The sequence below is a fragment of the Mesorhizobium sp. WSM4840 genome (assembly GCF_055811755.1).
The window spans coordinates 55,778-113,448 of record NZ_JBVVQD010000006.1 but is presented as its reverse complement, the minus strand read 5'-3'; the positions used below and the strand labels follow the sequence as shown (position 1 = coordinate 113,448).

At 60.9% G+C, this 57,671-nt stretch carries 45 protein-coding genes and 1 pseudogene (1 of these 46 cut by a window edge); 21 read left to right on the top strand and 25 right to left on the bottom strand.

Annotated features, from left to right (window positions below):
- Window positions 1-39: 39 nt before the first annotated feature.
- Both AC0L3I_RS10915 and AC0L3I_RS10910 read right to left on the bottom strand, forming a co-directional pair.
- Window positions 40-1,212 (bottom strand): acetate/propionate family kinase, encoded by a 1,173-nt coding sequence (locus tag AC0L3I_RS10915; RefSeq protein ID WP_473526886.1) that lies wholly within the window; start codon window positions 1,210-1,212, stop codon window positions 40-42.
- Window positions 1,212-3,623: a phosphoketolase family protein gene (locus tag AC0L3I_RS10910; protein WP_473526885.1), complete on the bottom strand. Its 2,412-nt coding sequence runs from the start codon at window positions 3,621-3,623 to the stop codon at window positions 1,212-1,214. The genes AC0L3I_RS10915 and AC0L3I_RS10910 overlap by 1 nt, the downstream gene beginning before the upstream one ends.
- A 284-nt stretch (window positions 3,624-3,907) precedes the next feature.
- Between AC0L3I_RS10910 and AC0L3I_RS10905 the strand changes: the two genes are divergently transcribed.
- Together AC0L3I_RS10905 and AC0L3I_RS10900 are read left to right on the top strand one after the other, a co-directional pair.
- Window positions 3,908-5,902, top strand: coding sequence for a protein-L-isoaspartate(D-aspartate) O-methyltransferase (locus AC0L3I_RS10905; RefSeq protein ID WP_473526884.1), 1,995 nt, complete (start codon window positions 3,908-3,910; stop codon window positions 5,900-5,902).
- Window positions 5,903-6,000: 98 nt separating this feature from the next.
- Window positions 6,001-6,207 (top strand): hypothetical protein, encoded by a 207-nt coding sequence (locus tag AC0L3I_RS10900; RefSeq protein ID WP_027151394.1) that lies wholly within the window; start codon window positions 6,001-6,003, stop codon window positions 6,205-6,207.
- 21 nt (window positions 6,208-6,228) lie between these two features.
- On the opposite strand, the gene AC0L3I_RS10895 is transcribed toward AC0L3I_RS10900, so the two are convergent.
- From AC0L3I_RS10895 to AC0L3I_RS10880, 4 genes are all read right to left on the bottom strand, one after another.
- Window positions 6,229-6,819, bottom strand: coding sequence for a DUF1772 domain-containing protein (locus AC0L3I_RS10895; protein ID WP_473526883.1), 591 nt, complete (start codon window positions 6,817-6,819; stop codon window positions 6,229-6,231).
- Between the two features lie 525 nt (window positions 6,820-7,344).
- Window positions 7,345-8,913: a SpoVR family protein gene (locus tag AC0L3I_RS10890; protein WP_473526882.1), complete on the bottom strand. Its 1,569-nt coding sequence runs from the start codon at window positions 8,911-8,913 to the stop codon at window positions 7,345-7,347.
- Between the two features lie 11 nt (window positions 8,914-8,924).
- Complete coding sequence (locus AC0L3I_RS10885) at window positions 8,925-10,232, bottom strand: YeaH/YhbH family protein (RefSeq protein WP_473526881.1); 1,308 nt, start codon at window positions 10,230-10,232, stop codon at window positions 8,925-8,927.
- 19 nt (window positions 10,233-10,251) lie between these two features.
- The gene (locus AC0L3I_RS10880) at window positions 10,252-12,201 is read right to left on the bottom strand and encodes a PrkA family serine protein kinase (RefSeq protein ID WP_123148505.1); all 1,950 of its coding nucleotides are present in this window, start codon (window positions 12,199-12,201) and stop codon (window positions 10,252-10,254) included.
- A 387-nt stretch (window positions 12,202-12,588) separates the two neighbouring features.
- On the opposite strand from AC0L3I_RS10880, the gene AC0L3I_RS10875 reads away from it, so the two are divergent.
- Window positions 12,589-12,768, top strand: coding sequence for a hypothetical protein (locus AC0L3I_RS10875; protein ID WP_123148195.1), 180 nt, complete (start codon window positions 12,589-12,591; stop codon window positions 12,766-12,768).
- A 141-nt stretch (window positions 12,769-12,909) separates the two neighbouring features.
- Here AC0L3I_RS10875 and AC0L3I_RS10870 read toward each other — a convergent pair whose 3' ends face one another.
- Window positions 12,910-13,347 carry a DUF2267 domain-containing protein gene (locus AC0L3I_RS10870; RefSeq protein ID WP_473485549.1) on the bottom strand — a complete coding sequence of 146 codons (438 nt, stop codon included), beginning with the start codon at window positions 13,345-13,347 and terminating at the stop codon, window positions 12,910-12,912.
- A gap of 343 nt (window positions 13,348-13,690) precedes the next feature.
- On the opposite strand from AC0L3I_RS10870, the pseudogene ctaD reads away from it, so the two are divergent.
- The 5 genes and pseudogenes from ctaD to AC0L3I_RS10845 all read left to right on the top strand — a co-directional run bounded on the left by ctaD (window position 13,691) and on the right by AC0L3I_RS10845 (window position 19,678).
- Window positions 13,691-16,203: pseudogene (gene ctaD / locus AC0L3I_RS10865) on the top strand (cytochrome c oxidase subunit I).
- Between the two features lie 7 nt (window positions 16,204-16,210).
- The gene (locus AC0L3I_RS10860) at window positions 16,211-16,591 is read left to right on the top strand and encodes a hypothetical protein (RefSeq protein WP_473526880.1); all 381 of its coding nucleotides are present in this window, start codon (window positions 16,211-16,213) and stop codon (window positions 16,589-16,591) included.
- Window positions 16,588-17,211, top strand: a complete 624-nt coding sequence (locus AC0L3I_RS10855; RefSeq protein ID WP_473526879.1) for a cytochrome c oxidase assembly protein — start codon at window positions 16,588-16,590, stop codon at window positions 17,209-17,211. The genes AC0L3I_RS10860 and AC0L3I_RS10855 overlap by 4 nt, the downstream gene beginning before the upstream one ends.
- Window positions 17,211-18,296 carry a c-type cytochrome gene (locus tag AC0L3I_RS10850; protein WP_473526878.1) on the top strand — a complete coding sequence of 362 codons (1,086 nt, stop codon included), beginning with the start codon at window positions 17,211-17,213 and terminating at the stop codon, window positions 18,294-18,296. The genes AC0L3I_RS10855 and AC0L3I_RS10850 overlap by 1 nt, the downstream gene beginning before the upstream one ends.
- A gap of 35 nt (window positions 18,297-18,331) precedes the next feature.
- Window positions 18,332-19,678 carry a PQQ-dependent sugar dehydrogenase gene (locus AC0L3I_RS10845; RefSeq protein WP_473526877.1) on the top strand — a complete coding sequence of 449 codons (1,347 nt, stop codon included), beginning with the start codon at window positions 18,332-18,334 and terminating at the stop codon, window positions 19,676-19,678.
- 95 nt (window positions 19,679-19,773) lie between these two features.
- Here AC0L3I_RS10845 and AC0L3I_RS10840 read toward each other — a convergent pair whose 3' ends face one another.
- The 3 genes from AC0L3I_RS10840 to AC0L3I_RS10830 all read right to left on the bottom strand — a co-directional run bounded on the left by AC0L3I_RS10840 (window position 19,774) and on the right by AC0L3I_RS10830 (window position 24,008).
- Window positions 19,774-20,904 (bottom strand): GNAT family N-acetyltransferase, encoded by a 1,131-nt coding sequence (locus AC0L3I_RS10840; protein ID WP_473526876.1) that lies wholly within the window; start codon window positions 20,902-20,904, stop codon window positions 19,774-19,776.
- Window positions 20,901-21,896: a sterol desaturase family protein gene (locus AC0L3I_RS10835; RefSeq protein WP_473526875.1), complete on the bottom strand. Its 996-nt coding sequence runs from the start codon at window positions 21,894-21,896 to the stop codon at window positions 20,901-20,903. Before AC0L3I_RS10835 ends, AC0L3I_RS10840 begins: the two co-directional genes overlap by 4 nt.
- 201 nt (window positions 21,897-22,097) lie before the next feature.
- On the bottom strand, window positions 22,098-24,008 hold the full coding sequence (locus tag AC0L3I_RS10830; protein WP_473526874.1) for a heparinase II/III family protein: 1,911 nt from the start codon (window positions 24,006-24,008) through the stop codon (window positions 22,098-22,100).
- A gap of 117 nt (window positions 24,009-24,125) precedes the next feature.
- Here AC0L3I_RS10830 and AC0L3I_RS10825 point away from each other — a divergent pair, with 117 nt between their 5' ends.
- On the top strand, window positions 24,126-25,367 hold the full coding sequence (locus AC0L3I_RS10825; RefSeq protein WP_473526873.1) for a glycoside hydrolase family 5 protein: 1,242 nt from the start codon (window positions 24,126-24,128) through the stop codon (window positions 25,365-25,367).
- A 321-nt stretch (window positions 25,368-25,688) separates the two neighbouring features.
- Complete coding sequence (gene asnB / locus AC0L3I_RS10820; protein ID WP_123148204.1) at window positions 25,689-27,578, top strand: asparagine synthase (glutamine-hydrolyzing); 1,890 nt, start codon at window positions 25,689-25,691, stop codon at window positions 27,576-27,578.
- Window positions 27,579-27,653: 75 nt separating this feature from the next.
- Here the strand turns inward: asnB and AC0L3I_RS10815 are convergent, their stop codons facing one another.
- Window positions 27,654-28,772, bottom strand: a complete 1,119-nt coding sequence (locus tag AC0L3I_RS10815; RefSeq protein ID WP_473526872.1) for a glycosyltransferase family 4 protein — start codon at window positions 28,770-28,772, stop codon at window positions 27,654-27,656.
- Between the two features lie 152 nt (window positions 28,773-28,924).
- Here AC0L3I_RS10815 and AC0L3I_RS10810 point away from each other — a divergent pair, with 152 nt between their 5' ends.
- Window positions 28,925-30,364, top strand: coding sequence for a lipopolysaccharide biosynthesis protein (locus AC0L3I_RS10810; protein ID WP_473526871.1), 1,440 nt, complete (start codon window positions 28,925-28,927; stop codon window positions 30,362-30,364).
- 82 nt (window positions 30,365-30,446) lie between these two features.
- Here AC0L3I_RS10810 and AC0L3I_RS10805 read toward each other — a convergent pair whose 3' ends face one another.
- The 3 genes from AC0L3I_RS10805 to wecB are packed head-to-tail and all read right to left on the bottom strand — an operon-like array spanning window position 30,447 to window position 33,731.
- Window positions 30,447-31,250, bottom strand: coding sequence for a WecB/TagA/CpsF family glycosyltransferase (locus AC0L3I_RS10805; RefSeq protein ID WP_473526870.1), 804 nt, complete (start codon window positions 31,248-31,250; stop codon window positions 30,447-30,449).
- On the bottom strand, window positions 31,247-32,584 hold the full coding sequence (wecC, locus tag AC0L3I_RS10800; protein ID WP_473526869.1) for a UDP-N-acetyl-D-mannosamine dehydrogenase: 1,338 nt from the start codon (window positions 32,582-32,584) through the stop codon (window positions 31,247-31,249). The genes AC0L3I_RS10805 and wecC overlap by 4 nt, the downstream gene beginning before the upstream one ends.
- Entirely contained in the window at window positions 32,577-33,731 is a 1,155-nt protein-coding gene (wecB, locus tag AC0L3I_RS10795; RefSeq protein WP_473526868.1) for a non-hydrolyzing UDP-N-acetylglucosamine 2-epimerase, read from the bottom strand. Before wecB ends, wecC begins: the two co-directional genes overlap by 8 nt.
- A 263-nt stretch (window positions 33,732-33,994) precedes the next feature.
- On the opposite strand from wecB, the gene AC0L3I_RS10790 reads away from it, so the two are divergent.
- On the top strand, window positions 33,995-35,374 hold the full coding sequence (locus AC0L3I_RS10790; protein ID WP_473485534.1) for a glucosamine inositolphosphorylceramide transferase family protein: 1,380 nt from the start codon (window positions 33,995-33,997) through the stop codon (window positions 35,372-35,374).
- An 18-nt stretch (window positions 35,375-35,392) separates the two neighbouring features.
- Here AC0L3I_RS10790 and AC0L3I_RS10785 read toward each other — a convergent pair whose 3' ends face one another.
- Window positions 35,393-36,706, bottom strand: coding sequence for a VpsF family polysaccharide biosynthesis protein (locus AC0L3I_RS10785; RefSeq protein ID WP_473526867.1), 1,314 nt, complete (start codon window positions 36,704-36,706; stop codon window positions 35,393-35,395).
- Between the two features lie 171 nt (window positions 36,707-36,877).
- On the opposite strand from AC0L3I_RS10785, the gene AC0L3I_RS10780 reads away from it, so the two are divergent.
- The 6 genes from AC0L3I_RS10780 to AC0L3I_RS10755 all read left to right on the top strand — a co-directional run bounded on the left by AC0L3I_RS10780 (window position 36,878) and on the right by AC0L3I_RS10755 (window position 44,330).
- Window positions 36,878-38,443: a GumC family protein gene (locus tag AC0L3I_RS10780; RefSeq protein WP_473526866.1), complete on the top strand. Its 1,566-nt coding sequence runs from the start codon at window positions 36,878-36,880 to the stop codon at window positions 38,441-38,443.
- Window positions 38,444-38,451: 8 nt separating this feature from the next.
- Window positions 38,452-39,558: a glycosyltransferase gene (locus AC0L3I_RS10775; RefSeq protein ID WP_473526865.1), complete on the top strand. Its 1,107-nt coding sequence runs from the start codon at window positions 38,452-38,454 to the stop codon at window positions 39,556-39,558.
- Between the two features lie 216 nt (window positions 39,559-39,774).
- Window positions 39,775-41,007 carry a mannonate dehydratase gene (gene uxuA, locus AC0L3I_RS10770; protein WP_473526864.1) on the top strand — a complete coding sequence of 411 codons (1,233 nt, stop codon included), beginning with the start codon at window positions 39,775-39,777 and terminating at the stop codon, window positions 41,005-41,007.
- Between the two features lie 266 nt (window positions 41,008-41,273).
- A complete protein-coding gene (locus tag AC0L3I_RS10765) occupies window positions 41,274-42,251 on the top strand; it encodes a tripartite tricarboxylate transporter substrate-binding protein (RefSeq protein ID WP_473526863.1) in 978 nt (325 codons plus the stop codon).
- A gap of 86 nt (window positions 42,252-42,337) precedes the next feature.
- Complete coding sequence (locus AC0L3I_RS10760) at window positions 42,338-42,811, top strand: tripartite tricarboxylate transporter TctB family protein (RefSeq protein WP_473526862.1); 474 nt, start codon at window positions 42,338-42,340, stop codon at window positions 42,809-42,811.
- Window positions 42,812-42,821: 10 nt separating this feature from the next.
- Entirely contained in the window at window positions 42,822-44,330 is a 1,509-nt protein-coding gene (locus tag AC0L3I_RS10755; protein ID WP_473526861.1) for a tripartite tricarboxylate transporter permease, read from the top strand.
- 111 nt (window positions 44,331-44,441) lie between these two features.
- Here AC0L3I_RS10755 and AC0L3I_RS10750 read toward each other — a convergent pair whose 3' ends face one another.
- From AC0L3I_RS10750 to AC0L3I_RS10705, 10 genes are all read right to left on the bottom strand, one after another.
- Window positions 44,442-45,515: an ABC transporter ATP-binding protein gene (locus AC0L3I_RS10750; protein WP_473526860.1), complete on the bottom strand. Its 1,074-nt coding sequence runs from the start codon at window positions 45,513-45,515 to the stop codon at window positions 44,442-44,444.
- 5 nt (window positions 45,516-45,520) lie between these two features.
- A complete protein-coding gene (locus tag AC0L3I_RS10745; protein ID WP_473526859.1) occupies window positions 45,521-46,567 on the bottom strand; it encodes a carbohydrate ABC transporter permease in 1,047 nt (348 codons plus the stop codon).
- Window positions 46,564-47,682 carry a carbohydrate ABC transporter permease gene (locus AC0L3I_RS10740; RefSeq protein WP_473526858.1) on the bottom strand — a complete coding sequence of 373 codons (1,119 nt, stop codon included), beginning with the start codon at window positions 47,680-47,682 and terminating at the stop codon, window positions 46,564-46,566. The genes AC0L3I_RS10745 and AC0L3I_RS10740 overlap by 4 nt, the downstream gene beginning before the upstream one ends.
- A gap of 92 nt (window positions 47,683-47,774) precedes the next feature.
- On the bottom strand, window positions 47,775-49,247 hold the full coding sequence (locus AC0L3I_RS10735; RefSeq protein ID WP_473526857.1) for an ABC transporter substrate-binding protein: 1,473 nt from the start codon (window positions 49,245-49,247) through the stop codon (window positions 47,775-47,777).
- 521 nt (window positions 49,248-49,768) lie between these two features.
- Window positions 49,769-50,317, bottom strand: coding sequence for an SIS domain-containing protein (locus AC0L3I_RS10730; protein ID WP_473526856.1), 549 nt, complete (start codon window positions 50,315-50,317; stop codon window positions 49,769-49,771).
- On the bottom strand, window positions 50,260-50,919 hold the full coding sequence (locus AC0L3I_RS10725) for an orotidine 5'-phosphate decarboxylase / HUMPS family protein (protein WP_473526855.1): 660 nt from the start codon (window positions 50,917-50,919) through the stop codon (window positions 50,260-50,262). Before AC0L3I_RS10725 ends, AC0L3I_RS10730 begins: the two co-directional genes overlap by 58 nt.
- Before the next feature lie 1,449 nt (window positions 50,920-52,368).
- Window positions 52,369-52,683, bottom strand: a complete 315-nt coding sequence (locus AC0L3I_RS10720; protein WP_473526854.1) for a hypothetical protein — start codon at window positions 52,681-52,683, stop codon at window positions 52,369-52,371.
- A 1,130-nt stretch (window positions 52,684-53,813) separates the two neighbouring features.
- A complete protein-coding gene (locus AC0L3I_RS10715; RefSeq protein ID WP_473526853.1) occupies window positions 53,814-54,173 on the bottom strand; it encodes a hypothetical protein in 360 nt (119 codons plus the stop codon).
- A gap of 96 nt (window positions 54,174-54,269) precedes the next feature.
- Entirely contained in the window at window positions 54,270-54,476 is a 207-nt protein-coding gene (locus AC0L3I_RS10710) for a hypothetical protein (RefSeq protein ID WP_473526852.1), read from the bottom strand.
- A gap of 204 nt (window positions 54,477-54,680) precedes the next feature.
- Window positions 54,681-55,058 carry a hypothetical protein gene (locus AC0L3I_RS10705; protein WP_473526851.1) on the bottom strand — a complete coding sequence of 126 codons (378 nt, stop codon included), beginning with the start codon at window positions 55,056-55,058 and terminating at the stop codon, window positions 54,681-54,683.
- Window positions 55,059-55,389: 331 nt separating this feature from the next.
- On the opposite strand from AC0L3I_RS10705, the gene AC0L3I_RS10700 reads away from it, so the two are divergent.
- From AC0L3I_RS10700 to AC0L3I_RS10690, 3 genes are all read left to right on the top strand, one after another.
- Window positions 55,390-56,031 carry a glucose-6-phosphate isomerase gene (locus AC0L3I_RS10700; protein ID WP_473526850.1) on the top strand — a complete coding sequence of 214 codons (642 nt, stop codon included), beginning with the start codon at window positions 55,390-55,392 and terminating at the stop codon, window positions 56,029-56,031.
- Between the two features lie 73 nt (window positions 56,032-56,104).
- The gene (locus tag AC0L3I_RS10695) at window positions 56,105-57,058 is read left to right on the top strand and encodes a shikimate dehydrogenase family protein (RefSeq protein WP_473526849.1); all 954 of its coding nucleotides are present in this window, start codon (window positions 56,105-56,107) and stop codon (window positions 57,056-57,058) included.
- Between the two features lie 88 nt (window positions 57,059-57,146).
- Window positions 57,147-57,671 carry the start of a xylulokinase gene (locus AC0L3I_RS10690; RefSeq protein ID WP_473526848.1) on the top strand. It continues 999 nt past the right edge of the window, so 525 of the gene's 1,524 nt are visible here — the first part of the coding sequence; it begins with the start codon at window positions 57,147-57,149; its stop codon lies off the right edge, out of view.

The window sequence follows — 57,671 nt, the reverse complement described above, 5'->3', positions numbered from 1 at the left end:
GGGTTCCTTGCCCTGGCAAACCGCGCGATGATTGCGTTATCAAGCATTCCCTTTTGTGCGCGCGTGGCGGGCAATGATGCTCTCCTCGTCGGTCGCGACGACGCGTATTTCAACCTTGCTGTCCGGCCGGCTAATGATCTCAGCATGAGAGGCATTGGATGGCTCGTCGATCGCCACGCCAAGCCAATGAAGCCTTTCGCATATGGCCTTGCGGACCGGCGCCGAGCGCTCGCCAATGCCGGCGGTGAACACGAGGCATTCGAGGCCGCCCAACGTGTTGGCGAGCGCGGCAGCTTCCCTTGCGGCCCGGAAAGCAAAAAGGTCTACCGCTTCGCGGGCGTGGCGATCGTCGCTCGCTTCCAGCGTGCGCATGTCGCCCGAGATGCCGGATACTCCGAGCAGCCCGGATTCCTCATAGAGCATGTGCTGCAGAGCCTCCCCCGCGATGCCTCTCTCCAGCACGAAGTACAAAAGCACGCCCGGATCGATGGCGCCGCAACGCGTGCCCATGACCAGGCCGTCGAGGGCGGAAAAGCCCATCGTCGTATCGACGCTTCTCCCGTTGCGCATGGCGCACAGGCTCGCTCCACTGCCGAGATGGGCGACGATCGTGCGCTTCGCTGCAAGAGCGGGCGATATCTCCTTGAGCCGCCCGGCGATATATTCGTAGGAAAGACCATGAAACCCGTAGCGGCGGATCCCTTCCGCATCGTATTTGCGCGGCAGTGCGAAGCGGCTCACGATCGAATCGATGGTCTGATGGTAGGCTGTGTCGAAGCAGCCGATCTGCGGCAGATCCGGCCGCAGCGCTGCAAGTGTCCGGATCGGCGCGAGACTGCCAGGCTGGTGCAGCGGAGCAAGCGGCGTCAGCCTGTCCAAGCCCTCGATCACGGCAGGCGTCAGACGGACGGGTTCGACGAACTCGCGCCCGCCATGCACGATGCGATGGCCGGCGGCGATTAGTTTCCTGCCGCCAAGTTCGCTCTCGATCCAATCGAGCAACGCGTCGATGCCCGCGTTGCGCGCGTCTCCGGCAAGCGGTCGATCACACTGCACTGTTCCATCGGCCGCCTTCGCGCTGAGCCTCGGCGCATCGCCCAGATCCAGCTTGCCACGCGAGACAAGTTGCAGTTCCGCGGAGGTTTCAAGGTCGTATAGTCCGAACTTGATGCTGGAGGAGCCGGCGTTCAGTGCAAGAATTGCGTGTCGCATCAATCGCCGGCCTTCGTCGCGCTGTTCTCCGGCCAGTTCCACTCCTGAATCTCGGGCATGTCTTCGCCGTACTCGCGGGCATAGGCCCTATGTTCCACAAGCTTCGCTTGAAGTTCGGCAGCAAGGCCTTTCGCACGTTCGGCGAGCCCAGGTACGTGTTTGATCGCGGCGAGCGCCAGGTGAAAACGGTCAAGTTCATTGAGTACGACCATGTCGAACGGCGTCGTGGTGGTGCCTTCTTCGCGAAAACCATGCACATGCATGTTGTCATGGTTGGCGCGTCGGTAGGTCAGGCGATGGATGAGGTAGGGATAGCCGTGATAGGCGAAGATGACTGGCTTGGTTTTCGTGAACAGAGCGTCGAAATCCTCATCGGCGAGACCATGCGGATGCTTTGAATTCGACTGCAGCGTCATCAGGTCGACCACGTTGACGACGCGAACCTTCAGGTCCGGAAGCGCGGAACGCAAAATGTCGGTGGCAGCGAGCGTCTCCAGTGTCGGCACGTCGCCGGCGCATGCCATGACCACATCCGGGTCCTCGCCCTTCGCAACCGTCCCGGCCCATTCCCAGGCCCCCGCCCCCGCCCTGCAGTGCGCTTCTGCGTCTTCGACGGACAGCCATTGCGGCGCTGGCTGCTTGCCGGCGGTGATCACGTTGATGCGGTTGTAGGTTTTCAGGCAATGCTCGGTGATCCAGAGCAGCGTGTTGGCATCCGGCGGGAAATAGAGCCTGACCGTATCGGCCTTCTTGTTGGCGACGAAATCGGCAAAGCCCGGATCCTGGTGGCTGAAGCCGTTGTGATCCTGCCGCCAGACATGGGAGGTCAGCAGGTAATTGAGTGAGGCGATCGGCTTGCGCCAGGCAAGCTCGCGGGATGTCTTCAGCCATTTCGCATGCTGGTTGACCATGGAATCGACGATGTGGATGAACGCCTCGTAGCATGAGAACAGGCCATGGCGGCCGGTCAGCAGGTAGCCCTCCAGCCAACCCTGGCAAAGATGCTCGCTGAGCACTTCCATGACGCGGCCGTCACGGGAGAGGTGGACGTCATGGGGCTCGATCCGCTGCATCCAGACCCGGTTCGTGACCTCGAAGACGTCGTCAAGGCGGTTGGAGGATGTCTCATCCGGCCCCATCAGCCGGAAATTCCTGGCATCCGCATTCAGGCGCATGACGTCGCGGAGATAGCTTCCGAGAATCCGCGTCGCCTCGGCCTTGGCACCACCCGGACGCGGCACATCGAGCGCCAGGCTTCTCCAATCGGGAAGCACGAGGTCGCGCTTCAGCAATCCGCCATTGGCATAGGGGGTTGCGCCCATGCGCTTGGGCCCGGTTGGCGCAAGCGCCGCCAGCTCTGGAAGCAGACGCCCGCTGTTGTCGAACAGCTTTTCCGGTTCGTAGCTCCGCATCCAGTCTTCGAGGATCTTGCGGTGTCCTTCGTTGCCGCGGGCGTTCGACACCGGCACTTGATGCGAGCGCCAGAAATCCTCGACCTTCTTGCCGTCGACCTCCTTCGGTCCCGTCCACCCCTTCGGGCTGCGCAGCACGATCATCGGCCACAGCGGGCGCTCTCCCTGCCAGCCCGAAGCACGGGCTCGCTTTTGGATGGAGCGGATTCTGTCGAGTGCGGTGTCCAGCTTCGTGGCCATCATCCGATGCATGGGAACTGGCTCGTGACCTTCGACGAAAAATGGTTCGTAGCCATAGCCGGCGAACAGGCTTCGCAATTCCACGTCATCCATGCGGGCAAGGATCGTCGGGTTGGCGATCTTGTAGCCGTTGAGATGCAGGATCGGCAGCACGGCGCCGTCGGATGCCGGGTTGAGGAACTTGTTGGAGTGCCATGCCGCCGCGAGCGGACCGGTTTCCGCTTCGCCGTCGCCGACGACGCAGGCAACCACCAGATCGGGATTGTCGAAAACCGCGCCGAAAGCATGGACCAGCGCATATCCCAGTTCTCCGCCTTCATGGATCGAGCCGGGCGTTTCCGGAGCAGCGTGGCTTGGCACCCCGCCAGGGAAGGAGAATTGCCGGAAGAGTTTTCTCAGGCCGTCTTCGCCCTGGCCGATTTCGGGATAGATCTCGCTGTAGGTGCCCTCGAGCCACGCGTTCGCGACCATCGCCGGGCCGCCATGACCTGGGCCGCAGATAAACAGAATTTCGAGACCGCGTTCACGGATGACGCGGTTCAGGTGGACATAGATGAAGTTGAGGCCAGGTGTCGTGCCCCAATGGCCAAGCAGCCGCGGCTTGACGTGTTCGGCCTTCAGCGGCTCGCGCAGCAGCGGATTGTCGAGCAGATAGATCTGGCCAACCGAAATGTAGTTCGCGGCGCGCCAATAGCGGTCCATGAGATTGACCTGATCAATGCCTGTTGGCTGCGCGGTGGTCCGAGCCTCGTCGTTCATCGAAACGTCTCCAGAATGCGTTCGCCCGTCGATATCTGGAGTGCGATCGCCCCGGAGAAAGGATTTTCACGGAAATAAGTTCGGCTGGGGCCGCCATTTGCGCCGCCAATCGCTCTTTTGCAGGAACCTGGAAGCTCGCCAACGGTTAAGGAGACGAGCCGCCGAAATGAGATCAAGCGCTGCCGAGCCGAGCGCACGCCGATCGAGGGATTGTCGCCGGGGCCGTTGGGCACGATTGGGGACAATCAGTGCGGCGGACCGCCAGCCCGCAAAAGGAGCAAAAGATGCTCGACCTTTCCGATGCACGCGACCGAATGGTCGAGGTCCATCTCAGCCGCCGTGGCATCCATGACCGCGAGGTGCTGGAAGCGATGCGTGAGGTTCCGCGCGAGGCCTTCGTCGCTCCCGGCTTTGAAGAATTCGCCTACGAGGATGGGCCGCTGCCGATTGCGGAGGGTCAGACGATATCGCAGCCCTATATCGTCGCCTTGATGATCGAGATGGCAGAGATCGGACCGGGCGACCATGTCCTGGAGGTTGGCACCGGCTCAGGGTACGCGGCTGCCGTGATGAGCCGGATCGTCGAACGCGTTTACACGATCGAACGCCACGCCGGGTTGGCGGAAACGGCGAAACAGCGGTTCGAAGAGCTTGGCTATGACAATATCGAAGTCCGCACCGGCGATGGCACTAAAGGCTGGCCCGACGCAGCGCCCTTCGACGCCATTCTGGTCGCAGCCGGCGGACCCGGTGCGCCGCTTGCCCTTCAGGAACAGCTCGACGTCGGCGGCAGGCTCGTCATCCCGGTCGGCGACGAACCGCATGATCAGCGCCTTCTCAAGGTCACCCGAACCGGCGCTGCAACTTACAGCGAGGAGGATTTCGGCGGCGTGCGGTTTGTCCCGCTCATCGGCGAGCAGGGCTGGCCCGAGAGCGGCAACCGTATCGCGAACGATCGTCCGTCCCGGCGCGCACGCACGCGCAGTCTGCCGGAGTTGATCGCGGCAGCGGCCGAACCGTTGCCGGGCTTCGACGATCCGGCGTTCGGCGAATTGTTCGATCGGTTTGGCGACCGGCGCGTCGTCCTGCTCGGTGAAGCGAGCCACGGCACGTCGGAGTTCTACCGGGCCCGCGCAGCGATCACCCGCAGGCTCATCGAGAAGCACGGCTTCACCATCGTCGCTGTCGAGGCCGATTGGCCGGATGCAGCGGCGATCGATCGCTATGTCCGCCACCGGCCGCCACGGGTCAACGCCGATCCGCCGTTCCAGCGGTTTCCCACCTGGATGTGGCGCAACACCGACGTTGCCGCATTCGTCGACTGGATGCGACATCACAATGAGCGCATCAGGCTATCGTCCCGACTGGCGGGGTTCTATGGCCTCGACATCTACAATATGAGCGGATCGATCGCCGCGGTTCTCCAATATCTCGATCGGGTCGATCCGCAGGCAGCAAAGATCGCGCGTGAACGCTATGGCTGCCTGACGCCTTGGCAACATGAACCATCCACCTACGGCCGTGTCGCGCTCACATCGGGTTTCGAGAAATGCGAGGAGGCCGTGCTTGAACAATGCCGCGAGCTGCTTGCCAAGCAGCTCGACTATGCCCAGCAGGACGGCGTCGATTTCATGGATGCCACCCAGAATGCCCGGCTGATCGCCTCCGCAGAACGCTATTATCGGATCATGTACTATGGCGGCGCGCAGTCCTGGAACCTGCGTGACACCCATATGTTCGAGACGCTCGAGCATCTGCTGGAGGCCCGCGGGCCGAACGCCAAGGCGGTCGTGTGGGCGCATAATTCCCATATTGGCGACGCCCGCTATACCGAAATGGGAATTGTCAGGGACGAAGTGAACATCGGCCAGCTCTGCCGCCAACGCTTCGGCGACGAGGCAGCCTCGATCGGGCTCAGTACGCATTCCGGGACAGTGGCCGCGGCCTCCGACTGGGACAGCAAGATGGAAATCAAGCGGGTGCGGCCTTCCCATAGCGATAGCTACGAGCGGCTTTGCCATGATTGCGGCGTCTCGCGTTTCCTGCTCGACATCAAGCGCGACGACGATCTTCGCGATCGGCTTCTGGAGCGTCGGCTGGAGCGCTTCATCGGCGTGATCTATCGGCCGGAAACCGAACTGCGCAGCCATTACGCGGATGCCTCTCTTTCCCAGCAGTTTGACGCGTTCGTCTGGTTTGACGAAACCGTCGCGGTGACGCCGCTTGGGCCGGAGCATGTGGGAACGGGCGTTCCCGACACCTATCCGTTCGGGCTTTAGCCGCCTCTCGGACAAGGCCGCGTCAAGGTGAGTTTCGGCGGAACATTCATCGCGCCCTGCTGTTTCTAGAACAGGACCCTTTTCGAAGGAGTTGTGCCATGAGCGGAACCAAACATCCAAAGTGGAAAAAGCCGAGCGATGCCGATCTGAGGAACAATCCCGGTATCGGGACCTCGAAGGGCACGATCAAGGAAGGCGACGAACTCGTACTCGAAGGCGAAAACACCATCGAGGGCGACGTCGAGAACGACACGAACGCCCTTGGCGGGATCAATCCAAGGCAAAAGATGCGGACGAACAAGTAGCGTCGCTGCGCATCCCGCGCGCTATTCACTCCCAGCAAAAAATGTCGCGGCGACAGTTATTGAGATCAGGCTCAGCATCGCCAGGCCTGCCCTGGCGACGTGCGAGGCTTCCCAAACATCGCGCAAGTCTTTCCAGTCGCCGCTTTGCTTCCGACGGAGCATTGAAAAAAACGTCGCGGCTGGTTTCGACACAGCGACATCCTGCAGCCAGAAATTGTTGACGGGATGCGTTACCAGCCAATAGGTCGCATGCTCCGCCACCAAGAAGACAAGGGCCGCCAAGGTCCACCAGAATCGAGCGCCTGGATAAGGCGTGAGGTAAAGCAGGATGGCGAGTGCAATGATGCCGCCGATCTCGGCAAACCCGCCGATCGTGAAGCCGGGATAGTAGATCGCCTGCACAGACTTGTAGGTGGCCTCCTTGAGGCGCAACTTGCCGGGCAACTCCAACGCGTGCGCGAGCGAGAGCGCCATTGTGATTGCGACCAGAAGAAGGGTGACAATCATGAACGCGCGCATGCTGTTGCTCCCTGAACCGTCCTGGTAATACGCGGCGTAGATAGCGTGCTCGCCGACACGGTAAAGGCGACGAAGGTGGAGCCGCCGCTCCATTTTTCAACACCGCTGGCATTGAGCCCCACCGCAACGGCAGGGAACCATCGTTCGGCGCGATGGTTGTCACCCTGGATGATCCTCCTCCGAGGAAATCCCGCTGCGAACGACCCACGTCCACGCCGGGGTCGACAGCAAAAACGAGCTACTCATGGGCGCCGGTGCTGTTGAATTGGAAACACATTGGCGCCGAGGAGATGTGAAGCAAGCTTCGGGGAGTGTCCATGACCGATCCTGATCCTGATCCGAATAATCCTGTGCCGATGCCGGATAATCCCAATCCCGAGCCTGCCCGGCCGCCTGCTCCGCCGGAAACTCCGCCGGGTGAGCCTCCGGGCGTTCCTCCGCCTTCGCCTGATCCCGTTCCCAGCCCGGAAAGGCAGCCCGTCGAAATTCCGCCCGAGACACCATCCGAGATTCCCACGGAACCGACCTTCCCGGGTCCAACGGCTTGATCACGAAACTGCGCGGATTTTGCAGCGATTGGCGGCAGAACGACGCCGTCGCCGGCCATCCCGGTTTTGGTCATTCGCCGATTTGGCTGGTCGAACGTTCGTTGAGCGTCCCGCCCGTTTGTGCATCGATCGCCGCCAGGCTGACCTCATAGCCCCACAGGCGACGGATATGGCGCAGTGTGGCGTCGCGACTGGCCTCCTCCAGCACGATGCCGTCCTTCACCTTGTGCTCCAGTCGCAACTGTCGGTCGCCGAGCAGATCGACATCCACCACCTGGATATCCGGCCGGCTCGCGCCGATGTCGTAGCTTTGGGCGAGCCCGGCGCGTATTTTTTCGTAGCCACGCTCATTGTGTATCGACGCAACTTCGTAATGCGGTTCGCTGGCGGCATCGGCGAGGATAAAGAACCGCCATTTCCGCATCAGAGCGGGGCTCAGATACTGGCGGATGAAAGATTCGTCGCGATGGTTCGCCCATGCGTAGAGCAGGGTTTCGCGCCAATTGCCGTTGCCGGCGATATCGGGGAACCAGTCACGATCCTCGGCGGTCGGCTCAGTCGATATGCGCTGGATGTCCTGCATCATGTCGAGGCCCAGGGCATAGGGATTGATGCCGGAAAAACGCGGGTCGTCGAAGCCCGGCTGAAAGATCACGTTCGAATGGTTGCGCAGGATTTCCAGCATCGCGCCTTCGGTGATCAGACCGCGATCGAACAGCATGTTCATGAGTGTGTAGTGCACAAACGTGGCGCAACCTTCGTTCATCACCTGCGTCTGCCGCTGCGGATAGAAGTATTGCGCGACGACGCGGACGATCCTGATGATTTCACGTTGCCAAGGCTCCAGGGCCAGGCTGTTTTTTTCCAGGAAGTAGAGCAGGTTTTCCTCGGGCAGGTTGAGCGTTTTCTTCCGCTCCGCCATGCCGAGGTCCGTTTCGCTGGCCTTGGTCCCGTCCTTCGAACGCGGGAGCGTGCGCCACAGGTCATTGTAGGAACGCTCTTCGTACTCCAGGCGCTCGCGAACGCCTTCACGCTGCCGCTCCGACGACAGCTTCGGCGGCCGATGGTATCTGAACACGCCCTGTTCCATCAGCGCGTGGGCCGAGTCGAGGATCGCCTCCACCGCGGCCACACCGTGCCGCTCCTCGCAACGGGCAATGTAACCCTTGGCGAAATCGAGATAGCTCAGGATCGCGCTGGCGTCCGTCCACTGCCGGAACAGATGATTGTTCTTGAAGAAATGATTATGGCCAAGCGCTGCATGAGCTGTCACCAGGGCCTGCAGGGCCATGGTGTTTTCCTCCATCAGGTAGACGATGCAAGGATTGGAATTGATGACCAGTTCATAGGCGAGCCCCCGTCCGCCTTTACGATAGAGCAATTCCTGGTAGAGGAAATGCTTGCCGAAAGACCAGTGGCGATACATCAGCGGCATGCCGACCGAGGAATAGGCGTCGAGCATCTGCTGGGACGAGATGATCTCCATCTGCACCGGATAGACGTCGAGGTGAAGCTCTTCGATCGCGATCGCCTCGATCGCTTCGTAGGCCCGCGACAGTGTCTTGAAATCCCAGTCGGACCCTGAAAAGAGCAAACCGGATTTGCCGGTTTGGCTGGATTTGCTGGCCTGGTTCGCCATCAGTTCCCCCCTCAAGCACTTTTCTGGAAGGCCGGCTGCCTGGCAAAGAGCTGGCGAAAGACCGGATAGATGTCGGCTGCGTTGGCGATACGGCTCATCTGGAAATTCGGCCATCTCTGGTTGACAACGCTGTAGGCGCGCCAGAGCGAGGTTCCATTGTCGGTGCTGCCGAAAATATGGCTCTCGCGTTCGTCAATGATCTCGACATAGGCGAAATACTGGCACAGGCGCATGATCTGGCCGTCCATGAGACCGATGCAGCGCTCGGAATCGGTTACGAAATTGTCGCCGTCCGATGCCTGGGCGGCATAGATGTTCCACTCGTTGGAGGGATAGCGTTGCGCGATGATGCGATGCATCTCCTCGAGTGCCGTGGAAACGACCGTACCGCCGCTTTGGGTATTGTAGAAGAAGGTCTCCTCGTCCACCTCCTGCGCCTCGTGCGTATGGCGGATGAAGACGATTTCGGTGCGGTCGTAGCGCCGTTTCAGGAAGAGGTGCAACAGCACGAAGAAGCGCTTGGCCAGATCCTTCTCGCGTTCGCCCATCGAGCCGGATACGTCCATGAGACAGAACATGACCGCATTGGCATTCGGCACAGGCTGGGCGTCGAAACGGTTGAAGCGGATGTCGACGGGGTCGACATAGGCGATCCGCTTGCGGCGGCGCTCAAGTCGCTCAAGCTCTTCCCGCAACGCTGTAATGCGCTGGTGTGCCGCCGCGCCCTGGGGCTCTGCCTCCAGGATTGCGAGTTCCTTCTCAATCGCATCAAGTTCCTCGCGCCTAGGACGCCTGAGCGCAATCCGGCGACCATGGCTGTGTCGCATCGTGCGCCCGACATTGATATTGGTCGGGGAACCGGTCGCGGCGAATCCGGCCCGGCGCGGCTTAAAGGCAAGTATCTCCTTGAGGTTGAGCTTGACCATGTCGGGAAGTTCGAGATCCTCGAAAAAGAGGTCGAGCACCTCTTCGCGCGAGAGCACGAAACGAAAATCGTCTTCCGAGACCGTTTTCCCCGGAGACGAGCCGCCGCCGCCTTGGCCGGGCTTGGGAACCCGGTCGCCTGGAGCGAAATGCTTGTTGCCCGGCAGGATGTGCTGCCGCCTGCCGCTGTCCTTCGCATCGCTGAAGCTCGGCTCTGCTGTGCCCCTCGCCGGCATCGAGACGGTGTGCTCGCTATCGACATCGGCGATCTTGCCGATACGGATCCGATCCCGGATGCTTCGCTTCAGCTCTTCGCGCGCACGCTTCAGGAAGCGCTGGCGGTTGCCGAGGCTCTTGTCCTTCGGGTTCAGTCGGCGATCGACAAAGATCGGCATGAAACCATCCCGGCCGGACTCAGCCCGCCTTGTTCACCCGCATGTACCAGTCCACCAGCCGGCGGACCTGACGTTCGGTGTAACCGCGTCCGACCATCCGATGCACGAACTCGGTATGCCGCTTCTCCGTTACGCTGTCCTGCTTGGAGCCGAAGCTGATCACCGGGAGCAGATCCTCGACTTGGCCGAACATCCGCTTCTCGATGACTTCGCGCAGCTTTTCATAGCTTGTCCATGACGGGTTGCGGCCATGGTTCCTCGCCCGGGCGCGCAACGTGAACTTCACGACCTCGTTGCGGAAGTCCTTGGGATTGGCAATGCCGGCCGGCTTTTCGACTTGCGACAGTTCGTTGTCCAGCACCCCGCGGTTGAGGATCTGGCCTGTATCGGGGTCTTTGTAGTCCTGATCCTCGATCCAGGCATCGGCGTAGGCGATGTAGCGGTCGAACAGGTTCTGGCCGTATTCGCTGTAGGATTCCAGATAGGCCTTCTGAATCTCATGGCCGATGAACTCGGCATAACGCGTCGCCAGTTCCGACTTTATGAAGTCGAGATAGGCGGCTTCCGTTTCCTTCGGGAACTGCTCGCGCTTGATAGCCTCCTCCAGAATGTACATCAGATGCACAGGATCGGCGGCCACTTCCTTGGTGTCGTAGTTGAATGTCTGCGACAGGATCTTGAAAGCGAAGCGTGTGCTGACGCCGGTCATGCCCTCGTCGACTCCGGCGGCATCGCGGTATTCCTGAACCGACTTCGCCTTGGGATCTATGTCCTTGAGGTTCTCGCCGTCATAAACGCGCATCTTCGTGTAAAGCGGCGAATTGTCGTGCTCGGCCAGACGGGTCGAGACGGTGAACCGGCTGAGAATGTCCAGCACCTCCGGTGCACAGGGACTGGAAGCCAACTCGCTTTCGCGCAGCAGCTTTTCGTAGATCTGCCTTTCTTCGGTGACCTGCAGGCAGTACGGCACCTTGACCACCAGGATACGGTCGAGGAACGCCTCGTTGTTCTTGTTGTTCTTGAACTGCAGCCATTCCGACTCGTTGGAATGGGCTACGACGATGCCCTGATAAGGGAAAGATCCGAAGTTTTCCGTACCGTTGTAGCTGCCTTCCTGGGTAGCGGTCAGCAACGGATGGAGGACCTTGATCGGCGCCTTGAACATCTCGACAAACTCAAGCAACCCTTGCGTGGTTCGGTTCAGGCCGCCGCTGTAGGAATAGGCGTCCGGATCGGATTGGCTGAAATGCTCGAGCTGTCTTATATCGACCTTGCCGACCAGGGCCGAAACGTCCTGGTTGTTCTCATCGCCCGGCTCGGTCTTGGCGATGCCGATCTGGCGCAGCCGCGAAGGCATCAGCTTCACGACGCTGAACTTGGAGATGTCGCCGGACAGTTCATCGAGGCGCTTGGCCGCCCACGGCGAGATCAGGCCGTTCAGCCGGCGCCGCGCGATGCCGTATTTGTCCTCCAAAAGGTCGCCCATGCGGTCAGGATTGAAAAGCCCGAGCGGCGATTCGAAAACCGGGCTGATCTGGCCGCCCACCTTCAGCGTATAGATCGGACGCTGCTCCATCAGCTTCTTCAGCCGTTCGGCGAGCGAGGACTTACCGCCGCCGACAGGGCCAAGCAGGTAGAGGATCTGCTTGCGTTCCTCGAGCCCTTGAGAGGCATAGCGGAAATAGCCGGCTATGCGCTCGATCGTGTCCTCCATGCCATAAAACTCGGAGAAGGTGGGATAAATCTTGATTGTCCTGTTGGCGAAAATGCGGCCGAGCCGCTCATCCATGCTGGTGTCGACCAGGGTGGGCTCGCCGATCGCCTCGACCATCCGTTCGGGCGCCGAGGCATACATCGATTTATCCTCGCGGCAGGCAAGGAGATATTGCTGGATGCTTATCTCCTCCTGCGCCACATTCGTATAAATCTCCGAAAACAGATCGAAGACGTCGGACTGGTTCTCGCGCATGGTATCCTCGCCCCGGCCGGTCTGGTTGCTGTCGCCCTTCATTCAACTATCGGAAAGCCTTTGTGGTTCCCTATCATCACGTAGTGCGTCTGCGACCGGATGTTAGGGGTCGAGACAGATATAGTGAACGCCTGAAAGCCAGCCAGCGAATGGCTCGCACAATGGAACGTTTCCGAGGGATGTCCATTCTTCCATCAGCGCGTGCCGAGTGCAACAGCCCGCTGTGAACAAGCTGTTTTTCTGGAGGAAAACCATGCCGCCTGCGCTCAGCAGTTGAATTGGCGGCGCACGGGTGATTCGGTGAAGAGAGCTACACTGCGGTGCCCAACCCTGCACCAGGAGCAACGGTTTCGCTCCTTCTCGGTAACGAGGGAAAGGAGATGTTCCATGTTCGAGAACAGTATGTGGTTGATCGTCGTTGCTGGCGGCCCGCTGCTGCTGGCAATCCTGATCGCCTACGCACTCCTCACGTGGCGCCATCGGGGGCCTGCAGAGCGCAGAGAAAGCGATCGGGCCACTGAGCGACTGTATCGCGAGGGGAAAGACCGGCCGGGCGGAGGCAGCTGAGAACCGTATCGGCAGCCGGACTTTTGTCTTGCTGCCGCTAATGCATGTCGCGCAAAAGTGTCCAGCGGTTTTGCGACAACGACATGCATGAAAAAAACAACCTAAAGCGCGTCGCATGAGGCCGGTCGAACGCGACGCGCTTTAGACTCCAACACTTTCAGGCCAAAGCGCCCGGATCTGCTTCGGCAACGCGTCCCGCACCTTGGCCGACTGGCCGAGGTCGACATGCCTGGCGAGTACCTTGAACACGGATCTCGTCGCATCCTCGGGATTCACGGGTCGAGTGGATTTCATCTCCTCGGCCACCCGCTGCAGGAATTCCTCCAATGAACGGCTGGTGGCCGGCAGATCACGCGGCCTATACCGATCATAGTAGGCTCCGCGCACGAGAAGCGGCAGTTCCGCTCCCAAATTGGCAGCCAGTTCGATCTGCAGCCAATCCCGCAAGGTGCGTAAAACGGCTCCCAGCATATGCCAGGCAACGCGCCTATCGGGCCCGTGGTCGGCCATGATCTCGTCCAGCCAGATGTTTGTCGTCTGCAGGGTTTTGTCAAAAACTTCCAGGCCGGTTGCGCTCATCGTCGCCTCCTTTGGCATGGGCGATCCCAACACCCGCCCCCAACATTCCCCCCAACACTCGCTATGACGGGCAAACGGGGATCGAGCGCAATTGTTTCGTCACGCGTTGAAAAATTGCCCAAAGAGCAGGGGCGAATGATGCGCGCGGCCTGATCGGCCCGGATCTTTCGCATCTCGGTTCCCGCGTTACCGTCGGAGCCGGCATCCTGCCCAACACCGAAGACGCCGTCGCCCGCTTCATCGCCCGGCCCGACCTTATCAAGCCCAGCTCCAGGATGCCGGCCTTCGACATGTTGCCGCCCGACGACATTCACGCCATAGCCGCCTGGCTGAGAGGCCTGCAATGAGCGCTGCGATCAAGGAGCGTTCGCGGGAGGAATACAAGGCGCAGGAAGATCGGCTGCGCGCCGTCTGGGCCAATCCGGCCGGCTGGCGCTACTGGACCTCGGTGAACAATTTCCAGATCGGCCTCTGGTACGGCTCGGCCGCCTTCGCTTTCATGCTGTTCGCCGGCGCGCTCGCGCTGCTGATGCGACTGCAGCTCGCCGTGCCCGACAACGACTTCCTGTCGGCCGACTTCTTCAACCAGGCGTTCACCCTGCATGGCACGGTGATGATGTTCCTGTTCGCGGTGCCGATCTTCGAGGCGGTCGCGATCTTCCTGCTGCCGCCGATGCTGGGCGCGCGCGAGATGCCGTTCCCGCGCCTCGGGGCGTTCAGTTTTTGGAGCTTTCTCCTCGGCGGTATCTTCGTCTGCGGCTCGATCTTCTTCAATGCGGCGCCGTCGGCAGGCTGGTTCATGTATCCGCCGCTCGCCACCGACACGCAGTTCTCCGGCATCGGCGCCGATATCTGGCTGCTCGGCCTTTCCCTCATAGAAGTCGCCTCGATCGCGGCCGCCGTCGAACTCATCGTCGGCATCATGAAATGCCGCGCGCCGGGCATGCGCATCAACCTGATGCCGCTCTTCGCCTGGTACCTGCTGATCGTTGCTGGAATGATCCTGTTCGCCTTCCCGCCGCTGATCGCCGGCGACCTCCTGTTCGAGATGGAACGGATGTTCGAATGGCCGTTCTTCGACGCTGCGCGCGGCGGCGACCCGCTGCTGTGGCAGCATCTGTTCTGGATCTTCGGCCATCCGGAAGTCTACATCATCTTCCTGCCGGCGATCGCGCTGGTGGCGATGATCATGCCGACTTTTTCCCAGCGTCCGATCGTCGGTTATTCCTGGATCGTGCTCGCGGCAGTGGGGACGGGGTTCCTCTCCTTCGGCCTGTGGGTGCACCATATGTTTGCGACAGGCCTGCCGCAGATCTCGCTGGCCTTCTTCTCGGCGGCCTCGGAGGCGGTGGCGATCCCGACGGGCGTGCAGATCTTCGTCTTCATCGCCACCATGCTGGCCGGCCGGGTGATCTTCTCGACACCGATGCTGTTCGGCACCGGAGGATTGGCCATCTTCGTCATCGGTGGCCTGACGGGCGTCATGGTGGCGCTCGCACCCCTCGACTGGCAGGTGCACGACACGTATTTTGTCGTCGCGCACCTCCATTATGTGCTGATCGGAGGCATGCTTTTTCCGGTCGCGGCCGGGCTCTATTACTACTATCCGCTGATCGACGCGAAGAAGCTCTCCGACCGTCTCGGGCGGCTCGCCTTCTGGCTGATGTTCTGCGGCTTCAACATCGCCTTCTTCCCGATGCATCTGAGCGGGCTGCGCGGCATGCCCCGGCGCGTCTTCACCTATCCGGCCGAAATCGGCTTGGACTGGCTGAACCTGATCTCGACGGCCGGAGCCTTCATCTTCGCCGCCGGCGTGCTGGTGGTCGTCTTCGACGTGCTCAGGCCGAAGCACAGGGAGCCGCGCGGCGAATTCAACCCATGGAACGCCGGCACGCTGGAATGGATCTCCGAGCCGGAGGGGAACTGGGGCGTCCGCTCGATACCCATCGTGCGCAGCCGCTACCCCCTCTGGGACCAGAAGGACCTTGCGCGGAAGGTCAATGGCGGCCGCTATTACCTGCCCGACGCGGAAGAGGGATGGCGCGAAGGCCTGGTCACCTCCGTGCTCGACGCCGAGCCCATCCAGGTGCTGCGCGTCGGCGGCACGTCCCATGTCACCATCGTCTCGGCCCTTTCGCTCGGGGCGGCCTTCATCGCGCTTACCTTCCACTGGTGGATCGCGACGGCGCTGGCCGCAATCACCTGCTTTTGCGCCGTTATCTACTGGCTCTGGACGGGCACCGGAGAAATCCCCGAGAAGCCGGAAAAGGATGTCGGCCTGGGCCTCAGCCTGCCGCTTTATGCCTCCGGCCCCGATTCGGTCGGCTGGTGGGCGATGTTCATCACCATGGTGGGCGACGGCACGGCCTTCGCCAGCCTCGTCTTCGGCTATTTCTTCTACTGGACGATCCATATCGACTTCACCGCGGGGATTGCCGGGCCTGATGCGATCTGGTCGCTGCTGGAATCCTGTTCGCTGCAGCGTGGGGCCTGATGGTGGCGGCCCGCATGCTCAACAGGCGCGGCGCCACGGCCGCTATGCGCAGCTTGCTGGCGCTGTCCCTGCTGACGAACGTTGCCGCGTCCGCCACAGGCTTGGCCGCGCCGTGGTCTCCCGGCATGGACCCGACACGCCACGTCTATCCCGCAATCGTGTGGATCCTCGTGATCTGGGTACTCGCCCATGCGGCGCTCGGCACGGTCATGCAGGCCTATTGCCTGGCCCGCTCGCTGGCCGGCCGACTGACGCCGAGGCATGACATGGATCTAAGCAATGTGGTGCTCTACTGGCATTTCCTGCTAATTACCGCCGTCATCACCTTCGCCACTATTGGCCTCTTTCCGGCAGCGATGTGAGGCGGCGATGCGGCTCATTCCGAGAGAGATCGAAACGCTCTGGACGCTGTTTACCGCGCCCGTGGTGTGGGTTGCGCATTTCCTCGTCTGCTACATAGGCGCGGCGATCTATTGCGCTAAGCCCGAGCTTGTCGGGCTGAGTTTCAGCGCTGTGCGCGCGGGCATCGCCGCCGCCACTGTGATCGCCCTTTCACTCATCGCGCTGTCCGCATGGCTCGCTTGGCGGCAATGGGGCTTCGGCACCGACGATCCGCCGCATGACGATCCGACGAGGCGGGACCGGACCCTGTTCCAGGGTTTTGCGACGCTGCTGCTCTCGGGTCTCAGCCTCATCGCCGTGATCTTCACCGCGATGCCCGCGTTGTTCCTGACGGAGTGTATCCGGTGAGACGCGCATGCCTCATCCTCGGTCTCTTTGTCCTTGCCCTGGTCTGGCTCGGACCGCTGCTCGACGCCTGGCAGGATTCGTTTTCGGCGCACATGCTGGCGCATATGGGAGTGGTGGCGATCGCTGCGCCGCTGATGGCGATTGGGATCCCGCTCTGCCCGACACCAGATGCAAGCCGGGCGTTCACCCTCGCCCTTCCCGCCTCCCTCGTCGAACTCATCGTCGTCTGGTCCTGGCACGCGCCGGCCTTGCGGACGCTGGCGGAAAGCTCGCTGTTTGCGACCGCCATCGAGCAGGCCACGTTCCTCGCCGCCGGGCTGTTCTTGTGGCTGGCCTGCCTGCCGCGCCGCGACTCGGATACCGCAGGCAATGCCGCCGGCGCTTTCGCCCTGCTTCTCACGTCCATCCATATGACCTTGCTTGGCGCGCTGCTCGCGCTGACCCCGAGGCCGCTTTATGGGACGGGCGAGGTAAGCTGCGTCGGCGTCGCCCTTTCCGCCCAGCAGGATCAGGAGCTTGGCGGCGTAATCATGCTTCTGCTCGGCGCCGCGGTCTACCTGACCGGCGGCGTGACGCTTTTCGCGCGCATGCTCGCCACCCCGCCGCGGAAGGCGGTCTGATGCATATCAGCTGGAAGAAGCTCGCCATCGCGCTTGCCATTCTGCCCTTTGTCGTGGTGCTGGCGGCCTGGATCGGCTTTTTCAATGTCGGTGCCTCAAGCGGCCATTGGAAGATCACGGAATGGTTTCTCCATTTCGCCATGCGATCGGCTGTGCGCACCTATGCCCTGGCGGTCGATGTTCCCGCGGCTTTGCCGCGCCATGCGGTCCAGCCGGCCGCCGGGCATTTCGCGCGCGGCTGCGCCATCTGTCACGGTGCGCCGGGCGAACCGCGATCTCCTGTCGTCATGAGGATGCTGCCGCAGCCGCCTGACCTTGCCGGGACCGTCGGCGAATGGTCCGACGCGGAGCTTTTCCGCATCGTCAAGCACGGCGTGCGCTTTACCGGCATGCCGGCTTGGCCGACGCAGGAACGCGACGACGAGGTCTGGGCGATGGTCGCCTTCCTACGCGAACTGCCGTCGATGGACGAAGTCATCTATCGTGATCTCGCCTATGGAGAAAGGCTTGCGCCTCCTGCAGGCGCTGCCGGAGCCCTAAGGCAGGCGCTCGCGGATTGCGCCCGCTGCCACGGTGCGGACGGGCTCGGGCGTGCTCCCGCGATACCCGTTCTCGCCGGGCAGAGCGAGGCCTATCTCCTAGAAAGCCTGCGTGCCTATGCCGAGGGAGGCCGGGCAAGCGGCTTGATGAGCCTGCCCGCCATTGCGGCCGGGCCTCAGTTCTGGCCGGACCTGGCCAAGCATTTCGCCGCCCTGCCGACGATACACCCCGGCGGCGGGGGCGATCCAGCACTTGTCCGGCACGGCAGGGAGATAGCCGAGAGGGGTGTCAAGGAGGCCGGCGTGCCTGCCTGTCTCGGCTGTCACGGGAGACACGACCGCAGCCCGCTCTATCCCTCCATTGCCGGCCAGCCGGAGCGCTATATCGAGGCGCAGCTTGGGCTGTTCAGGGCGGGAAAGCGTGGCGGAACGCGCTTCGGCCATCTCATGGCCAATGCCGCGAAGGGCCTGACAGACGACGACGTCCGTGCGCTTGCGGCCTACTTCTCCCTATCGGCCACTCCGTCCGCAACCGGAACGCGATAAGCGCGTTTGCGTTCATTCGACCTTCCGGGGTGCTGGTGAAAAACTTGCTTACCGCCCTTCTCGTGCTGATCATTCTTCTTGTCGTCGCCGGCGGGGCCGTCTTCTTCCTGTCCCGCGAAGAGGCGACAGTTCCGATCGCGGAGACCTATGGCCCCAGCCCGACCCTGCCGGAGCCCAATCCGACCTGGCTGCCGACCGTCCATGTGGCCAAGGCCACGCCGTGGCCGCAGGGCACGAAGCCGACGGCGGCCCAGGGATTTGCGGTCAACGAGTTTGCCGGCGGGCTCGACCATCCGCGCTGGCTGTACGTGCTGCCAAACGGCGACGTGCTGGTGGCCGAGAGCAATGCGCCGCCCAAGCCGGACGAGGGCTTCAGCATACGCCGCTTCTTCATAGATTTCTTCCAGAGTCAGGCCGGCGCGGGAACGCATAGCGCCAATCGCATTTCGCTGCTGCGCGATCAGGATGGCGACGGGGTGGCTGAAACCAAAACCGCCTTTCTCACAGGGCTGTTCTCGCCATTCGGCATGACCCTGCTCAACGGCAAGCTCTATGTCGCCAACGCCAATGGAATTGTGGCCTTTCCCTACCAGGAGGGCGCGACCGAGATCACCGCACCGGCGGAGAAGATCGTCGACCTGCCTGCGGGGAGGAACCACCACTGGACCAAGGACGTGACCGCCTCGCAAGACGGGACAAAGCTCTATGCGACGGTCGGATCCAATTCCAATGTCGGCGAGAATGGCTTGGAGGAAGAGGAGAACCGCGCCACCGTGCTGGAAATCGATCTCGCCTCGAAAGAGACGCGTCTCTTCGCCTCCGGGCTGCGCAATCCGAACGGCCTGTCCTGGAATCCGGAAAGCGGCGAGCTGTGGGTCGCCGTCAATGAGCGTGACGAGATCGGCAGCGATCTCGTGCCGGACTACATGACTTCGGTGCGGGATGGCGGCTTCTACGGCTGGCCCTACAGCTATTTTGGCCAGCATGTCGACGATCGCGTCGAGCCGCAGCGGCCCGACCTCGTCGCCGAGGCGATCAAGCCGGACTATGCGCTCGGGGCGCACACGGCTTCATTGGGACTGGCCTTCAACACGGGCGACCTGTTCGGTCCTCAATACAGGAATGGCGCCTTCGTCGGGCAGCATGGCTCGTGGAACCGCAAGCCGCACAGCGGCTACAAGGTGATTTTCGTACCGTTTACCGGCGGCAGGCCCTCCGGTCCGCCTCAAAACATCCTCACCGGCTTCCTCAGCGAGTACAACAAGGCTTTTGGCCGTCCTGTGGGGGTAGCGATAGACCGGAGCGGCGCCCTGCTGGTGGCGGATGACGTCGGCAACAAGGTCTGGCGGGTTGTTCCATCTCAGACACAATCGACACTTTGAGCGGTTGGTGCTGCCGGCGACCCGATGAGGAAGCGATAAGACACCGCTTGCCATTGCCTGTCGGACACGGTGTTCCGGCGCCGATCAAGCCGAAATCAAGATGTCGGCACCGGTCCGCGCCCGCGTACGTGCCGGACCCTCTGACGCATACGATCGGCAAGAGAAGCGATCGAGCCTTGCGCCGTGCGCGTCCCAAGAACGGATTGCAGGACAACGCCCTGCGTTGCGAATTTGTGCTTGAACGACTCTGCGCCGCACAGGAAATCGACCGTGCCCAAGCCGTGATCGATCGACCATTGTATGTAGTCCATCATCAGGATCATGCCGGGCGATGCCTGGCTGAAGTCCGGATCGAAAGTGGTCACGAAGGCCATCATGGTGTGGTGCTGGACGAAGTTGATGGAGACCGCGACCATCGCGCCATCGCATTCAAGTACGAAAATATGCAGCACGCCGGCGCGCGCCAGCGCCTCGACGAGTGCGGCGAGTACTGGCGCTCCGTCTTCAAAAAGTTGGGATTCACGCTTGCGCTCCGCCAGCCATCTGCGCTTCAGGGCAGAGAGCCGGTCCAGTACCGGCTGCAGTGGCTCGTCTGGCGCAAGCAGGCGAAATTTTATTTCCCCGGCTTCTTCCAACGTCTTGACGCCGCGCCGATAGTTCTGCCGTGTCTTTTTCGACTGCTCCGCGAACCACGCGGCTCCGCTCTGCCACTGTCCAGCCACGCGATAACTGACTTCCTCTCTGTGATTGGGGCGAAGCCTGATCCCGCCGGAGGTATCCGGAGTGAAAATTTTGCGAACCGCCGCACCCGGCAAGAGATGATTGAGAAAGGCAATATCGAAGCCACCGGCGTCACAGATCTGGGCCCATACGTCCTGCAGGGCCGATAACGAGCATTCCGGAGCAACGAGGATATCCCCGTAATCGGTATAGCTGCTGGCCGCCCATTCGAGAAACCGCAGCCCTTTGCGCTTGCCGATCGTCAGGGGAACGACGGCAACCAGCCTGTCACCGTTCCAGACCAGGCCGATCCGCAGTGCGCGCTGGTCACGGTCCGCCACGGTACTCCACCATGCCGAAATCCAGGCATGACTCTGAAAGATCAGCCCGTCGGTGCGATGCCAAAGATGCATCCAATCGGCTTCGATCGCAGCCAGGCGATCCGCCGAACGGACAACTTCCAGGCGCTCTGCGCTCGAAGCGTCAATCGAAACAATGGTGTTCATGAAGGGGAACGATCCTGTGGCTGAGCGATGACATCGGGACGCCTCGGGAACAGTCGGACGACATGCCCTCCCATCTTCTTGAGCGGCAGGATGTAAAGCCCAAAGAGCGACTGATAGTCGCGCACATCGCGATCTATCAGGCCAAATTTGAGGTCTTCATCCGGATCCGGGACAAACTGCGTCCCGAAGAGGCGATCCCAGAACGAAAACAGCAGGCCAAAATTCTTGTCGTAGTGGCGAGGGTCGATGCTGTGGTGCACCTGGTGCCAGTGCGGACACAAAATGATGTTGTTCAGCGGGCCGAAGGAAATCTTGAAATGGGTATGGCGAACAAAGTCCATCATCAGGATGTTGCGGATGACATAGACGTTGATGCCGAAGATAGCGATCTCTACTGGATCGAGCGCGATCAGGCTCCAGATGCCGAAGCAGATCCCCGGGATGACGCCATCCCAGATACGGTTCATCAGATCGTCCAGCGGATGAACCCGATCCTTGGTGATTCCCACCATCACCTCGGCCGAATGATGCACTTTGTGCAATTCCCACAGGAACGGGAAGCGGTGCTGGGCGACATGGTAGAGATAGTACGAAATATCATAGGCGATCAGCATGGTTGCGGTGAAGATGACGATCGTCACCGGTCCGGCCGGGCCGTCGATGAGCGGCGCCTGGATATCAAAGAGCCAGCCGATTGCCTGGTGTGTCCCATAGCCCACGGCGGCAACGAAAGTGACGCCGGCAGGGATGAGCAGGAGAGGCATTATCGCCCGTTTGGTGACCCAAAATAGAACATCCGCTCGCGCCGACGGGTGCAGGATGACTTCCGCCGGGAAAGCGAAATCGAAAAAGTCCCTTAGGGATCGATGCTCGACAGTTCGCCAGTAAGCGATCACCGCGCTCCCCAGTGCCGTGGACAAAAGCAGGCCGAGCGTCAGCAGATTGACGTTCGAAAGCTTTTCCACAATCACTCTGGCGAATTCAGAAAACATCGGTGCAGTGGCTCCTGGGCCGTAAGATGGCGATCCGGCGAACTGCACAGCAAGAAACTTGCCAAATCCACTGCATGTTGCCTGCAACCAGATGGCTATTGCGGCTGCTACGAGCAGCTAGCAGGTCAACCGTAACAAAACGCTAAATGTCCGAGCGCAAATAATAATCACACCGGATGGCCTACTCCGCTGCGGCGGTGGTCACGATCTTTGCGGCGGGGGGATTGCCGCGAGGTGGATTTCAATCCCGTCTTCGCCCACTTCGCCGCGCCAGGCGATGCGTTCGGCTGGCTGCCTGGCGCCAAAACGCGGTGAAGCCCAGCCGCCCTGCCCCGGTGCGTCGCCGCCGGCGCGGATGTCGACCGCAGCGTCTGGAAAGCGAATGGCCATCAGCGGCTCATCGCCGCGCAGCACCATAACCGTGTTTGCGTCCCGGTTGGCGCCGAGGCCGGCTGCGAGTTGAAAGACGACTTCGGCCACGCGCCTGCCGCCGAGCAGTTGGTCGGTCACGACGATTCCGTCGGCCTGGTGCATCACGGTGCGCTGATGCACGACGCCGAAGCGGCTTCTATACCCGTCATGCCTGGCGCGTAGCTTCCACTGCGTTCCCGGCTCGCTCTCCACCAATGCCGCAACCGCCTTGTGCGACCAGTTGAACTCCCCGGCAATGATGCTTTGGCTTTTGCCCTCGATATTCAGTGTGTTGTGCGCCGGTGTCGAGCGGAACCAGTCGCGCCAGACGCCCCCCGAACCGTAGAGCCAGGTGCCGGGGTCGACCAGCACCGGCTCGCCATCGATGCACAAGGTGAGCGACAGCGCGTCGGCATGGCCGTGAGCTGCTATCGAGAGATAGCCGAGCGGGCCGTGGTCGAAGGTCAGATCGATGCTGCGGCCATTCATTTCACCGCGCCAGACGGAGAGCCCGCCTTGCGTGAACGTTTGCAGCCCATGCGATACCGGTGCCGGTTCCGGCGGCGCGCCAAAGAAAAGAGCACGAAAATCGTCTGGCTCCGCCGCGTTGCCCGGCATCCGTAGAAAGCCGTGGATGGCGGCGGCGACGGATCGGACATAGTCCGGCTCGTCCCCGAGCGTCAGCACGCGACCTTCATCGTTGTCGCCAAAGCCGGCGGCTGGTGGGAGCCAGGCGACGAAATTGGCAAATGCGGCCAGACGCGCTTCGACGGGCGAGGGAAACAGCGTTCCGGCTTGGCGTGCCGCAGTGGCGCACAGCAAGATGAGTTCGGCGGTGAAGGCCGCATATGTCGGGGTCTGCTCGGCACCGGCGCCATCGGCGAGAATCTGCTTGCGCGCCTCAGCCAGGAGGGCCCCGCGTGCAGCGTCGGGTGCGGTCCCCAACGCCAGGCCGACCAAATACTCGCCAGCCAGTTCTGCGACGAGATGGTTGTTGGCGGAGGAAAATCGAGAAGGGAACCGTGGCAGCCAATAGGCGCTTGCCGCCAGTATTTCACCCACTTGCTGCCGTGTCGCCGCGCCCAGTCGGTCGCCGACGAGGTCCATGGTGACAATCAGGCTGATGGCTCGCAGCGCTACTTCGATGCCGGAGGCCCAGCCAACCCCTCGAAACGGCGGATTGGCTGAATGCCAGCTGCCGATCGCCGCCTCTATGGCCATCCGGGACCGGTCGTCGCCGGCGAGAAGCAGGTGGGCGGCCAGTGGCGGCAGCTGCTGCAGCCGGCTGATCTCCCAAACGTATTTTACATCGCCGCGGCCGCCGCCATGACGAAAATCGATATCGAAAGTATGGGTCTCGGGGCCTGGCCAAAGCCTGCCGGTCACCGGATCAAGGCGCCAAAGCTCGGGAGGAAACAGCCGATCGCTGTCGCGCCGTGGCCATGTCCGCCCAAGTGCGGAAAACTGGCCCGCAAGCGTGTTTTGCGCCGCCGCCGCTATGGCTTGCCGTTGTGCCGGTATCGCAGCCAGCGCAGCATCGCGCAATCCATGCAGCACCGGGTGCAACTGGGGCGAAGCAAAGCGCTCCCAGCCATCGTCTTGACGGCGCGAAGCGATCCTTCGACGCTGCTCGCCCAGCCGGTGCAACACCTCAGCCGGCTCCATGCTGCGCAACCGGTTGATGTACCAGCCGATTCTCATACGCGCTCCGCCAAGGTTTCGATTCTTATATACCATGCTGTCGAAAAGCCGCGCGACGGCAATCCTCCTTTTCCGATCCTGCGGTTAATATCTCCGACCATGATACGGAGAGTGATGATGAGAAGGATGGCGTGTGTTGCAGCGTGGGTGCTCGGCATGGCGATCGCCGCCAACGCTGCGCCGATCCCGCTCCAGCGCGGCGTTGGCGTGCATGAATGGCTGAACTGGTCGTCGGTAGACGACGATGGATCCTACCGTTGGCCGCCCTATCGCAGCGAGGAGGAGTGGCGCGCTGGACACAGGCCGCTCGCCGATTGGCCCGGCGGCGACGCGTTTGCGCGCATTCGATCGATGGGCTTCGACTTCGTCCGGCTGAGCGTCGACCCCGGCCCTCTGCTTGCCAGCGAGGGCGCCAAACGGCAGCAGGCGTTGGACATACTTGCCGCCGCGGTCGAGCGGGTCACGTCGGCCGGCCTTAAGGTGGTTTTCGATCTGCACGGTGTCACCCAGGTTCCGACCTACAGCATGGAGATGATCTATGACGGAGCCGACAGCGAGGGCGTTGTCAGCTATCGCGAAATGGTTGTGGCGGTCGCCACCATGCTGGTCAAGGTTGGCACCGACAAGGTAGCCCTCGAGCCTTATAACGAGCCGGCATACTACCCCTGTGATTCGAGCGGGAGCGATGACTGGCAGCGGATAATGGCAGACACGGTTCGCGATATTCGCGTAGTCAGCAGCGAACTCACCATCGTCGCAACAGGCGCCTGTGGCGGCAGCATTGCCGGACTGGTCAATCTCACCCCGGGGTTTGACGATCCGAACCTCTACTACAGCTTCCACATGTATGAGCCGCACAGTTTCACCCACCAGCGGCCCGACGGGACAGGCGCCTTCGCCTCGGGCCTGCCCTGGCCGGCCGACAGCAGTACGCCCGAAAAGGTGACCGAAACCCTTAAGGCGCAGATGGACGCGGCCGGCTTGAGCCCAGTCGAGCAGGTGATGAACATGGTCGCGACGCGTGAAGCAATCGCCCGATATTTCGAGCACAATTGGGGCCTGAGCCAACTCGAAGCGAGCTTCCGTCAGGCGGTCGACTGGGCCGAGGCGCATGGCATTCCAAGCCGGCGGCTCTTCATGGGCGAATTCGGCGCCATCCTCATGTCGGCGGACGGCCGAATGGGCGCGTTCGACGCTGACCGTCTGCGTTATCTCACGGCGGTGCGCCAGCAGGCGGAACGCTTCGCGATACCATGGTCTGTCTGGGAATTCTCGAATCCCTATGGAATGACCGTCATCCGGCCCGAAGGGCCTGCGGTCCCGGACCAGGAGATGTTGCGGGCACTGGGCCTGCCATAGTTGCCATACCCTCTGCGGGTAGGCAGCCGGGCGGCAACGCCACCTGTCCCCGCCACATTGGATCGAGATCGGCTTGCCTTTGTTAAATAGCCGTCTAGCCAGCATTCTTGCTGGCTATCAATCAAGCAACGGAGCTACGGTCTGCGGCCGCAACCGTCGGTGGCACTTCAATAAGGCCGGCAGAGTCTGATTGAACCGATCAACCTCTGCCTTGAATCACCTTGGCGGCTTTTTCCTCGCGATCCGGTTTCGTCGGCAACCAAGTGTTTAATACATTCGTCGTAAATAGCGGCGCCAATACGCGCGCCCAGGGAAGAGATAATGTGTGGAATTGCCGGCTGGATCGGGCCGAGGGTCGAGAATCCACAAGATCGGGCCGCCGGAATGTCCAACGCATTGCGGCATCGTGGTCCCGATGCCGAAGGCACCGAGTTCTTGGACTTGAACACCGGCGAGAACCAATTGGCATTGGTGCATCGCCGCCTGGCGATTATTGACTTGAACGCCGATTCAAATCAGCCGATGCATATCGACGACGGCCGTCTCAGAATTATTTTCAACGGCGAAATATACAACTATATCGAGTTGCGCCAGGAACTGATCGGCCTCGGTCATCGTTTTCGAACGCGCTCCGATACCGAAGTGCTGCTCAGAGCTTATGATCAGTGGCACTTGTCCATGTTTGACCGATTGAGCGGCATGTTCGCTTTTGGGCTCTGGGATGCTCAGAGGCACGAATTGATCCTCGGCCGGGATCCCTTCGGCAAAAAGCCCCTTTACCTCATGCAAAGCGAAAAATTGCTGTCCTTCGCCTCGGAGATCAATGCGTTGCTGTCATCGCAGCCAAATGCGCAGCAGCTCGATCTGGACGCCGTGCACGAGTATCTGCGCTGGCGTTACGTGCCTGGACCACGCACGCTTTTTAAACAGATCCGCAAACTCAACCCCGGAAGCTATGCTGTTTGGTCGCAAGGGACAGTGACGGAAACGCGCTATTATACGCCTCCAGATCAAACGGATCTGACCGAAGAGATCGACGACGAAACCGCCAAGCGACGATTCCTGGAACTGCTCGACCATTCCGTCGAGATCAGAATGCGCAGCGATGCGCCCTTTGGCGCCTTTCTCTCCGGAGGCCTCGACTCGTCAGCAATCGTCGCCCTGATGACCAAGCACAGCGACAAGCCCATTCGTACATTTTCGGTCGGTTTCAGCGAGCCGGCTTATAGCGAACTCCCATTCGCCCGACGCGTCGCCGATCATTTCAAGACTGATCATTGCGAACTGGTCATTGAAGCGGACGACCTGATTGACCACCTGCCCAAGTTGATTCGCCATCTAGGGGCGCCCGTTTCACAAAGTTCGGATATTCCAATTTACCTGATGTCGGAGCGAGCCTCGCAGGACGTCAAGATGGTGCTCACAGGGGAAGGGGCAGATGAGATCCTCGGCGGGTATCCCAAACATCGCGCAGAGTCGCTGGCTGGAATCTACCGGTCGCTCGTTCCAGCCTTGCTCCACGACAACCTCCTCGCCCCTTTGATACGCGCCATGCCTGGCGCATCGGCCAAGTTCGATACATTTGCCCGAAGCGCGGGCGAAAGGGACTTTGCCACCCGGATGATCTCCTGGTTTGGAGCCATGACGGCGCGGCAACACGGTCGCCTCACCGGTGCGCCGGCCAATTGCCGCAATCAGCGTAACAACCTCCCGTTCTCCTCAAGCGCGAAGGCATCCCATCTTCGCCGGGCGCTGTTTTTCGATCAGACGTCCTGGTTGCCCGACAATCTCCTGGAACGAGGCGACCGCATGATGATGGCCGGTTCAATCGAAGGAAGAATGCCGTTCCTCGATCGCGATCTGGTTGCGTTCGTCAGCAAATTGCCCGATCGCTACAAGGTGGGTTGGCGGAAGGGTAAGCTGATCTTGCGCAACAGCATGGCCAACATGCTTCCTGAGGAAATTCTCAACCGCCGCAAGATCGGGTTCAAGGTGCCCGTCGCCGAATGGTTCCGCGGGTCGATGAGGAACTACGTGCACGACCATCTTTGCTCCTCTCATTCCGTCATTCGCAGCTATTTGAGCGCGAAATACCTTGATCAAATCGTCTCGGAGCACACCAAGGGCGCCGCAGACCACGAAAAGCTGATCTGGGCGCTGTTGAATTTGGAGATATTCCATCGCGAGTTCGAGCTTGGGGCGCCTCAGTGACGCCAATGGGATCGGTGTCGCGCTCGACCCGCAGCTGCGCGTCGCAATCTCAGCGTCCGAATTTACAGGACAGCGTCAGCGCTTGACCGATTGAGCCTTTAACGCGACCGACCTCCAGACGTCGCAGATCGCGCCGACAAATGGTGCGAGCTCAAGCCGTTCCCGATGCACGGCCATCGCGGCAGCACCAAGCCTGGCTCTCAATGCCGGATTCTCGACCAGCCGTGTCAGCGCCTCGGTCAACGCCGCAACATCGCCGGGCGGCACCAGCAACCCGGATTGCTCGTTGGTGATGATGTCCTCCACGGCGCCGACAGGCGTCGTCACTATCGCGAGGCCTGCGGCCATGCCTTCGATGACCGAGACGGGCAGGTTTTCGGCAAAGGAAGGCAGCACCAGAATGTCCGCCGAAGCGATCAGCGATGCGACGTCGTCGGGCCCGACCCAGCCAGGAAGGGTAACGCGCTCGGCAAGGCCCAGTTCGGCCGTTCTCATCCGTGCCGCCTCGACATCGCCATCGCCGGCGATCGTGGCGCGCCAACCCTCGATGGGTTTCATGCGGTGCAGCGCATCGATCAATTGCGGCACGCCCTTGCGGTCGCCGATGCGGCCAAGGAACAGGATATGGACATGGTCGCCGCCACCGACATGCGCCAAGGAGGGAACCGCCGTGGCGTTGGGAACAATGACAATTTTGCCGGCCGCCCCAGGTGCCCGGCTGGCGACGAAGTCGCGCCAAAGCCCGCCCAAGACGATCACCCGACCGGCGCGCTCGAACAGAGCTTCGATGCGGCGGCTCATGAAACTATGATCGCCTTTCCAGAATGTCTCATACTGCGCCCCGTGCAGATGCAGGACATAGGGTATCGACAGCAGCCGCGCGCAGGCGGCAATCACCATCTTGCGATAGGTGCTGCCGGAGACCGATATATTGATGTGGATGACATCGGCGCGCTTGGCCAAACGCGCTGCAAGCGTCCGCAAGCAGAAGTCAAACATGTAGAAGATCGAAAATCCGACATGCCCAGGGCCGCGGCTGGCAAGGAAGCGCACATCGATGTCGGCGATCTCCTGCCGCTCGAACTCCTGCTTCAGCGCCCCCATGATGCGGTCGATGCCTCCCTGCCCCGAAACGCCCGAAGGCGTCGCGACAAGCACATGGACTTTTCGATTGTGAACCAGACGCTGCAACATGAGCCCATTTCAGAACGACAAGGCAAAGGTTTCAAATAGGTCTACGACGAATCCGTTAGTTCAAACTGAATCTGTTCACCCTTTGCCGTCATCGCGCTGGATTTTCCGCCGGTCGACGGTTAATCGAAGATGAATTTCCCGGGGACAACCCTTTGCTGCTCCGCTCCACGCTCATCTATGCCCCGGCGATCCTGCTGACGCGGATTTCCGCGCTGCTCCTGCTGGTCATCGTGACGCGGTTGATCGATCAGACCGAGTATGGCCTGCTGACCCTGGTGGTGACCGTCGGCGAAATGACCGACATTGCCGTCACCAACTGGCTGCGCATCGCTTTGCTCAGGCTTGGCGGCAAAGGCGACGTCAGCCGCGGCAGCCTGATGCTGGCCGGGCGGGTGTTGCTTGCCAGCACCGCACTGGCGCTGATTATATCCGTGGTCGCCTCCGCAGTGATCGTGCCGGAGCGCTGGGTCGAGTTCGCGATCGCCGTCTGCAGCTACCTGATCGCCGGCTCCATCGGCCGCTTCGCGCTGACGGTGCTGCAGATGCAGCAGCGTCATTCGGTCTATTCTATGCTCGAGTTCCTGCGCGCCGTGCTGCAACTCGCGCTGCCGATCGGCGCCATCGTCATGTTTCAAGACTCCTTTCTGACGGTATCGCTCGGCTCGAGCCTCGGCGTTTTAATCGCCGGTATCGTGGCGGGCCTAATGGCATCCCGACGCGTCGTTGCCGGTCCGCCACGTTTCACCCAAAAGGAGTTCTTCGTCCTCGGTGCGCCCCTGGTCATCATGGCGCTGGTAGGCTTCGGCCTGCACAGCGCCGAGCGTGTGTTCCTCAAGATCTACTACGATGCCGGCGCAGTGGCGATCTTCGCGGCCGCCTACGCACTGGCCCGCCAGCCCATCGATATGGTCGCCAACTCCATCAACATGGGCGCCTTTCCCGAGGTGGTCAGCCGGTTCGACGACGACGGGCCCGCGGCGTCGGGCCGGCTGCTGTCGCAATTGATGGCCTTGATGATCCGCCTTTGCCTGCCGGTTGCGGCAATGCTGGTCGCACTCAGCAGCGATATCACGCAGCTCCTGCTGCCCTCCGAATATCACGGTCGTTTCGGCCTGCTCTTTCCGATCATCGCCTTCAGCGTGCTGTGTGCCAATCTCGCGAGCTTCGTCTATGGCACCGTGGTGCATGCGCACAAGCGTCCGTGGCTGCTGATCATCGCCAATTCCTTCGGCTCGGTGGCGACAATCGCACTGTCCGTACTGTTGATCCCTCCAATGGCGGAGGTCGGCGCTGCTTTAGCGCTGGCGGGCGGATCGCTGGCAGGCCTTTTAGCCTGCATCATCATCAGCGAACGGCTCACGCCGGTGCCGGTGCCATGGCGCGACATCGGCGTTTCGGTCGCCATCTCGCTCAGCACGGGGCTGGCCGCCAGCCTTGCCAGCGCTCTGCTCGGTGATATGCCGGCCATCTTCTCGCTCGTCGCCGGCGGCACCGCTGGCGCAGTGGTTTTCTTCGGGCTGACCTGGCTGTTCTACCCTGCCGCCGCGATGCAATTCATAGCCAAGCTGAGGGCGCGGCTACGGCTCGCATAGACCGCGATGGCATTTTGAATTTGCCGTTCGGACCGATGCTGTAGCCCCAGGCCGGCCGCCCGTTTGTTGGGGTTATCGCTCCTTAAAGATCGACCTTTCGGCTTCCCCGACGGTCCCTTAGCTCCCGGCACAGCAGCGCTGCGTAGGCAGTGTTGGTGTCATAGTAGCGGCGCCACAAGCGTCGCGGCTCCTGTGCCACGCGAAACAACCACTCCAGACCGGCCGCCTGAACCACTTTTGGCGCCCGGGCAACCTTGCCGCCATAGACGTCGAAACTGCCGCCCACGCCCATGACGAAACTCGGGGTGAGTTCGTCACGATAGCGCTTGAGAAAGCGCTCCTTGCGCGGCGTCGGCATCGCCACCAGCAGGCAGTCGGCGCCCGAGGCGTTGATCGCCTCGACGATGCCGGCCTCGTCTTCCGGTTTGAAATAGCCATTGCGCATGCCGGCGACGACGAGGCCCGGATGATCCCTGGCAAGTCTCATTCTAACGGCATCGAGAACGGATTGTTCGGCGCCCAGGAGGAAGGGCCTGAAGCCACGATTCGCGCAGAGGCTCAACAGATTGATCATGATGTCGACACCCGCTACCCGCTCCGGCAGCGCGACACCGCAAAGACGCGCGCCCCAAAGCACGCCGATGCCGTCGACGTTAATCACATCCGCCGTCGCAACATCTTCCCGCAGCTCGGTATTGTTGCGCATGTTCACAAGCTTGGCGACATTCACCACCACATGATGCAGCGGCCGCCGCAGGGTCATCGCCTCATCGGCGATGGCCAGCGTCTCGGCCATGGTCAGTGCATGGATCGGCGCGCCAAGGAATTCCCGGCGCCGTGACGCCAACACGCGATGCTGCGCCCATGCCGGGTCGTGCGCGTTCATGCGGCCTCCTCTGCACTTGCAGGAAGCGCCAGGTGTTCGAGCGCTGATTTCCTGCCTTCGATGCGGGCGTCGGGCTTGCGTGCCTTGCGCCAGGTCCACAAACCCCTTGTGTCGATGAGCTTCTTGTCCTTGAGCGCTTCGGGATCAACCAGATTGAACTGCCGATGGTCGACCAGCAGGACGACGATATCGCACCGGTCGATAGCGGAAAGCGCATCGGTGAAGACGATGCCCTTGCCCTCGAGCTCATGCGGCAGCCTGTGTGCGTTTGGTTCGGCCGCAATGATCTTCAGGTTGGGAATATCTGACAAAAGCTTCACCACCTCGACGGCCGGGCTCTCGCGCATATCGTCGATATTGGGTTTGAAGCTGAGGCCAAGGCAAGCGATCGTCTGCTTGCGGGAAGGGTCGAGCAAGGCTTCTATGTCCCTGACCACCGACAAGGGACGCTCGGAATTGATCCGGCGTGCCGAAGCCATCAGCCGTGTGCTGTTAGGCGCGGCGTCGATGATAAAATATGGGTCGACCGCAATGCAGTGGCCGCCGACGCCCGGGCTCGGCTGGAGGATGTTCACGCGGGGATGCCGGTTAGCCAGATCGATCACCTCCCAGACGTTGAGCGACAGATCCTGGCACACTGCCGCAAGTTCGTTGGCAAAGGCGATATTGACGTCGCGGAACGCGTTCTCGGTCAGCTTCACCAGTTCCGCGCTTTCGGCCCGGGTCGTGAACAGGTCGCCGGCAACAAAGGTTGAATAGAGTGCCGCGGTGCGTTCCGACGACTTGCGCGACAGTCCGCCGATCGAGCGATCGTTGTTGATCAGCTCGGTAAGGACCTTTCCCGGCAACACGCGCTCGGGCGAATAGGCGACCAGGACATCGGCCTGTTCGCCATGCACCAGAGGAAATTTGAGATCGGGCCGCAACTCGGCAAGCAGCCCCGTCATGATGCGCGTCGTGCCGACCGGCGATGTCGATTCCAGCACCACAAGGTCTCCCCGCTTCAGCACCGAGGCGATGCTTCGTGCCGCCGCGAGCACATAGCTCACGTCAGGCTTGTGGTCCTCGGTCATCGGGGTCGGCACTGCGATGATAAAGGCGTCCGCCGGCTGCGGCGTACTGAAAGCCCTAAGCTTGCCGTTGGCTACAACCTTCTGGATCAAACCATCGAGGTCCGGCTCGACGATGTGGATTTCGCCGCGATTGACCTTCTCGACCACCGCTTCGTTGACGTCGACACCTATGACGTCGAGCCCGCGACTGGCGAAGATGGCACAGGTCGGCAGGCCGATATAGCCCATGCCGATAACGGAAACGGTCTTGATCTCAGCCATGATGCAGCAGTTCCTCAACGATCCGGTTACCGGCCCGGCCATCGCCATACGGGTTGTGTCGTTCCGCCATGCCGCGATAGGCCGCCTGATCGTCGAGCAGGCTGTTGGCATTCAACAGGATTTTTTGGATATCGGTGCCGACGAGACGGGCGGTGCCCGCCGCGATTCCCTCGGGCCGCTCGGTATTCTCGCGCATCACCAGCACCGGCTTGCCAAGCGAAGGCGCCTCTTCCTGCACGCCGCCGCTGTCGGTCAGCACCAGATAGCTCTGCTTCTGCAGGTACAGGAACGGCAGATAATCCTGCGGGTCGACGAGATGGATGTTCGACACGCCGCCCAGTTCTGCGTTTACCACCGAACGCACATTGGGGTTGGGATGGACCGGATAGACGATCTGCACGTCCTCGCGCATCGCCAACCCCTTCAGTGCCGTACAGATACGATGGATACCGCCGTCGAAATTCTCACGGCGATGTCCGGTGACGAGGATCATTTTCTTGGCGGGATCGAGGAACGGGAAGCGGGCGGCGAGTTTTGCCCTCATCAGCTTGTCGGCGTCGATTGCGCCGGAAAAATGCAACAGCGTGTCGATCACCGTATTGCCGGTCACGAAGATGGTGCTCGCAGCCTTTCCTTCGGCGATGAGATTGTCGCGCGCCTGGATGGTCGGCGCGAAATGCCAGCTCGCGATGTCGCCGGCAATCTTGCGGTTCAGTTCTTCCGGAAAGGGAGAGTTGATGTCGTGGCTGCGTAAACCTGCCTCGATATGGGCGACCGGGATGCGCTTGTAGAAGGCAGCCAGAGCCGCAGTCATCGCCGTGGTCGTGTCGCCTTGCACGAGGACGATATCGGGCTTCGCCTTCTCCAGCACTTCGGCCATGCCCAGCAGCACGCGCGAGGTCACGTCGAACAATGTCTGGCCGGGCTGCATGACGTTGAGATCGTGATGCACCGGCAGGCCGGTCAACTCGATGACCTGGTCGACCATCTCGCGATGCTGGCCGGTGATGCATGTCTCGGTAATAAAACCCGGATGGGCAAGTGCGGCACGCACCACCGGAAAGCATTTGAGCGCCTCCGGCCTCGTGCCGAACACGATCAGCAGTTTTTGCCTGGATGGCAGTTTCGGATGTGAAAGGACGTTCATTGCTGATCCTGGTCGCTGGAAGGCGTCGCGACCTGCTGATTATTCGCTACAAGAGCTATAATAGCGGCAGAAGCCGCCCTCGTGACCTTAAATCTTAATATATGATTAACAGCCAAGCCCGCGTTCTCCCCAGTAACTCTTATGAAAGCCTAAGCCGATAGGTATCCTGGCAGAGTAGTCTTGAAAAAGAACATATTCGATTGAGTAATATTTTAATTATCGGCCACACTGCCGGATCTCGGCGCTGGGAAAATGAGCTTCTGGTGCGGTTGAACGCAGCGGGTCACGTGGTTTCGAGCAGCCGCGCGGCGACGCCTGCGCCGCTCGCACGCGGCCTGGATATTGTGCTGGCGATCGAGAGCCGGCGCTTCGGTCCCTCATTGGCAAGCCGCTCCGAGCCGTTGCCGTCTGGCGGTTCTGGTCCAGCCGACCTCGTAATCGATCTCACCGGCACTGCCGCACGACGTGGCACGCCGGTTCTGACGCTCGAATTTTGCGGTCACAGCACCTTCCCCGCTGGGGTGGCCGAGATGCTGGCGAGCGGGCGATTGCCGGAACTTGCCGCTCGCCTCGATGGTGTCACAGTCGCCCGGGGGCGACCGATGCTCAGCGATCGGCTCTGGCTATCTCGCAGCTGCAACGACCTGCTCGCCGGGGCCATCTCGCTGGTTGCGCAAAGCGTCGCCCGTTTTTCCGCGGGCGAAGTTGTGCCAGTTGCCGATGGCCCGGCGCCGATCCTCAGGAACGGCGGTTTTGTCCGGCATTATCTGCCCATTTTCTGCAAGGGGTTGGTCGATCGCGCCGTGCAAAAACTCAGACTTGGACGGCGCCCCTTCTATTGGCAGGTTGCCTATCGGCTGATCGACGGGCCAGGTGTCGCCGAAACCGGGCAACTCGACGGTACGCCGTTCACCGTCCTCGCGGACGATGGCCAGCGATTCTATGCCGATCCATTCGTCCTCGAGCGGGATGGCCGCCACTATCTGTTTGTCGAGGAATTTCCCTACGCTATCGGTCGCGGCGTGATTTCTGTCGCCGAACTGGGTGACGACGGCACCTTCGGTGTGCCGAGGGTGGTGCTGGAGGAAATGCACCACCTGTCGTATCCGCAGGTGTTCGCTCAGGCCGGCGAGATTTTCATGATTCCTGAAAGTGCGGCGGCGCGCGAGCTTGTGCTCTACCGCGCCGCGCAGTTTCCCGATCGCTGGGTACGCGATACCGTGCTGATGACGGACAAGGATTTCAATGACGCCACGCTGCTCGAATCGGATGGGCGCTTCTGGCTGTTGGGGACGGAGCGGTTCGGTTACGGCAGCGCGTCGGATACGATGACGGTCTATTCCTCACCCTCGCTGCGCGGGCCGTGGGTTGCGCATGCGCTCAATCCCATCGCCGTCGATCACTCGGCCGCTCGGCCCGGCGGCGCCTTTATTCGCCAGGGTGACGCCGTAGTTCTGCCGGTGCAAAACGGGTCGAGAGCCTATGGCGGCGGTCTCGGGTTGATGCGCCTGGACCGGCTTGACGATTTCGACGTCCGTTTTGCGCCGCCCCGCCCGATCGGCCCGGGGCCGGCATGGCTCCGCACGGGCATTCACACGCTTAATCGCGCAGGCAATGTCGAGGTTGTGGATAGCGCCGGCTGACGCGTCCGGAGGTTGCGCTTAGTCGAGCCGATCCAGTTTCGGCTCGGATGCAACCGCGGCCGAAGAAATGCCCTTCGGCTGCTTTCTATACGGCGCGTTTCTATAGGCAAGCAGCAGCACCACGATGATCGCGATCTCCGGCGATTTTGACGAGAGCGCGTTGTTCGACAGCGCAGCAAGCAGGAACGTCATGGTGCCGATCCATGCCGGCAGCGGCGCCGCGCGCAGCAGCCGAAAAATGAACCAGAATACCAGCACGATGAAGAGCACGGCTATGGGCAAGCCGAAGAGCATGATGATGACCACCGGCGCGCTCTCGATGTAGGGCAGATGCAGCTTCTCGTTGACGATCGCCAGCAGGTCGTCGACGTTCATGCCGAACAGGATGTCTTTCCAGCTAACGAGCCCGAACACCTGGTAGATCGTCACACGCGCCATGAAATTTTCGTCAAAGATCGTGTTGCCGAATCGATTCAGCAGCCCGCCCGAAAACAGTATGGCCACCAGCACTGCGCCGCCCGCCAGGGCGAACAGCAGCACGACGGACTTGGCCTGCCGCTGATGTTTGAGAGTCAGGCGCGGCCAAGGCACGAACATCAGCAGAATGAGGGTTTCTGCGGCAGCGAGCATCAGCGCGGCGCGAGCGCCTGAGGCAGCACAACCGACGAGCAATACGAAGATCGCCAGTACCCGCACCCATATGCGCCAGCGCGTCAGCGGCACGAATCCGATGGCTGTGGCGCAGAGCGCGCCCAGTGCCAGCGGGTGCGCCGACAGGCCGATTGGCCTGAACTGCAGTTCGTTGAGACCATAAGGCAGAAATCGATGTTGAGTCACCGCTTCGATCGTGCCCATCACGGCGCTGACGATCACCATTCCAAGCACGATGTCGCCCAACGCCCGCCGCACTTCCGCGTTCAAGGCCAGCATCAACAGGCCTGCGGCGCCCGCCACCAGATAGGTATCGATGATGAACCCGGAGGAGCCCGCACGGCCGGTGACGAACAGATACGGCACCAGCGCGAAAATCAGCGCGGAATAGAGCAGCAAAGCCTTGAATATTCCAATTTCGTCGCCCTGCAGCAGAAACGGTCGGCTGAAAAGAACGAAAGGAAGCAGCAGAAAGATAGCATAGGTGCCGAAATGCAGTTTCTCGTAAAATGATCCACCGTCGGCCGTATAGTCGACGACCATGTTCATGATCTGCGGTGACACCGTGAAGCGGAGCAGGAACGCGAACGCAGCGCATAGGAAAAACAGAAGCGACAGCGCGTTCTGACGGCGCGCCTGGCTGGACAACAATCGTTCCGATGCGGCAGCGGGATAGCTCATGGCCCATCCAAGTGGAGGTACTCAAACCGCATTCTGGCCAACGAAATCCATGCAAGGGACCGCCGAACAGACGCGGTGCGTGACTCGGCAAAATATGCCAACTTGGAAAATGACATGTTAACGATCTTTCTGTAGTGCTGGCCCGCAAAGCGAATAACCAGAGTTAGCACCATGTCCGCCGCTTCCGGCACAACCCCTCCCTCTGCCGCGGATTCCGATATCAGCGCACTCGAGCGGATCGCCAATGCGCGGCGCGCCAGCAGGGCAAGGCTGCAACAGGATGCCCCAGTCATGGCACGCACCCCCGCCCCTGTCACTCCGCAGACACCCGAGCCTGTCCCGACGGTGACGCTTGACAAGATCGGCGATTTCCTTGAACTCGATTTTCGACGCCTTTTTGTCTGGCTGCGTGCCGGGCTCGTCGTGGCATTGATGCTGGCAGTGGCCGGCGGCGTCATCGGCGCCGCCTATGGGTTGCTGAGCAAACAGCGTTATACCGTCACGACGGAAATCCTCATCAATCCCGCCAATTTGCAGGTTGTGGAAAACGATCTCTACTCGCAACCGGGCCAGGTCGATAGCCAACTGCTCAACGCGCGCAGCAAGCAGCGCATCTTGACCTCGGGCAACGTGCTTGCACGGGTAGTCGACGAACTCGGTCTAACCAACGATCCGGAGTTTTTCGACCCGGACCAGAGCGCCGCCACGCCTGGCGTTGCAGCGAATGGCGGCAAGTTCGATCCGAAGCTTATTGCTCAAAAAAGTCTTGCGGAGCGGGTCAGCGTCGCTGCAGACGAAACGTCGTTCGTCACAACCCTCGCGGTATCGGCAGAAACCACCGGCAAGGCGATCCTGATCTCGCAAGCCATAGTAAAGGTTTTCCAGGACGAACTGGCCAAGGCCGAAGCTGCTGGTGCCAGCCGCGCCGCAGCTGCTCTTGAGGGCCGGCTCGGCCAACTCAAGCGCGACGTGCAGGCGGCCGAAGAGAAGGTCGAGAGCTACAGGCGCAGCCACAACCTGTCCTCCAGCAATGGCCAGCTTGTCAGTTCGCAGACAATGACGCAGCTCAATAGCGAAATTGGAGAGGCGCAATCGCGCGTCATCGCTGCGCAGGCAAGTTACGACGCCTTGGTTGCTTCCGGTGTCAATGGAGCCAATCCTGACCCCGCGGTTTCGGCAGCACTCGCAGCACTGCGCGACAAGGCAAACGGCCTGCGGCAGCAAATCGATTCGCAGTCCATGACCTTTGGTCCGCGCCACCCGACGATTGTCAGGCTGAGGACAGAATTCGAAACCGTCAGTTCTCAACTCAGGGTAGAGTTCTCCCGCACGGTCGGCACGGCAAAAGCCACCCTGGATAAGGCCAACGCCTCATTGGCTTCTCTCAGCGCCAAAATGAACGATCTGAAGAGCAATGTTTTCACCGACAGCGAGTCCCAGGTCGCCCTGCGTGAGCTTGAACGCGATGCCGCCTCGAGGAGGACGATCTATGAAAGCTTCCTGGCTCGCGCGCGCCAAATCACCGAGCGCGAGCAGATCGACACCACGAATGTACAGGTGATTTCCACCGCAGTGCCGCCAAAGGGGCGCTCGTGGCCGCCCCGCACCCCGCTAACGGCAGGCCTGGGAGCGTTCGCTGGCTTTGCTCTAGGCATGCTGCTCGCCCTTGCCATGGGAATAGTGCGCGACGTGCGCCAACCGCCGAACCGATCAGGCATCGACGTCAGCCGAGCCTGAATCCAGGCATGGCGAAGCGCATTGTCTTTCACATCGCCAGTCTCAGGGGCGGCGGCGCCGAGCGTGTCTTCGTCCTCATGGCGAATGAATTGGCATCGCGTGGCCACGATGTCACACTTTTTACCTGGAACGCGGAAGGACCTAACGCCGCGCTGCGCTCCCCTGCCGTGCACCTGGTCGATTTCGACCTTCCCATCCGAGGCGAGGGTTACGGCAAGTGGGCGACGCTGAAAGGCATCGTGCGAAGCGCACGTTTGTTCAACCGCCTTGGTCCGCATGCGGTCTATAGCGCCCCGGAATTTGCCAATCTGGTCGTGGCGCTGGCGCTTCTCCTGGCGCGAAGCCGAGCGCGGTTCTTTCCAAGCTTCCACGCAGCGGCCTCACTGCCTTCCAGCAGCCTTGGCGCGAGAATAGCGGTCTGGCTTTCCGCTCTGGTTGCAGCGCGTGCAACCAAAGCCATCGCCGTCTCAGTGGGTGTCGGCCGCGACATTGCGGCCCGCGGCTTTCCTCAATCCAAGGTTGTCGTCATCAACAACCCGCTGCCGCCGGCTGCGGCGCTCCAGCAAGATTCCTATGCATGGCAGGCAACGCTGGAGACCATGGGTGGTGGCCCGGTCATCGCCACCGCCGGGCGCCTGGTGCCGGTCAAGGATCATCGGACCTTGCTGCGGGCTTTCGCTATCCTGCGCGCCAGCCGCCGCGCTCGGCTTGTCATCTTCGGCGAAGGTCCGCTGGCTGCCGAGCTGCGCGCCTATGTCCAGGAATCCGGTATTGGCGCCGATGTGCTCTTTGCTGGCTACGTCAACGACCCCGCGGCCTGCTATGCCGCAGCCGATCTGTTCGTCCTTTCCTCGACGAGCGAGGGGTTTGGCAATGTGTTGGTCGAGGCCATGGCTGCTGGTGTCCCGGTAGTCTCCACAGATGCGCCACATGGCCCGCGCGAGATTCTCGGTGACGGGCGTTTTGGCGCCTTGGTGCCGGTCGGCGATGCCGCGGCCCTGGCAAAGGCTATGGCTGATATGCTGGATCACCCCACTTCTGCCGCCATCCTGAAAAACAGGGCAGCGGATTTCGAAGGTGAGAAGATCGGCGATCTGTACGAAGCGCTGCTCTAGCCAGGGAATTTCGCGCTGCGTTCGTTGAGGCAGCGCTATCGCCATTTGCGTCGATGGATCAGCATCAGTGCATCGCCGTTGACCGGCCGAGCAGGATGGGTGTCAGATACATTGGAATCTGATAGCAGCCGATGAAGGGGAGCAGCGGGTCGGTCACCGCGGCAGGAAGCGCGGGCGTAGGACCGCATGGCGATTCGTTTTTAACGGAGTGTTCGAATGAGACATGTGTGGCGTTGGTTCGGCCCGGTCGACAAGGTGACGATCGCGGATGCGCGTCAAGCCGGGGCGCAAGGCATCGTCTCGGCGCTTCACCACGTTCCTCACGGCGCCGTCTGGCTGCCCGCCGAAATCGAAAGACGTCAGCGCGAAGTCGCGTCTTTGCCGGATGGAAGCGCAAGCGATCTGAACTGGGAGATTGTCGAGAGCCTGCCGGTTTCCGAAGCGATCAAGACGCAGGTCGGCGAGTGGCGCAGCCATATTGCCAACTACATTACATCGCTGGAAAACCTGGCGCGGGCCGGCATTTCGGTCATCTGCTACAATTTCATGCCCGTGCTGGATTGGACGCGCACCGATCTTGCCTGGCGCCTGCCGCATGGCGGCACCACCATGCGCTTCGATCTGATCGCCTTCGCCGCATTCGACATCCATATCCTGAAACGCCAAGGGGCGCTCGGCGATTACACACCGGAGATCCTCTCCGAGGCGGAGCGGCGATACGCGCAGATGGATGACGGTGCGCGGAAGATCCTGGCGAGAAGCGTCAATTCCGGTCTGCCAGGTTCGACCGAAGACACGTCTCTCGACGGTCTCGCGGCTCAACTGTCAAGTTATGACCGCATCGACGCAACAACCCTGCGCCGGCATTTCGTCGATTTCCTGGCGGAGGTCGTGCCTACGGCCGAACGCCTCGGCCTGCGTCTCTGCTGCCATCCCGATGATCCGCCGTTTCCGCTGCTGGGCCTGCCGCGCGTCATGTCGACCGAGGCCGACTACAGGTACATTCTGGACGCAGTCGACAGCCCGGCCAACGGCGCGACACTGTGCACGGGATCGCTCGGCGCAAGACCGGATAATGATCTGCCCGGCATGATCGAGCGGATGGGACCAAAAATCCACTTCGCGCATCTGCGCAATGTGCGCAAGGAAGCGGCCGGCACCCCCTGCTCTTTCCACGAGGACGAGCATCTTGCCGGCGACACCGACATGGTGGCGGTGGTGGCGGCGCTGATCCACGAGGAAGCGCGGCGCAAGAAGGAAGGACGCCAGGACGCCGTCATCCCGATGCGCCCCGACCATGGCCAGGATATCCTCGATGACCTGACGCGTGGGGCCCAGCCCGGCTATCCGGCAATCGGTCGGCTCAAGGGATTGGCCGAACTTCGCGGCGTCGAACATGCCATTCGCTACTCGGTATCAGGCGAGCCGATCTCCACTTCTACCTCATAGTCTGGAGAAGGGCACAGAGAGCCCTCAACCGATATTCGCCAAACGGACAGCCATCAGTTTTCGACCATAGGCACCCGCACCCGCAACCCACCTCCGGCTCGATGTCACTTTCACCCATTTTGCGCGGACGGCTGTGCATAATCGCAGTTTGCGGTTTGCGACCGATTGCAATCCGCTAGCTTGCGCTAGTTATTACTCCACCACAGCCGCTGTTGAGAGGTACTCTAGGCAGCGGTTGGGAATTCATATCCTGGGAGGAAATCAAGATGAGAAAATTCGCCGCCGCTCTGGCCGCCGCCGCAGCCGTCACGCTGTATTCGTTCGCCGCGGGGGCGCAAACCTATCCCGAACGCACCATCACCGTCGTGGTGCCGTTTTCGGCCGGCGGCCCGACCGACACGGTCACGCGCCTCGTCGCGGAAGCCATGTCGAAGGATCTCGGCCAGCAGATCATCGTCGAGAATGTCGGCGGCGCCGGCGGCACGCTGGGCGCCGGACGCGTCGCGCAAGCCGATCCCGACGGCTATACGCTGCTCCTCCATCACATCGGCATGGCGACAAGCGCGACGCTATACAGAAAGCTCGCATACGACACGCTGAACAGCTTCGAATATGTCGGCCTCGTTACCGAGGTGCCGATGACCATCGTCGGCCGTAAGGACCTCGAGCCGACCGATCTGAAGGGGCTGGTCGACTACGCCAAGGCCAACAAGGATACCGTCACCGTCGCCAACGCCGGCATAGGCGCGGCCTCGCATCTGTGCGGCATGCTGTTCATGAGCGCCATCGGCACCCCTCTGGTCACCGTGCCTTACAAAGGCACCGGCCCGGCCATGACCGATCTTCTCGGCGGTCAGGTCGACATCATGTGCGATCAGACGACCAATACCACCAAGCAGATCCAGGGCGGCACGATCAAGGCCTATGCCGTCACCTCGCCCGAACGCCTCGATGTTCTGCCGGATGTCCCGACGACGACGGAAGCCGGTCTCCCTGAGGTGCAGGTCGGCATCTGGCACGGCCTCTACGCGCCCAAGGGCACGCCGGCCGAGGTCACCGAACGCCTGTCGAAGTCGCTTCAGGTCGCGCTGAAGGACCCGAATGTCGCCGCCCGCTTCGCCGAACTCGGCACCAAGCCGTCGTCCGACGCCGACGCGACACCGGCCGCGCTGAAGGCCAAGCTGGAAGGCGAGATCACGCGCTGGAAGCCGATCATCGAAGCCGCCGGCCAGTACGCTGACTGAGGTTTTCACAAACGGGGCGCCCACCAGCGCCTCGTTTTTTTCACACCGGCATCGGCGCGCCCGCGGCGCGGGCCTGGGAGGACGTCATGAAACCTTTCACGATCGACACGACCAACGGCATATGCGCCGCGCTGTTCATCTTCCTCGGCGGATTTTTCGCGCTGCAGTCGCTCGGCCTCGAAATCGGCACCGCCTTCCGCATGGGACCGGGCTATTTCCCGCTGGTCCTGGCGATCGTGCTGATCCTGCTTGGCGCCGTCATCCTCGTCGAAGCGGTGCGCTTCGAGAGCGAGCCGATCGGCCATGTAGCCTGGCGCGGCATGCTGTTCATCCTCCCTGCCCCGATCTTCTTCGGCCTGACCGTGCGCGGCCTCGGCTTCCTCCCCTCGATCTTCCTGACGGCGCTGATCGCATCCTTTGCCAGCGGCCGCATGCGGCCGCTGACCGCGCTCGTGCTCTCTGCCGGCCTGACGCTGTTTGCGTTCCTCGTCTTCAGTTACGCGCTCGGCCTGCCGTTCCGGCGCTTCGGCCCGTGGCTCCCTTCATGGCTGGCATTGTGAGGCGATGAACATGGAACTCCTCGACAACCTCGCGCTCGGCTTTTCGACGGCAACGACGCTGGTAAATCTCGGTTTCTGCCTGATCGGCGTCCTTCTCGGCACGCTGATCGGCGTCCTGCCCGGCATCGGCGCCACCGCGACCATCGCCATGCTGTTGCCGATCACCTTCCAGATCGGCGACCCGGTCTCCTCCCTTATCATGCTCGCCGGCATCTATTACGGCGCGCAATATGGCGGCTCGACCACCGCCATTCTCATCAACATGCCTGGAGAATCCTCGTCAGCCGTCACCGCAATCGACGGCTACCAGATGGCCAAGAACGGCCGCGCCGGGGCGGCACTCGCGATCGCGGCGATAGGCTCGTTCTTCGCCGGCACGGTGTCGACCTTCCTCGTCGCCATCTTTGCCCCGCCGCTGACGGCGATCGCGCTGCAATTCGGCGCTGCCGAGTATTTTTCGCTGATGATCGTCGGCCTTGTCTCGTCCGTCGCGCTCGCCCACGGCTCGATTGTCAAGGCGCTGGCGATGGTCGTGCTCGGCCTGCTGCTCGGCATTGTCGGCACCGACATCTACACCGGCACGCCGCGCTTCACGCTCGGCATCAGCGAATATGCCGACGGGCTGAATTTCGTCGCGGTGGCGGTCGGCGTCTTCGGCGTCGCCGAGATACTGCGCAACCTCGAAAACGAGCACGAGCGCTCCGTGATGATCCGAAGGGTCTCCGGCCTGATGCCGACCCGCGAGGACTTTCGGCGCATGGCGGCGCCCATCGTGCGCGGAACCATCATCGGTTCGGCGCTCGGCATCCTGCCTGGAGGCGGCGCGATCCTTGCAGCCTTTGCCTCCTACACGGTCGAAAAACGCATATCGAAAAACCCCGGGGAATTCGGCAAGGGCGCCGTCGAAGGCGTCGCCGGACCGGAATCGGCCAACAATGCCGGTGCGCAGACCTCCTTCATCCCGATGCTGACGCTCGGCATTCCGGCCAACCCGGTAATGGCGCTGATGATCGGCGCGATGATCATCCAGGGCATCGTGCCCGGCCCCAATGTCGCGATCGAACAGCCGGCGCTGTTTTGGGGCATTATCGCCTCGATGTGGATCGGCAATCTGATGCTGATCATCTTGAACCTGCCGCTGATCGGGCTTTGGGTAAAACTCCTGACGATCCCCTATTACGTGCTCTTCCCGATCATCATGGCGTTCTGCTCGATCGGCGTTTACAGCGTCAACACCAACATTTACGACCTCTACGCCGTCGCCTTCTTCGGCTTGCTCGGTTATCTCCTTACCAAGCTGCGCTGCGAACCCGCGCCGCTGCTGCTCGGCTTCGTGCTCGGGCCGCTGCTCGAGGAAAACCTGCGCCGCGCCATGATTCTCGCGCGCGGCGACCCGACCACCTTCGTGACGAGGCCGATCAGCGCCGGCCTGCTTTTCATCGCGTTCGCCGTCCTCGTCATCGTCTTCCTGCCGGCAGTCAAGAAGAAGCGCGAAGAGGTGTTCGTGGAGGAGAATTAATGTATGTCGCGCAAAAGTGCGCAGCGGTTTTGCGATAACGACATGCATAAAAACAAGAACTTAAAGCGCGTCGCATTGAATCCATTCAGCCGCGACGCGCTTTAGCGAGAGTCACGCGGCCGCCTGTCCACGGCCGCGGCCGATGCGGGCTCCGGTTTCCGAATCGAACAGAAAGACGGCAGTATCCTGGAAGGTGATGCCGATCGGCTCATCCATATCGTAATGCGCCGATTTATCGGCCTTCACGGTCACGGTGGCGCCACCGAACTGGCAGGTGATCAAGGTATGATCGCCGATCAGTTCCACAGCGTAGACCCGCGCCGCGATCTTGCCCCCAGATGGGTCAGTGACCCGGCAATCCTCGGGCCGGATGCCGGCAGTGACCTTGTTCCGGCTTTCGGCAACGCTGGTCGCAAATCGTCCTTCCGCGCAGGCGAAGGTCCCCTCGACCAGCTCGCCCTGGAGAAAATTCATCGGCGGCGAGCCGATGAAGCCGGCGACGAACAGGTTCGCCGGATCGTCATAGATCTGTCGGGGCGTCGCGATCTGCTGCACGACGCCGCGGTTCATGATGGCAACACGGTGAGCCAGGGTCATGGCCTCGATCTGGTCGTGGGTGACGTAGATCGTCGTAACGCCCAGATCGGCCTGCAGGCGTTTCAGCTCCGAGCGCATGTGGCCGCGCAGCTTGGCATCGAGATTGGAGAGCGGCTCGTCCATCAGGAAGACGCTCGGCCGCCGCACCATGGCGCGGGCGAGTGCGATGCGCTGCCGCTGACCGCCGGAAAGCTGCCGCGGATAGCGGTCGAGGAACTCCTCAAGATGGACCTTGACGGCGGCGCTGCGGACGGAGGCGTCGCGTTCGGTTCGCGGCACGCCCCGCAGCTTCAGCGGATATGCGATGTTCTCCGCGACGGTCATGTGCGGATAGAGCGCGTAGGACTGGAACACCATCGCCACATCGCGATATTTGGGCAGCACGTGGGTGACGTCGCGGTCGCCAATGAGGACGCGGCCGGAACTCACCGATTCAAGCCCGGCCACCATGCGCAGCGCCGTCGTCTTGCCGCAGCCCGAAGGGCCGAGCAGCACCAGGAACTCGCCGTCCTCGATCTCCAGGTCGAGCCCCTTGACCACCTCGACCGCGCCGAAGGACTTGTAGATATCGGACAGGGTGACCCGCATATTGACTAGCCCTTCACTGCGCCGACCAGCAGCCCGCGCGCGATGTGCTTCTGCAGGATGCTGGAGATGACGATCACCGGGGCGATCATCACGGTGATCAACACCGACATGTTCCACCATTGCGGCCCGCGCGTCGTGTTCTGTGCTGATACCAGTACCGGCATCGTCTGCGCATCGACATTGGAAAGGAAGAGGGCCAGCAGATACTCGTTCCAGGCAAGGATCAGCACCAGCAGGAAGGTCGCGACCAAGCCGGACCGCACCAGCGGCAGCGCGATGGTGAAGAACACGCGGAACTTGGAGGCTCCGTCTATCTGTGCGCTCTCCTCAAGGTCGAGCGGGATGCCGGCGAAGAAATCGCGCGTCAGCCACACGACGATCGGCAAGTTGATGGCGGTGTAGGTGGCGATCAGCGCCACCTGTGTGTCAAGCAGGCGCATCTGCTGGAACATCACGTAGATCGGCAACACGGCGACGATCGGCGGCATGATGCGGTTCGAGATGATCCAGAACTCGATGTCGTTATTGCCGACCGCAAGCTTCGTGCGTCCAACGAGCGTGAACAGCGCAATGATGAAGAGAGCGGCCGCCACGACAATGGCAATCTCCCACCGCACGCCGAAAGTGGCCACCGCCACGATGATTGCGGTGAGCAGGGCCAGGAAGATTCCAACGGCGGCGAGCTTCACCTGAAAGCGGATACGCACGAGAGCGTAGGCCGCCAGCGAGCCGATCAGGACGGCGAGCAGCGTGCTGGCCACCGCGACGACGACCGAATTCATATAAGGGCGCAGCGTGTAGTTCTGCACGAGCATGAAATCCCATGCCTGCAGCGAAGGGGCAAAGTCGACGAACGGGAGATAGAACGGCCCATTGTCGACCTCGCCAGGCCCCTTGAAGGAGGTGATCAACACCCAGTAGAGAGGAATCACCACGACCAGCGCCCACAGGAACAGCAGCGCATAGGTCACGACCCTGGCGACCGGCGCCTGGCTGTCGATCGAAGCCGGCTCGAACAGCCGGCGCGCCAGTGAGCGCGGGTCGGCGCTCATGCTTCGAACCGGCGCGCCGGCCGGACCACGAAGTTGAAGAACGAGACGCATACGATGGTCGAGATGAAGAGGAGCATGTAGCCGACAGCGGCCGAGCCGCCGAGATCCTGAGTGCGCCAGGAAATGAAGGAATGGAGCGTCATTGATTCCGTTGCCAGGCCAGGGCCGCCGCCGGTGAGCACGTTCGGCAGGTCGATGATCTTGAAAGCCTCGATAAGCCGGATCAGCACGACGGTAGCGGCAATCGGCGCGATCGCTGGCCAAGTTATGTCGCGAAAAATCTGGAAGCCGTTGGCTCCGTCGAGCCGCGCCGCCTCGACCTGATCGCGCGGCTGGTTCTCAATGGCCGCCAGCAGCACGATGAACATGAACGGCGTCCACTGCCAGGTGTCGCCGACCAACACCATGAGTCGCGCCGACCAGGCCTCTGTGGCCCACGACCACTCGCTGATGCCGAAAGCGCGCACGAGCGGGGCGAAGGGTCCCTTCTGCATGTCGGCGAGCATGCGAAACGTGTAGGCGATGCCGACCGGGGTTACCATCAGCGGGATGAAGAAGAGGACGCGAAAGAAATTCCGGCCGCGGATAGGTTGGCCGCAGAGGAGTGCGAGGCCCAGCCCCAGTGCGAACTGCACGGAAACGCCGACGAACACGTAGAGAAGCGTGTTGACGACAGTCCCTGGCACGCCGCCCGGCGCCATGGTGGCCAGCGCAAGGATCGCCAGGCCCATTGCCATTGCCGTCGCGAGAAGGCGACCAACCACACCGGCGATGGTCGGCCTGCCACGCCAGAGATAGCGGGCGAGAAGAAACAGCAGCCCTGCCGCGATCCACGCCAGCACTGCGGATTGGACAAAGCCGAACGTGCCCAACTTGCCGAGCAGGTGATACTGCTGCGAACCGACCAGCAGCTTGCGGAAGTTCACAAGTCCGATGAATTTCAGCGTGAATCCGCCCGGCGCGAGCGCAAAGCGCGAAAGCGCGAGATAGGCCGAGATGATGAGCGGAAAAATCGCGAAGCAGAGAAGCACGACGACGGCTGGCAGCACCATGATCCTGCCCGAGTGACCGTCCAGCCATTCGGCCCAGCTGCGGCGGTCGGCAGCTTCTGGCATAGTGTCGGTTGCGGTCATCATAACCCGGGAAAGTGGGGCAGGCATGAGACCCGGCGCGGATCGATGCCACGCCGGGTCGATTGCTTGGCTGCCTATTTGGCGCCGATGGTCGCCTTGTAAAGTTCGAGCTGCTTGTCTTTGCCAATCTCTTCGTTCAGCTCATTCCAGCCTTCCTCGACCGCCGCGACGGTCGCTTCCTTGTCGATTTCGCCGGCGAGGAAGCGCGAGACCGCCTCGTCGAGCACGACCTGCTGGTATTTCTGATTTTGTGGGATGCGCAGGTCAAGGATCATGTTCGGGCTGCTCATGCTGTCGTTGATCGCGCCCAGGTACACTTTAGCCTCATCCTCGCTCATATTGGCCTTCTTCCAAAGGTCGCTATAGCTGAGCTGTGAGATACGATACGGGTTGAAGCCGGTGCCGCCGACGGTCACATCGGCGTTCGACTGTGCCGGCTGCGTCATGAACGAGAAATAGGCGTAGGCGGCGTCCTTTACCTTAGGATCGGCCGCCGCGTTGATGCCGCCGCCCCAGCCGCCAAAGGCAGCGAATGGTGCGTGGTTCACGCCGTCGATCGCGTGCGGGCAGTTATCGGCCGTGCAGGCCTCGAGCTTGCCGGTGTCCCAGTTCAGGACCTCCTTGGATCCAGGCATGATCGCCGCGCCCCATTTGCCCATCACCTTGGACTGGGCCGGATCGATCGAGATCGTGCCTACATCACCCCAGTCGAGGTTCAGCGCGCAGCGGCCGGAAGCGAAGAGCGGCCTTGTATCGCTGACGTCGAGGTTCAGCTCGTCCGGCGGGCCGTATTTGGTCGATTCAGACAGGAAGTCGAGCGCCTTGCGGAAGGCGTCGTTGTTGACGAGCGGCGTCATGTCCTTGGTGTTGAAGAAGGTGCCCTGGCTGGTTCCCTTGGACTGGGTCATCGAGCCGACCACATCGGTGACGAACCAGTAGCTCTGCGCGTTGCGCTTCTTGGCGATGCACGAGCCGAAATCCGGCGTGCCATCGCCGCTCATGTCCTTGCCGTGCGTGGCCTTGGCGACTTCGAGATACTCGTCCCAGGTTTTCGGCACCGCCAGGCCGGCCGCTTCCAGCACGTCCTTGCGGTAGTACATCATGTGGAAGTCGCCATCGAGCGTGATCATGTAGGTTTTGCCGCTGTACTTCTCGGAGAAGTCCCGGAAGAACGCGCCCACATCCTCCTGCTGGATGTCCTTGTCCGCCTCGACCCGCGGCGTCAGGTCCTCGAGGTAGCCGCCGGCAATGTAGTCGACCATCCATTGCGGGGCGAACACGCCGGCGTCGACCGAGTTGGTGCCGCTCGCCCAGTCGGTGAGAATCTTTTGATAGAGATCCGAGAAGGGCACCGCGATGACATTGATCTTGGCGCCGGTGAGCGCTTCGAACTCGGGCGCGCGCCTCTGCAGCGGTTCCTGAATCGCACCGGTCTGCGTAATGACGTTCACGGTAACTCCCGCAAACGGCTTGTCCTGGGCAAAGGCAGGCGCGCCAACCAGCGCGGCAAAAGCCGAAAAGCCGGCCAGAAAGACCCCAATTCTCATCAGACTTCCTCCCGTGTTGACCGGGACTTGTTCCTGCGAAAACCAAGCCGCCGGTATCTCCCGTCGGCTGCCGTCGCCAGAGCACGGCACCAACGCTCCTCAAGCACAATATCGGCATCGCGCAGCGAGTCCAGTGCCTTGCCGCTAGGGAAGCTGAGGTGCCCAGCGGGGCTTCCGCGCTACGCCCAAAAGCATGCCTCGGGCGTGACCCTGGGCTGCGCAGCGGCTTTGAGCGCGCCGACGGGAGACCGCTAGTTGCTCTGCGCAGGGGATTTGGTTTTTTGACTGACCGTCGCGCTGCCGGCCGGCCTGCAGCCACCATCTCTGACGCTGGAGATTAGCCACACGCTACTACACTTTCGTCATCCTAGGGCGAAGCGAAGGGAAGTTTCGGGCTAATCTCCAAGTTTCCGTTCCACTGAACGAAATGATTGACGTTCGCTGCCGATCGCCGATCTGTCAAAATCACTGTGTCGAGAACTAGATCTTGCGTGAGGTGCACACCACCGTCGGCATGGGCGTCACTGCAGGTTGGTGTGGCGCTGCAACATCAGCTTGTGCGCTTCGGGTATCTGCTGCGCCAGGCCGAGCACAATGCTGTCGAGCAGGATGAGGCAGGACTGCTCGAACAGGCTGCCGCCAAACTGTTTCGATTCCCCGACAGGGACATGCAGCGTGACATCGGCAATGCCGGCCAGGGTCCCGGCCGGCTTATGCGTCAGCGTAACGACCTTGGCGCCCTCCGCCTTGGCGATGCGGGCAAAGCCTGTGCTGACCGGCGTCTCTCCAGAGCCGGAGACGATCAGCAGCGCATCGCCCTTGCGGATCGATGGCGCCGATACCTCACCGACGAAATGCACCGTTCGGCCAAGATGCATGAAGCGCATCGCACCCATCTGCGCGACAAGGCCGGAGCGTCCCTGACCGGAAAAGAACCATCGCTGGTGGGGGTCATCGAACGCCTGCACCAGCCTTGCAAAGGCGTCGGCGTCGATCCGGCCAAGAACGTCGGTTATCTCCTGTCCCACAGCCAGCCACGGCCTGGATTGGGCAATCTGTCGCGAATCCATCGGGCTACCTCTTTCGGACTTGCGGATTCTGTGATGGCGCTGCCCACCACCAGGATTTCAGGCTCGACTGCGATCACCGCTTCCAGCGTGTCGGGGCCGATCCCGCCGGCGAGCGAAACCAGAAAGCCGCGATCATGCATCTTTCTCACGGCGTCGATATGTGACGTGGAGGTGTTGCCCGCCAGCCGCGCATCGGTTGGCGAGTGGACCGCGATGTAGCCGAAGCTTTCGGGGAAGACAGCATTCAAGGGAAGCAATTCTGCCCTGCCCGCCTCGGTGATGGTATCGACGATGACCGTCGCGCCGAAGGCGGCGGCACGTCTTCCCACCGTCTCATGCGTGGCGGACGAAGCACACGACAGCACCGTCATGAATGCGGCACCGGCGCCGAATACCATATCAGCCTCAAGCTGGCCGCCGTCGACGGTTTTGGTATCGGCCAGCACCATGACTTCAGGGCAGAGCTCGCGCGCCGTGGCGATGGCGGAAAGGCCAAGGCGTTTCAGCAACGGCGTGCCGATCTCGACAATGTCGGCGAACGCCTTCATCTGCGGGAGCAGGGCCAGGTGTTCAGGCTTGTCGAAGGCGACTTGGAGGAGCAAGGCGGTTCTCTCGGATTGCTTAAGACAGCGGATGCGGCATGACGATAACGGCCAACCTACTGTCGTGTGCTTCGTAGTCGAAAATCTGCCATAATCCAGCAATCTCCAGGCTGGTCCGCATAGGGAGAGCAAATCGTACCCCACGTAGGCGCCTATATTAGCCCAATCTAATAGTGCTCCAAGGCGCCCATTCCCGAAAGAGCCAGCAAAGTCTCTCAATTTCCCTCCAATTCCAACATCAAACTACCCCTGGGTGACGAAACCGCCGCTATACTTTGCTGCAGCCCGGGATCGGAAAACACCCGCACCGACTTCCACTCGAACCGTGGCAGCACCCGGCTCGATAAGAGAGGGCTAAAAAATCATCTTGAAATTTAGAGAGAAATTATCAACTTGAAATCCTTTCTCTGGAGAACTCCCGATAGTAACTCCAGAATTAACCGAGTAATTTTCCATTTTCCGTCACCTGTTTTTCTGGAGTGACCTATGAGTACAGGACGCACAAATTAGGGTCGCTAGGATCCACTTTTATATTGATATTGTCTCCGACATATTTGTCTGTGTTATCCTTATCAAAGAAGTTTTCTGCTACGCTTACGTACTCAAGCCCTTTGAATTCGTAGCTTACCTTATACCTGTAAGTAGTTGGGTCAGCAGAAAGAAATAACCTTTCAACCACTGTAACCTCGACGATGGGCCAATGTTCAGCTCGTCGCGCAAGTTTATTTTGTTGCCAAGTGCCCAATAGAAGCCAAAATAAAGCAAACAACACAAAGCCGATGAAAATGTAACTGAACCAGTTTGGCCAATCTGAAACCACCAACTATTAAAATCCATCTATAATTGACAACTTTGGTAATGCATAAAACGAATAATAAATTCGCAATGATTCTCTATTACAATCATAGCAACTAATTGAAATAATACGAACTATATTACTGATCATCAATAACGTATCCGCCACCTATGCTACTTCGTACCCCATGCCTGCAGTAACCGATCCGTTTCCTTGGAATTACGGTGACAGTGTACCATTTTCTTCTTCCGCCCGCCGCGTTTCCATATTTCATGTTTTTCCGGTTTGCTCTGCACCTGGCCCGGAAGTGCTTCGCTGTCTCCCGGACCGCCTAGGTGCCGACATCGGCGACACTTACTGCAAGTCGAGCCATGCGCTCGATCTACACACAGCCGCAGCCGGGCAAACATGGGAAAAAGTGCACTGTCACCGTAATTCCGGATCGCCGACATAGAACGTGCAGTCGCTCCAGATCGCGTGCATGATCTCACCGCCAGCTTGCGCCACCACGCCTGGATGTATGGCGCACGGGCCCGCAGGGATGGCAAAGCACGCATCGGTGCCAGAATATTGGCAGGAATTAGCCGGAACGCAGAATCAAGCAAGCCGATAAGCAACCAACTAAAGGCCGAGTTCGATGAGGCTGGAGGCCATCAGCGGGCGGTCCACGAACCGCTGGCGCGAGCGGCATCGAAGCACACTTTGCTAGGGCGTTTGCCTTTGAGTGCGGCTTTCAGAGCGACAACGCCACGTTTGTACTCTTTAGTTTTGTCATACTTCATGTTCTCAACAATGAAGTCACCAAAACGCTTGTCGTTATAAATTGATTGAGAGCAAAACAAATAAGCCGCCATCTGATATCCGTGATCGAAGGCAACCGAGTTGGCGTGGGCGGCGGTTGAAACGAATGCGTTTACGCAAATCACTATTGCTGCGACCGGCATTATCCCAAGGTAAGATAACTTCATTGTTGTTAGCCCTCTCCTAAGACGCGGGGAACTTGCCGAAAATTTTGCTTTGGTGCAAGCCGTTGCGAGATGCGATTTAGATTGACCCTGCCAATCCTTTTGGAAATGCTGCCGCTTCCGGCTGCCGCGTTTCCCTATTTCATGGCTTTTTCCGGTTTGCTCGGCACCTGGCCCGGAAGTGCTTCGCAGTCCACGGGCCGCCCAGGTGCCGACATCGGCAACGCTTACTGCAGGTCGAGCCCTGTGCTCAATCTACACACAGCCACAGCCGGGCAAACATGGGGAAAAGTGCACTGTCACCGTAATCCCAGGGTAGGGAGAACGTACCAACGCTGATCGAATAGCTCTTATCCATCTACTTTTCTCCAGCCCTCATGACCTTGCCCGAAACAAACGATATACCTGTCTGGTGGAAATGCGTCCAATCTACGTTCTACACAACCAGAAAAATTGCCTCCCTCATATTTAGTATTTATTTTTACATCATGACGCAACGTAAATTCAATATTTTTTCTAGTAAAAATAGGAATCTCCACATTTTTTCGAAATTCGCAAACTTTATACTTTGAAAGGAATGCCTTTAGATGGGAAATGCTAAATATGAATTTACCGCCATTACCCTGTATCGCACTCACTACTTCTTCGTCAGTGCAAGCCGAATCCTGACTGGAGACAGACTGCCCGCTACGTCCGCTGCCACAGGCTTGGATCGAGAGACATACGCCAAAAAGAAGAAGCCAGGCATAGAAACCTACTCTCTTTGGCCGCATATGCGTGGAATCCAGTTTCCAGGAAAAATTAGACGCACAGCGCCCCACTCCGGTGGAGGCACAACATTACGCTGCAAAACCGACAAAAAAGGAAAATGCGGTGACAGTGCACCATTTTTTCTTTCCGCCTGCCGGGTTCCCCATTTCATGGCTTTTCCGGTTTGCTCGGCGCCTGGCCGGAAGTGCTTCGCTGTCCACCGGCCGCCCAGGTGCCGACATCGGCGATGCTTACTGCAGGTCGAGCTATGCGCTCGATCTACACGCAGCCACAGCCGGGCAAACATGGGAAAAAGTGCACTGTCACCGTTGGCCAAAAAAGGCCATCCCCAAATACCACCGACGACACTTCTTGCTTCTAAGCTAACAGACATTGCCTATTCCTAGTTTAGCAGATATTTGAGGACAAACGATTGTCGCGGTTACAAAAGTAGACATTACAGCTGCAAGCAGCAATACTCTCATATGTAACCCTTTAGGGTTCTGGTCCTGTCGGTAGTGCGCCCCACTAATGTTTGGGTTACGCATGATACCGACGAGCTCCACACCAGACACCAGTGAAAAAATTCCAGAAATCAGAATCGATATTTGAAATCTGTCGTTGTTTCCATTATCACACGCGCATATTTCATCCAAGAAACCAACATACCCAAGTACTGAAATAACCAGCGACATGAAGCAAACAGAAAAACCAGTGGCTATGCACAATTTTACATTTTTCATCCAGTCATTCTTTCGATTCAAATTATTCTTTCACCGACCTAAGTTATCAAAATTGACATACTGACCGTGCCGGCGCCCCATGCCCAAGCACGCCTCTCATGGAACGCCGGCGCGCCGCTCCGCCTCGGCCATGGCGACATCAGTCTTGTACCCGTGGTCGCCGAAGATGTTGGTGCTTTTGGTAATACCGGCTTGGCGGGCAGCCTCTGCCGCGTTCCTGTCGTCGCGTGCGTCCAGGGAATGTGCTGCCAGCGCTTGGGCCTGAGCAGCGTTAGACCCACCTGTGTTCCTTGATCCAGTCATAGTCGGCCCCCTTTGATCTTAATTATTTTTATCTGCATTTACGGTCTAGTTGACTTATAAAAAGCCCAAACTTTCCCCTAATCGAGGTTTTGTTGAGCGCGATCCTCACCGGGAACACCAGCGGCCCGGCAGCATCGCCCGCGGCTTCTTCCTTGGCCGCTGATGCCTCCGGCGCACCGGCCGGGATGGCATCGTTGGACACAGTCAGAACCTTGCCGGCAAGGTGCCATATTTGGTGAAGGGGAAAGCTTCGAGCTTGACCCGCACATCCTGCCCTTCGTTGACAAAACCCTTGTCGCGGTTGAGCAGCATCGCCTCGATTTCGAGCGCCGTGCCATCCGGCACGATCACCATCAGCTTTTGGCCAGTCTGCACCACTTCGCCCAGCGTGTTGAGCTCCAATTGCTGCACGCCGCCGGCTACCGGCGATTTGAGCAGGCTAGCGCGCTCGAACAGTTCGGCCATGGCCAGGTCCTGCCGCAGCCGCTGCAGGTCGATAAGTGACCCGGCGTATTCGGCGGCGCCACGAATTCCGCGTCTGTGGACGGCGTGCCGTCGGCACGGCATCGACCAGCGGTCCACAGTGGCCGCTCCGGCCCCATGCGCAAAATAGGGCGCCAAGCGACTGAGCAGCCGGCGGCTAGAGCAGGGCCAGGTGTTCCGGCTTGTCGAAGGCGACTTGGAGGAGCAAGGCGGCTCTCCAGGATTGCTTAAGACAGCGGGTGCGGCATGCCGCCCAACCCACTGTCGTGTGCTTCGTGGTCGAAATCTGCCATAATCCAGCAACCTCCAGGCTGGTCTGCATAGGGAGAGCAAATCGTACCCTGCAAAGCAAGTGTGGTTATTGTTGAAATCAGGAGGTGCGGGCCAGATCAGCGCCGATGCCACATGCAATGCAATATGAGGCAGTCCTTTGACGAGATTGTTTGAGCCCATTGGATGCAAGGTCGACCTGTCGACCGGTGCGATGGCAAATGCAACCGGCAGCTACCAGAAGCGCTTCCGCGATCTGGACGGGCTCTACGCCGACGCCGCGACGTTCGAAGCCATGCGCGCGACATGGGGCGAGCGCATCGCCTACGAGGTCTCCGAGTTCCGGCCGACCGAGCAGTCGGGCGACCTGATTTTCGGCGTGACGCGCATGGCGCCCGGCAAAGTCGGCGACGAGTATTTCATGACGCGCGGTCATATCCACAACCAGGCCGACCGGCCCGAAATCTATTACGGACAGAAAGGGCACGGTCTCATGCTGATGGAGTCGCTGGAGGGCGAGGTTCGCATCGTGCCGGTCGATGCCCAGACCGTCTGTTATGTTCCGCCGTTCTGGATCCACCGCTCGATCAATGTCGGGGACGACGATCTGGTGATGCTGTTCTGCTACCCGGCCGATTCAGGGCAGGACTACGAGATCATCGCGAGATCGGGAGGCATGCGCTCGCGCGTCGTCGCCAGCGATGGAGGCTGGAGGCAAGTCGACAACCCGGATTGGCGACCGCGTGACGCAAAGCTGATCTCCGCCCTCTATGGGCAACAATCCGGCACGGCGCCGGCATGAAGGCTCGCTTCGAGATCGCTGCTTCACTTCGCAGTGCTGCGCTGCGCGCGAAGGAAATCCGGGAGAGTGGCGAATGAGCCGCTACCGGCCGGCTACCCAGCCGACATTCTATTTTATCGGCGTCACGACGAGGAGCAGCTCGATCATGCGGGTTTTCCCGGCATGGACACGCCACCTCGGGCTGAAGGATGCGGTTCTCAAGGGCATCGACTTTCCACTCCATGCCGATCCGCAGGCCTACCATGAGGTCGTCTCCTTCATAAAATCCGACCCGCTGTCGCTTGGCGCGCTCGTCACCACGCACAAGATCGATCTTTTCAACGCAGCGCGCGACCTGTTCGACGTGATCGACCCGCACGCCCGCCTGATGCACGAGACCAGCTGCCTGTCGAAGCGGGGCGGCAAGCTGATCTGTCATGCCAAGGATCCGATCTCTTCCGGCCTTGCGATAGACGGCTTCATTCCGGCGGGATATTTTGCGGACACCGGCGCCGAAGTCCTGTCCATGGGCGCCGGCGGATCGACGATAGCAATCACCTGGCACCTGATGCGCAAGGAGCGTGGCGCCGATTTGCCTTCGCGCATCATTGTCACCGACCGTTCGCAGCCGCGTCTCGATGAAATCGAGCGCATCCACAGAGACATGATGTCGACGGTCAAGATCGAGTATGTCCTGGCAGACAGACCCGAGATCAATGATGAGGCGTTGGCGGCGCTGAAACCAGGCTCACTGGTGATCAACGCGACCGGGCTTGGCAAGGACGCCTCAGGCTCGCCGATCACCGATGATGCCATATTCCCTAAGCGCGGCATTGCCTGGGATCTCAATTATCGCGGCGACCTGATCTTCCTCGACCAGGCCAGGCGGCAGCAGGCCCGACAGCAGTTGCAGATCGAGGACGGTTGGACGTATTTCCTGCATGGCTGGACGCAGGTGATCGCAGAGGTCTTCAACATCGCGATCCCGGTGTCGGGGCCGGATTTCGACGACATGTCGCGCATCGCCATCGAAGCGGCGAAAGGCTGATGCCGTGGGACGCATTCTCGTCATGCCGCGCTCGCTCTGACCAATAGACAGAGGGTCTCATGCTTGCCCATCTCAGGACTCTCCCGAAATGAGCGGCGAGCTTTTCCTCGCCATCGATGTCGGCACCGGCAGCGTCCGCGCCGCACTGATCGATGTCACCGGCGAGATCCTTGAACTTGCGTCGCGAGAGCACGACCAGATCGTGCCGGAATTCGGCTGGGCAGAACAGCGGCCGGTCGACTGGTGGGAGGGTGCGCGAACGAGCGTCAAGACGGTGCTGGACCGCGTCGATGGCGCCCGCGAACACATCTCCGCCATCTGCGTCTGCGGGCAGATGCACGGGCTGGTCCTGCTCGACGCGAACGGAGCGCTGACTCGCGACACAGCACCGCTCTGGAACGACAAGCGCACCATCGATCTCGTCCGTCGCTTCGAGGAAGCGAACGAGCCGGACAGCTACCTGCCCGAAAGCGGCAACACGCCGACCCCCGCATGGCCGGGCTTCAAACTGCAATGGGTCCGAGACAACGATCCCGCCGCATACGCCCGCAGCGCAGTCGCCATCATGCCGAAGGATTACATCAACTATCGGCTGACCGGCGAGATTGCCATG

Coding starts and splice junctions, on each gene's coding strand:
- AC0L3I_RS10710 (WP_473526852.1), bottom strand. CDS start 54,476: ATGACTGGATCAAGGAACACAGGTGGGTCTAACGCTGCTCAGGCCCAA.
- wecC (WP_473526869.1), bottom strand. CDS start 32,584: ATGGCTGAGATCAAGACCGTTTCCGTTATCGGCATGGGCTATATCGGC.
- AC0L3I_RS10755 (WP_473526861.1), top strand. CDS start 42,822: ATGGAACTCCTCGACAACCTCGCGCTCGGCTTTTCGACGGCAACGACG.
- AC0L3I_RS10890 (WP_473526882.1), bottom strand. CDS start 8,913: ATGGCGAACCAGGCCAGCAAATCCAGCCAAACCGGCAAATCCGGTTTG.
- AC0L3I_RS10835 (WP_473526875.1), bottom strand. CDS start 21,896: ATGTTTTCTGAATTCGCCAGAGTGATTGTGGAAAAGCTTTCGAACGTC.
- AC0L3I_RS10745 (WP_473526859.1), bottom strand. CDS start 46,567: ATGAGCGCCGACCCGCGCTCACTGGCGCGCCGGCTGTTCGAGCCGGCT.
- AC0L3I_RS10905 (WP_473526884.1), top strand. CDS start 3,908: ATGCTCGACCTTTCCGATGCACGCGACCGAATGGTCGAGGTCCATCTC.
- AC0L3I_RS10730 (WP_473526856.1), bottom strand. CDS start 50,317: ATGGATTCGCGACAGATTGCCCAATCCAGGCCGTGGCTGGCTGTGGGA.
- asnB (WP_123148204.1), top strand. CDS start 25,689: ATGTGTGGAATTGCCGGCTGGATCGGGCCGAGGGTCGAGAATCCACAA.
- AC0L3I_RS10885 (WP_473526881.1), bottom strand. CDS start 10,232: ATGCCGATCTTTGTCGATCGCCGACTGAACCCGAAGGACAAGAGCCTC.
- AC0L3I_RS10825 (WP_473526873.1), top strand. CDS start 24,126: ATGAGAAGGATGGCGTGTGTTGCAGCGTGGGTGCTCGGCATGGCGATC.
- AC0L3I_RS10815 (WP_473526872.1), bottom strand. CDS start 28,772: ATGTTGCAGCGTCTGGTTCACAATCGAAAAGTCCATGTGCTTGTCGCG.
- AC0L3I_RS10760 (WP_473526862.1), top strand. CDS start 42,338: ATGAAACCTTTCACGATCGACACGACCAACGGCATATGCGCCGCGCTG.
- AC0L3I_RS10840 (WP_473526876.1), bottom strand. CDS start 20,904: ATGAACACCATTGTTTCGATTGACGCTTCGAGCGCAGAGCGCCTGGAA.
- AC0L3I_RS10780 (WP_473526866.1), top strand. CDS start 36,878: ATGTCCGCCGCTTCCGGCACAACCCCTCCCTCTGCCGCGGATTCCGAT.
- AC0L3I_RS10765 (WP_473526863.1), top strand. CDS start 41,274: ATGAGAAAATTCGCCGCCGCTCTGGCCGCCGCCGCAGCCGTCACGCTG.
- AC0L3I_RS10740 (WP_473526858.1), bottom strand. CDS start 47,682: ATGCCAGAAGCTGCCGACCGCCGCAGCTGGGCCGAATGGCTGGACGGT.
- AC0L3I_RS10695 (WP_473526849.1), top strand. CDS start 56,105: ATGAGCCGCTACCGGCCGGCTACCCAGCCGACATTCTATTTTATCGGC.
- AC0L3I_RS10900 (WP_027151394.1), top strand. CDS start 6,001: ATGAGCGGAACCAAACATCCAAAGTGGAAAAAGCCGAGCGATGCCGAT.
- AC0L3I_RS10830 (WP_473526874.1), bottom strand. CDS start 24,008: ATGAGAATCGGCTGGTACATCAACCGGTTGCGCAGCATGGAGCCGGCT.
- wecB (WP_473526868.1), bottom strand. CDS start 33,731: ATGAACGTCCTTTCACATCCGAAACTGCCATCCAGGCAAAAACTGCTG.
- AC0L3I_RS10850 (WP_473526878.1), top strand. CDS start 17,211: ATGCATATCAGCTGGAAGAAGCTCGCCATCGCGCTTGCCATTCTGCCC.
- AC0L3I_RS10880 (WP_123148505.1), bottom strand. CDS start 12,201: ATGCGCGAGAACCAGTCCGACGTCTTCGATCTGTTTTCGGAGATTTAT.
- AC0L3I_RS10785 (WP_473526867.1), bottom strand. CDS start 36,706: ATGAGCTATCCCGCTGCCGCATCGGAACGATTGTTGTCCAGCCAGGCG.
- AC0L3I_RS10775 (WP_473526865.1), top strand. CDS start 38,452: ATGGCGAAGCGCATTGTCTTTCACATCGCCAGTCTCAGGGGCGGCGGC.
- AC0L3I_RS10860 (WP_473526880.1), top strand. CDS start 16,211: ATGCGGCTCATTCCGAGAGAGATCGAAACGCTCTGGACGCTGTTTACC.
- AC0L3I_RS10720 (WP_473526854.1), bottom strand. CDS start 52,683: ATGAAGTTATCTTACCTTGGGATAATGCCGGTCGCAGCAATAGTGATT.
- AC0L3I_RS10870 (WP_473485549.1), bottom strand. CDS start 13,347: ATGAGCGCAACCGGCCTGGAAGTTTTTGACAAAACCCTGCAGACGACA.
- AC0L3I_RS10910 (WP_473526885.1), bottom strand. CDS start 3,623: ATGAACGACGAGGCTCGGACCACCGCGCAGCCAACAGGCATTGATCAG.
- AC0L3I_RS10915 (WP_473526886.1), bottom strand. CDS start 1,212: ATGCGACACGCAATTCTTGCACTGAACGCCGGCTCCTCCAGCATCAAG.
- AC0L3I_RS10805 (WP_473526870.1), bottom strand. CDS start 31,250: ATGAACGCGCACGACCCGGCATGGGCGCAGCATCGCGTGTTGGCGTCA.
- AC0L3I_RS10735 (WP_473526857.1), bottom strand. CDS start 49,247: ATGAGAATTGGGGTCTTTCTGGCCGGCTTTTCGGCTTTTGCCGCGCTG.
- AC0L3I_RS10875 (WP_123148195.1), top strand. CDS start 12,589: ATGTTCGAGAACAGTATGTGGTTGATCGTCGTTGCTGGCGGCCCGCTG.
- uxuA (WP_473526864.1), top strand. CDS start 39,775: ATGAGACATGTGTGGCGTTGGTTCGGCCCGGTCGACAAGGTGACGATC.
- AC0L3I_RS10895 (WP_473526883.1), bottom strand. CDS start 6,819: ATGGAGCGGCGGCTCCACCTTCGTCGCCTTTACCGTGTCGGCGAGCAC.
- AC0L3I_RS10750 (WP_473526860.1), bottom strand. CDS start 45,515: ATGCGGGTCACCCTGTCCGATATCTACAAGTCCTTCGGCGCGGTCGAG.
- AC0L3I_RS10715 (WP_473526853.1), bottom strand. CDS start 54,173: ATGAAAAATGTAAAATTGTGCATAGCCACTGGTTTTTCTGTTTGCTTC.